A 57671-nucleotide genomic window follows, 5' to 3' on the forward strand; every position below is an offset into this window, starting at 1 on the left:
CAGGACGGCGTGCTCGAAGTGGCCATGTCCGTGCCGCAGGACCCCTTCATCACCAAGGCGCTGCGCCTTGCCACCGGCTTGCAGATCAAGCCCGTGCTGGCGCTGGAAGCCGATATCCGCAAGGCCCTGTCCGAAGCCGGCCAGGAACCCGAAGGCGAAGAAGGCCAGGACTGGGAGTCGGATGCCACGGGTGGCGACTTCGTCGAGCACCTGAAGGACCTGGCCAGCGAGGCGCCGGTCATCCGCCTGGTCACGGGCATCATTTCCCGCGCCATCGAGCTGCACGCCTCCGACATCCACCTTGAGCCCTTCGAAGCCGGCCTGCAGGTGCGCTACCGCATGGACGGCGTGATCCATGCGGCCGAACTCGTGCCGCCCCGGCTGAGCGCAGCCGTGGGCTCGCGCGTCAAGCTGCTGGCCCATCTGGACATTGCCGAGCGGCGCCTGCCGCAGGACGGCCGCATCAAGACCCGCGCCAAGGGCCGCGAACTGGACCTGCGTGTCTCCACCGCGCCCACGGTGCATGGCGAGAGCATCGTCATGCGGGTGCTGGACCGCGCCAACGTGCGCCTGCGCCTGGAAAGCATGGGCTTCGAGGTCGATACGCTGGAGCGCTTCAACACCTTGCTGGCCAAGCCGCACGGCATCGTGCTGGTCACTGGGCCCACGGGCTCGGGCAAGACCACCACGCTGTACGCGGCCCTGTCCAAGATCGACGCGGTTTCCAACAAGATCATCACCGTCGAGGACCCGGTCGAATACCAGCTCGACGGCATCAACCAGATCCAGGTCCATCCGCAGATCGACCTCACCTTTGCCAACGCCCTGCGCTCCATCCTGCGCCAGGACCCGGACATCATCATGATCGGCGAAATGCGTGACGGAGAAACCGCGCAGATCGCCGTGCAGTCCGCGCTGACAGGCCACCTGGTGCTGTCCACGCTGCACACCAACACGGCCGCAGGCGCCGTCACCCGCATGCGCGACATGGGGGTGGAGAGCTACCTGATCACGTCCTCGGTCAACGGCGTGCTGGCCCAGCGCCTGGTGCGCACGCTGTGCTCGCATTGCAAGCAGCCCGACACGCTGCCGGCCGCCGCCGTCGAGGGCAGCGGCCTCAAGCGTTTTTTGCGCGAGGGCTCGCCCATCTACCGCGCCGTCGGCTGCGAGCATTGCCGGGGCACGGGCTACAAGGGCCGTACCGGCATCCATGAACTCATGATCATCGACGAGCCGCTGCGCCGCGCCATCATCGAAGGCCAGGACGCCAACGCCCTGCATGCCATGGCGGCCAAGAGCGGCATGCTGAGCCTCTACGACGACGGCCTGCGCAAGGTGGCCTCGGGCGCCACCACGCTCGACGAAGTGCTGCGCGTGACCCAGGACCAAAGCGATGCCTGATTACAGCTGGGAGGCCGTGGACAGCCGCGGTCAGATGGTCAAGGGCACTTTTTCCGCTGCGGCCGTGGCCGAGGTGGTGGTGCACCTGCGCAAGAGCCGCCTGTCGCCCATCAAGGTCGAGGAAGCCGCAAGCCTGGGCAACGTGCCGCTGGCGGCGCGTGCGCTCAAGAAGGGCCGCATCAAGGCCGACGACATCCAGGGCATGACCACCGAACTGGCCATCATGATGCGTGCCGGCCTGTCGCTGGACAACGCGCTCAAGGTCCTGGTCGAGATGAGCCACAAGGTCCAGATGCAGGCCATGCTCCAGTCCGTGCTCGACAGCGTCAAGGCCGGCATGCCGCTGAGCCAGGCACTGGGCAAGCACCATGACCTGTTTGGCGACTTCTATATCAACATGGTGCGCTCGGGCGAAGCCAGCGGCCAGATGTCGGGCGTGCTCAACCGGCTGGTCGAGCACATGGCGCGCCAGCGCGCGCTGCGCGACAGCGTGGTCTCGGCCACCATCTATCCGGCCATCCTGCTGGGCGTGGCCGTGCTGTCCCTGGTGGCCATGCTGGGCTTCGTCGTGCCGCAGTTCGAACAGCTCTTCAACGACATGGGTGACGCGCTGCCCCTTCCCACGCAATTCGTGATGGGGCTGGGCCATGCGTTTCGCAGCTACGGCTGGGCGGTGTTCATCGTGCTGGGCGCGCTGGGCTGGGTCTTAGCCCGCTGGGCCAAGAGTCCCAAGGGCCGCCAGACCTGGCAATCGTGGCTGCTGGGCCTGCCGGGCCTGGGTGGCGTGGTGCGCAAGTACCAGCTCACCCTGTTCAGCCGCTCGCTGGGCACGCTGCTGGGCAATGGCGTCACGCTGCTGACCGCACTGCGCATTGCCAGCGACACGGTCTCCAACGTCGCCATCCGCGAGCGCCTGGAAAAAATGGGTCCCATGGTCAAGGAAGGCCATCGCATGGCCCATGCCGCCCAGAAAACCGGAGAATTCGAACCCCTGGCCCTGAATTTGGTGCGGGTCGGCGAGGAAACCGGCCGGCTGGGCGACATGATGCTGGAGCTGTCCAACATATTGAACCGCGAGGTCGAAAACGCGATCAAACGCCTCCTGACCATGCTGGAGCCGGCGCTGATCCTGGTCCTCGGTATCCTTATCGCCTCCATCATCGTGTCGATCCTGCTCGGAATCCTGTCCGTCAACGATCTGGCCGTCTGATGAATCTGAATTGACTGAAAGGTATGTAGAAGATGATGCGCATGCAAAAGCAACTGTCCTCCCGCGCCCGCAAGCGTGGCTTCACGCTGATCGAACTGCTGGTCGTGCTGGCCATCCTGACCCTGCTGGCCGGCCTGGTCGGCCCCAAGGTGCTGAACCAGTTGGGTGGAGCAAAGACCAAGACGGCCGGCGTGCAGATCGCCGACATCGAAAAGGCGCTGGAGCTGTACAAGCTCGACGTGGGCCGCTATCCCACCTCGCAGCAGGGCCTGGACGCGCTGGTCAAGCAGCCCGCTGGCGTTGCCGGCTGGGCGGGCCCCTACCTCAAGGGCGGCGTGCCCAATGATCCCTGGAACAACCCTTACCGCTACACCTACCCGGCTGCCAATGGCGATCTCGAGATCCTCTCGCTGGGTTCCGATGGCACACCCGGTGGCGACGGCGAGGCCTCCGATATCCGCAACACCAAGTAAGTTGCTGGTCTGACGCCGTAGTGCAACGCTGCCTCCGTGCCGGGAATATGTCTTGAAGCGCTCCCATGGTTTCACGCTGATCGAGTTGCTGGTGGTCTTCGGCATCCTTGCCGCGATCATCGGCATCGTGCCGCCCGCCATGGGCAAGCTGCGAGATGCCGTCGCCTACCGCCAGACCGTGCAGGACGTCACGGCCCTGCTGCGCAAGGCGCGGCAGCAGGCGACGCTGCAGGGCATGCCCGTGGCGTTTGCCTTCAACACGGTGAGCCAGCAATACGGTATTGCCGGGCAGGCATCTGCGAAAGTACCCGAGGGCCTGAAGGTGCAGCTCGTCACGGCGGCCGGCGCCGCACTTGCCGACGGCAGTCAGACCATTGTTTTCCTGCCCGAGGGAGGCGCGACGGGCGGCAGCATCTCGTTGATACGAGGTGAAAGCGGTGGTGGCGTGCGCTTGCGGGTGGACTGGCTGTCCGGTCAGGTCACCAAAGAAACCCTGTGATGTCGCAACGCTCTGGCTCCCGCGCTGCGGTGCGGGGTATGACCCTGCTGGAACTGCTGGTCGCCCTGACCATCATGGCCATATCGGTCGCTTTGATCTATCGCGCCGTTGGCGGTTCTGCGCGTGGCGTGGCCAAGCTGGAGCAGACCCAGGGCGTGGCCATGTTGGCCGAATCGCTGATGGACGCTTTCCCCATGGTCGATCCTGGCGGAAACCAAGCCTCCGGGCAGGATGGCGCCTATGCCTGGCAGATCATTTCAGCCCCATTTTCGGCAGGTGATTTGCCGGAAACGGCGGCTCCTTTGCACGCCTTGCGCATCACCATACTCTCTGAGGGGCGCAGCTGGGTGTTCGAGACACTTCGTCCCCAGCGGCCGCTGCAACCTGGCGAGGAGACAAGGTGATGAGGATGTTTAGGGCACCTCGCGCCCGCGCGCAAGGTTTTACGCTGGTAGAGCTTCTCGTGGCCATGGTGCTGCTGTCCATGCTCACCCTGGGGTTGGCCTCGGTCATGTCAACAGTCTCGCAGACGCAGGAACGTGTGGATGCCCGGCTTGACCGCATGGACCATCAGCGGGTGTCGATCGGGTTCTTGCGCTCTGTGCTGGGGCAGATTTCCGCTGCCCAGAGGCAGACCGGTATGCGAAAGCAGGGAGAGAGCGAGTATTTCTTTGAAGGCGGACCCAAGGGAATGCAGTGGCTGGGAATCATGCCGGCCCGGTTTGGCATGGGTGGGCGAACCCATTTCCAGTTGGCCTTGGACGGTGACGCTTTGGTGCTGCGCTTCGCTCCCTGGAAGGGGGTGGACGTCGCTCCTGACTGGGGGCAGGGCCAATCCTATGTCCTGGAGCGGGCCGTCACGGCCTTCGTGCTGAGCTACCAGAACGCGAAATCGGGCGTTGCGCAATGGCAGCCGCAGTGGGTTGATGACAAGGAGCTGCCTTCTGCGGTCCAGATTCAGCTGCAATCGGCCGGTGGTGTCTGGCCGTTGATGGCGATTGCCTTCTACACCCCTCCTGCCACCAACCGAAGCTCTGGCAGCGGCGGCGCCGTATTCGGTGGGAGCCGCCGATGAGCCGGCAGTACGCAGGCGGGATGAAGAGACACCAGGGCATGGCGTTGGTGCTTGTACTTTGGATCGTTGCAGCACTTTCCATTTTTGCCACCAGTTTGGGCAAGGTGGTCCGCCAGGAGGCCTCGGTGGTTGGTGTTACCCGCGACATGGCTGCTGGACGAGCCCGGGGAGAAGCAGCCATCTATCAGGTTTTGCAACAGATTGCACTCAAGCCCCAGGAATTCAGCGAACGTAGGGTGGAGCAGGTTCCATGGGGGGGGCAGATAATAGAGGTCGAAATTCTGCCCTGGAGCGGTCTGGTCAATATCAATGCGGCTTCGCCGGAATTGCTGGGATCACTGTTCACACGCATGGGCTTGGGGCAGGGCGCGGCGCTTGCGCAGGCCTTGGTCGAGTTCCGTCAGGCAGGAAAAGGGGTGGTCAATAGCGTGGCGTGGGAGGCGCCCGAAGATCTGCTGCAGATTCCCGGGGTGACCTATGGCATCTACGCACAGATTCGACCCTTCATCGTGGCGGATACCGATGGGCGCACTGGCATCAACCCCAAGGCGGCACCTGCTGCTCTTTTGGCCGCGCTGGATGGCACCGGCGGCGCAGCCTTTCAGGAGAGTCTTTCCAGTCCCCGCTATCGTCTGACCGCACGGGTGGTGTTCGATGGTGGATCGGTCATGGTGGTGCGGGACGCCGATGTCATCGGCGGTGGCAGTCGGGGCTCGTTGCCCTGGACGTTGCTTTCGGCCACGCAGTCCTGGGTGGGTCGTATATAGCGAGGCTTTGGGCATTTCCTTGGGGTAGGCGCTGCCAGGTGCCTGTTTCAATGGTGCTGCAGGAGCAAGAAGGAAGAAAGAATTGAAAGCAATGTTGTTCAACGGATGCGGCGTTTTATGGGACTGATGACATCCGATGCCAAGCTGTTTGGGCTGGATCTGCGCGAACTGACTGCGGAGCTGCACGATGCGTTCCACAAGCTGGTGCGCCTGCCCTGGCTGCGCAGAGCCATGCCCGTTACCCTTGTGAAGGTGGCTGGCGATGCAACAACCATCGCTGGCGCCAGAGCCCAGGGTATGCATATCGAATGGACCGATTTGTCCAGCGATGTGCTCGAGCGCGTCACTCATACCGCAGTGCTGCTGGATTCCGAGCAGGTGTTGCAGCGTTCCCTGACGCTGCCTCCGATGGCACCTGCAGCCCTGCGCAGTGCCATTGAGCTCGATGTGCAGACCATGACGCCATTTGCGCCCCAGGACACGCTTTGGTCGTATGTTCAGCGCCCTCTGGCGAAGGCACAGGGACGGCAGCGGGTAGAGGTGGTGATCGCATCGCGAAACCAGGTGGAGCAGGCGCTGCGCCTTCAGTCGGCAAGGTTGCCTGGAGATGGGCATCCCGAAGTCTGGGCTCCTGCCGGCGCGGAAATGGTTGTCCTGCCGGGCTTTGGCGAGCCGGCGCGCCTGCGCAGCGAAGCCAGGCGGCGCAACTGGATCCTGCTTGGCCTGGGCCTTGTGTCGGCATTGTGCGTGGCTCTGGCTGTCACCCCATCACTGCAACTGAGGATGAGGGCCATCGATGCCAGTCAGCAGTTGGCCGCATTGACGAAGACATCGGCCGAGGTCATGGCCCAGCGCCAGGCGCTGGTCGAAGGTGGGGAGAATCTTGGCAAGCTGCAGGAGCGACTGCAGCAGCAACTGAACCATCTGCAGGTGCTGGCCGTGTTGACCAAGGTGCTGCCCGATGATTCAGCGGCCCAGCGCGTAGTGCTCCGAGGAACCAAGTTGACGGTCCAAGGCCTGACCAGCAACGCATCCAATGTCGTGGCCTTGCTGGCCAAGACTCCCGGGTTCCTGGATGTGCGTCTGCCCACGGCGGTGACGCGTGCACCAGGATCGGGCAAGGAGAATTTTGTGCTTGAAGCCAACATTGATCCCAATGTGCTGGGCCTGCTGGCCAAGGCTGCAGAGGAAAAACCGTCTGTTGAGGGCGATGCGGATCCCAAGGAGGCGCAATGACCGCCGGTTCGCAGAAACTCACGCCTCGCCAGTGGTTGCTGCTGGGAGGAATCGGCTTGAGTCTGATTGTGCCGCTTGCCGCCTTGGGCTCCTGGGTTTACTCCAAGCATGTATGGGCCCAGGAGCAAGTGGAGACCCTGGAGCCCCGCTACGCAAGACTTGCCGGTATTCAGGAGCAGGCGCAGGAAATCCAGGAGGCGCTGGAGCAGATAGAGACCGTGAAGGCGCTGCATATCTATCCAGCTGAGCAAGACAGCACGCAAACGGGCAATGCGGTTCAGCAGCGACTGCGGGCGCTGCTCGACAAGGCGGGCCTTTCTGTGGTGAGCAGCCAGGTACGGCCCTCCTCGGAGTCGGAAGACCAGAGTCAGAGTCTGGGTCCGTATGAGCGCATAGCAGTTTCCATGACGGCGGAAGGTGGATGGCCTGCAATCCAGCTGGCCTTGCTGTCCCTGCGGGACGTCTCCCCCACCGTGTGGCTGGATGACTTGCAGCTCAATCTGCTGGGCAATCTTGAAAGCAACAATCCCAAGGTGGCGCCAAAGCTCAGCGCGCAATTCACTTTCAGCATTCTGCGGAGCAAGCCGTGAACCAGCGCATTCTTTGGACCACGGGACTGGCTCTGCCTGCGGCGCTGCTGGGGGGAGCGCTGGCCTGGGCATGGCTGACGCCTGAGTTGCAACTGAAAAACATTGCGTGGATACCGCCGCAGCCCCTGAAGGCGGACATCAAGGCGCTCGTTCCTCCTGCAAACGTACCTGAAGACCAGAGCAAGCGCGACGAGCAGCAATTGCTGGAAATGCAGGAGAGGCCGCTCTTCGCCATCAGCCGCAAACCACCACCACCTCCGCCACCGCCAGCTCCAGAGAAAAAAGCGCAACAAGAAGTGCCCGATATCTGGCAGCAGGCCCGCGTCACTGGAATTTTTGAAGGGCAGGTCAGCGGAATCATTTTCTCGCTGGACGGCAAGGAGCGGCGTTTGCTGCTCAACCAGAATTTTGCAGGCTGGAAGTTGCAAAGCCTGCAGGGCCGCAATGTCGTTCTGGAAAGCAACGGACAGACGCGTACGTTGCAACTGGTGAAGGCTGCGGTGGACAAAGGGCCTAACATCCCTGCCGGCATGAGGGTGCCACCTGTGCTGCGGGTCCCCGCTCAGGCGCAGGAGCCTGAGGGTGCCTCCGATACATCAGCCAAGCCCGAGGAGCCGCAAGCCGTCTTTGGCGGAACCAGTGTGCCCGCAAAGAAATGAGAAAGACTGGTCAAGAAACCATGAAATTGCATAACCGTCCCATCCGTACCGCAATGGCGTTGGCAGTCTGTCAAATGCTGCTGGCGTGCGCCCAGCCCGCCAAGAATAATTTCGTCAGCCACTTCGGAGCGGACGCCTCGCAGAGCTATGTTTTCAACGAGGAAGCTCCTCCCAAGGACAGCTCTGACAAAGAGGACAAGGCGGAGCCACGTATCCTGACAGGTACCGGAAAACTGCTGGGAGAGGCCAGGCCGGTGCCGGCGGTGAAAGAAGCCTCGGTCAAGCTGAGCTTCGAAGATGCCCCCCTTTCGCAGGTCGTGCGCACGGTGCTGGGCGACATCCTTGGTTTGGACTACGTACTGCATCCGCCCATCGGTGGCACAGTGACTCTTAGCACGCAGAAGAACATCCCGGGTGACCAGGCCCTCTATCTGTTGGAGACTGCCTTGCAGGCCAATGGCTTGGCCATGGTCCGTGATGCCAGGGGCACCTATCACGTGGGACGGGCCGACGTGCTCAAAAGCCTGGGAGCATCGGTGCGGCAGGCTTCCCAGTCCACTGCGCTGGCTCCTGGCTTTGGAGCCATCGTTATCTCCTTGAACTATATCGGTGCCAACGAAATGGCCGCCATCCTGCGGCCCATGGTGCCGGCCGATGCCATATTGCGCGTGGATGCGGTGCGCAACGTTCTGGTGATGTCCGGTTCGCGTGCCCAGGCCGAAGGCTGGCTGGAAATGGTGCGCACCTTCGACGTGAACTTGCTGGAAGGCATGTCGGTTGGGGTATTCCCGCTCAAGTATGTGTCCATTCAGGAGGTCAGCACAGCGCTGCAATTGATGAGTGGTGGTGGGGGTGGTGCGGCAACTCAACCAGGCGCTTCTGTGCCAGGGGGGGCACCCGCGGGCAGGCCCGCCGCTGCTGGCGCAGCTCCTGCTGCTGCGGCTCTGGGCGAGGGCAATCCGCTGTTTGGCGCGTTGCGCATCATGCCGATCGAGCGGCTCAACAGCATCCTGGTCATCACACCGCGTGCTGCGTATCTGGATGAGGCCCGCCGCTGGATTGCCAAGCTTGATCAGCCCGGTTCGGGCGGTGCGCTACCGCAACTGAACATCTATCGCGTGCAAAACGGGAACGCCAAGCATCTTGCAAGCGTGTTGTCCGGCATCTTTGGTGGAACAGGTGGTGGCACCACGGCCAATAGTGGCGTCGCTCCTGGCCTGGGTACCTCCACCATGGGGACCAGCGGGTTCGGGAGCAGCAACACTTTCGGCAGCACCAGTGGCTTCGGCAATACCAGCGGTTTTGGTAACAGCGGCTTTGGCAGCAGCGGCAGTTTCGGCAACAGCGGTAGTTTCGGCAACAGCGGTTTTGGCAACAGCGGTTCCGGAACTCGCTTTGGCAGCACCGCCTTCGGGCAGTCCGGGACGATGGGCCAGACTGGTGGTGTGCAAAGTGCATCTCCTGTGGCGGCCAGTATCGGCAGCATCCGCGTCATGGCCGACGAGCTCAACAACTCCGTGCTGGTCTGGGGCACGTCTGCGGAGTTCGAGCGCATCGAGGCTGCTTTAAAGAAGCTTGATCTGCCCCCGACCCAGGTGCTGATTGAGGCCAGTATCGTGGAGGTTACGCTCAATGACTCACTTCAATATGGTCTGCAGTGGGCATTCAGTGGCGATGTTGGTAACAAAGGCTACAACGGTAACGGCCAGCTCCTGACTGGCGGGACAGGAGCTGTTGGTGGATTGGCTATGGCTGACAGTGGAGGGCTCGCTGCGACCTTGGGGCAGGGCTTCTCCTACACGCTCAAAAACTCCGTCGGCAGTATCAAGGCTGTGCTCTCTGCGCTGGCCAGCAAGACCCAAGTCAAGGTGGTGGCCAGTCCCACGCTGATGGTGCTTGATAACCACACGGCAGCGATTGCCGTTGGTACGCAGCAACCCTACAAATCGGGAACTACAGTAGTCGGTACCTCGGGGACGCCTATTGACAACTATGCTTTCAAGGATACGGGTGTGAACCTGCAGGTTGTACCGTCTGTCAATGCTGGCAATCTGGTCACGATGACCGTTAACCAGTCGGTGACCGACATCGGGGGGGAGGATACGATCACTAAGCAGCGTTCCTTCTTGCAACGTCAGATATCGAGCCGTGTCGCCGTACGGTCAGGTGAATCCATAGTCATGGGGGGGCTGATCCAGGAAAGCTCCAGTGCTGGTCGTGGTGGTGTTCCATTTCTGTATGACCTGCCGGTGGTCGGCAATCTTTTTGGCACCACTAACAACTCTGGCGTGCGGACAGAACTGATCGTCATCATCACGCCACGCGTTGTGCGTTCGGACATCGATGTGCGTGAGGTTAGCGACGATCTGCGGGAGAAGATGCGCTCCCTGACACCCATGCTGAAGACGCCGGCATCAGCGCCTGCTCCTTTTGATGAAGGCGGCGGCAAGGCCTCCGTGGAAGTCGGTCCCCTCATGCCCGAGCGGCGTTAGAGGCACGCATGGGCCGGAACATTCGGCCTTAAAGTTGTTCCAACGGTTTTTTTGGAGTTCAAATACATATGAGCAAGTCGACAAAGCATGCTGTGCCTTCGCGCCCGCACTGGCTGACGTGGGGCCTCGGCCTGGCCTGTGCTGCCGTCTTGGCAGGCTGCGCCTCCATGGGCAGCACGACGCCTGAAGAAGCAGTGACCCAGCGGTCCAACGCCTTCTGGAAGGCGCGTATGGCAGGGGAGGTCGCCAAGACCTACGCGCTTACCTCGCCTGGCTACCGGGCTGTCAATGACCAGGAAAAGTACCGGCTGGCCCATGGCGTCATCCCAGTGCTGAAAGGCGGGGACATTGCCTGGGTGAAGTGCGATGAGGCACGCTGCGAAGTGCGCAAGAACTTCACCACGTCAAGTCCCGTGATGCCTCGTACCAGTGTCCCCATTTCCATCAGTGAAATCTGGATCAAGGAAGAGGGCCAGTGGTGGCTGTTCGTGGAGTGATGTGAAGTCAGGCACGTGCCGGTTGCCTTGGGGCAGCCGGCCAGCGGTCCGGTCCTGCGCATGATGCGTGTGCGGAACAGGCCGAACGGGATAGGCGGATGGCCCAATGTTTGTGATAATGCGCCGTCCCTGATCCCGGTGCTCGCTAGGGAAGTGTTGTTTTTTTTCAAAACAAGACTTGAGCGCCTCCGAAAAGCGGTATGGGAGCTTAACCGGCTGTGCTACGATTCCCTGGCGATCAATCGTGGTGGTTGCAACTACCTTATCTTTTTACTGGAGATAGTTCTTATGAAGAAAAATGTTCTGGCCCTGAGCATTGCTGCCATGGTTGGTGGCCTGGGCTTCGCCGGTGCTGCATCGGCAGCTCTGTCGGTGAACGAAAGCGGCACGGGCCACATCCTGATGGTGCCTTACTACACCGCTCAGAATGGCAACATGACCGTGTTCCACCTGACCAACACCGACACCGTGCACGGTAAGGCTGTCAAGGTGCGCTTCCGCGGTGCTTCCAACTCCGACGACGTGCTGGACTTCCAAGTCTTCATGTCGCCCGGCGACGTCTGGACTGCTGCCGTGACGGCTGACGCTAGTGGCTTGGCACAGCTGGTAACTGCAGACAACACCTGCACGCTGCCCCGCATCTCTGCTGGTACGCCTGTCAAGTTCGTGACGGACCGTCTGGCCAAGAGCGACTGGACCGCTACCGACAAGGCTGCTCAGACCCGTGAAGGCTATGTTGAAATCCTCAACATGGCTGACATCCCTGAGAACGCAAACGGCGACAAGGGTCTGTTCAAGGCGATCAAGCACGTCAATGGCGTGGCTCCTTGCACATCCGCCATCCTGAACCAGACTCTGTCTGTGTCGGGTGTTGGTCCCGCAGCTACCAACCTGAGCCTTGGTTCTAATACCAACCCTGATCTGACGATCCCCACTGGTGGTCTGACGGGTTCTTGGTACGTGATGAACGTTGCACAGACCACCACTTTCTCTGGCGCTACGCCTGCGATCGTGGCTTCTGGCGCGACCCGTAATGTGTTCTCGCACCAAAAGACCGGTGGCGCTCTGCTGGAAACCGCCGATCCGCTGATGGTGGGTGGCGCAATCCCTGCTCAGCACTATGATGTGCCTGACCTGTCGACGCCTTACGAAGCTGCTACGACGACTGCTGCTGCTCAAGCTGAAGAGCTGACCTCGGCTATCGCACGCACCAGCGTGATCAACCAGTACGCTACGGACACTTCCATCTCGGCCAAGACCGACTGGGTGTTCTCCATGCCTACCCGTCGCTACACCATCGCAGCTAACTACGCTGCCGGTGCAGTGAATCAGGTTGTTGGTAATGTGACTGGTACGTCGCTGGCTGGTGGTACGGTTACTCTGCCGGGTACTACCCCTGCCTACCGTTTCATCAACAACAACGTTGCTGTTGCCAACAACATCTTCCGCACGGCTAGCAACACCACCGTGAACAACGCAGGTCAAATCTGCGTGGAAGCTCAAAGCCAGACTTTCTATGATCGTGAAGAGCGTTTCCAAGAAGATGGCGCCATCTTCTCGCCTGGCACGATCAGCCGTACTCAGCTGTGCGGTGAAGTCAGCGTCCTTGCCTTCTCGGCTGACAACTCGGCTCTGGCTGCATCGGTTGCTCGTCAGAACGTCGCTGCTCCGTACACCAACGGTTGGGGTGTCGTGAACTTCAATGCTCCTACCCCTCTGCTGGGCGCTGCATTCCTGAAGCTGACCAACCCCGAAGCTGCTCCTGGCACTTCGGGCACGTACGGCATCACCTGGCCCCACGCTTACCGTTAATCGGGCACTTTCACACGCAAGTGTGATCTAGCAAAGGCGGGAGGAAACTCCCGCCTTTTTTGCGTTTATCTATACCCAAGGACTTATGACTGTTTCCATCCAACGTTTGAGTGCTGTTTCTCTTGTGCTGGCCGCGGCTCTCGCTACCCAGGGCGTGCAAGCCCAGGAAAAGGCCAAGGCCTTGGCGTCTCCTGCTGCGCCACAGGCTGCAATTGGTGCGTCGCCAGTGCTGTTGGAGGGCAAGGGAATCTCCATCACGCGCCAGGACATGCTGGCTGATTCGCTGCGCATGCCGCCGGAAATGCGGCCGCTGGTGCTTTCTCGCCCGCAGAACGTCAAGCAGATCGCCTCCAACCTTTATGTGTTACGGACCATGGCCAAGATGGCTCAGGAGCAAGGCCTGGATCGAGATCCCAAGGTGGCTGCCATCGTGCAGGTAGCACGCGACAAGGCGCTGGCTGATGCATGGCTTGCAGCATTTGATGAGAAGAACACTCCCACGGTGGAAGCTGCCGAGAAGCAGGCTCGCACCATCTATTTGGCACATCCGGAGCGCTTCAAGGTGGGCGAGGAAGTGCGCGCCAGCCATATTCTGGTGGCTGGCAAGGATGCGGATGCCAAGGCCCAGGCCGAGCGCTTGCTCGCTGACTTGAAGAATGGTGCGGATTTCGCAGCATTGGCCCAGGAGCGCTCTGCTGACAAGGGTAGTGGCGCGCGTGGCGGAGATCTGGGCTTTTTCGGTAAGGATCGCATGGCGCCTGAGTTCGAAGCGGCGGCATTCGCGCTGCAAAAACCGGGTGAGCTCAGTGGCGTAGTGCAGACCCAGTTCGGCTACCACATCATCCGTCTTGAAGAGCGCAAACCCGCCAGAACCAAGACATTCGATGAAGCCCGCGATGAGCTTGTTCAGGGCATCCGTGCATCTGCTGCGCAGGATGTGCGTGCCCAGGTGGCAGAACAGATCCGCAAGGATGCTCAGTTCAACGATTCGGCTGTCGACGCCTTCGTTTCCGAGAATTCTTCCAAGCGTTGATGCGTTGAGGGGGAGGGTGACAACTCTTCCTTGGAGTAGGGTCGGTTCGCTGGTTGTGCAAGCGTTTGCAAGCTTTGAGGCGATTGGCTGGCGCGCTGGATCTTGTTGCGCGAAAATGCCGGGTTTGGCATGAACTGAAGTGCCGCCGCCGTCTCTGGCGCGCGGCACTTGTCGCATAACAACGCATGTACTCTTTACTCGGCGAATGCCGCGCGCTGTGGCAGGCCCGCAGCCTGCTGTGGGTGATGACCCGGCGCGAAGTGGCTGCCCGCCACGCAGGCACGGCTGCGGGCGTGCTCTGGCCCTATCTGCAGCCTCTGCTCACCGTGGCGGCCTACTACCTCGTGTTCGACGTGGTGTTCTCGATGCGCCTTGGCGACAACGCTCCCACGCATGCCGTGGGAGCGTTTCTTGTTGTGGGCGCCTTGCCGTGGATGGCGTTTTGCGACGCTACGGCACGTGGCATGAACAGTCTGGTCGAGGCGGGTGGCATTCTGCAAAAGAACCCGTTGCCGCCAGTGCTGTTTCCCATGCGGGCGGTACTGGCCAGCAGTGTGATCTTCGGACCCTTGTTGTTGCTGGTGGCCTTGGCTTATCTGCCCCAGCACGGCTTGACCTGGTCGCTCGTGGCACTCATCCCCCTGTTGCTGGGCCAGCTGCTGCTGTGCGCCCTGCTGGCTTATGCGCTGGCTATTCTGACGGCGGCACTGCGCGATGTGGGGCAGCTTGTGACCTTCTTTCTGTCCGTCGGTATCTATCTCTCGCCCATTCTTTTTCCGCTGGCCTTGTTCCCTGAGCGCTGGCGCTGGGTGCTATGGGCCAATCCCATGACGGCGTTGGTTCTTGGCTACCAGAATGTGCTGCTGCAGGGGCTGTGGCCTCAAATGGCGGTCTGGGCGGCTTTGGGCCTCTGGATTCTGGTTTTGGCTGTGCTGCTCAATGGCTTGGTGCGACGCAGCCGTGATCAACTGGTGGACTGGCTATGAACGCCAAGCATGTCGAATTGCCTGATGACCTGGTACTGCGTGTGCGCAATCTGGGCAAGGAATACAAACTTTATCCCTCGCCGCGAGCGCGCTTCAAGGCCTTGCTGACCGGTGTTGCCACTCACCGAAGCCATTGGGCATTGCGGGATGTGTCATTCGAATTGCGCCGAGGCCAGTGCATTGGTGTGATTGGCGATAACGGTGCAGGCAAGAGCTCGCTGCTCAAGCTGCTGGCTGGCACCTTGCAGCCCAGTTGCGGGCAAATAGAGCGTGTGGGTCGGGTCACGGCCATTCTGGAGTTGGGCGCGGGATTTCACCCTGATTTCAGCGGGCGTGACAATCTGTATTTCGGTGGCAGCCTGATTGGTATATCCCCTGAGCGCATGCGTGAGCTGGAGCCCGAAATCGCCGCCTTTGCGGAGTTGGGCGAAGCACTGGAGCGGCCGGTCAAGACCTACTCTTCGGGGATGGCGGTGCGCCTGGCGTTTGCACTGGTGACGGCCGTGCAGCCCGATGTGCTGATCATTGACGAGGCGCTCGCTGTAGGCGACCAGCATTTCCAGAAGAAGTGCATTGAGCGCATCATGGCCTTCCGCAACAGCGGCTGCACCATCCTGTTTTGTTCCCATAGTCCTTATCACATCCGCCATCTTTGCGATGCAGCCCTGTGGCTGCGCGGCGGGCATGTGGCGCAGTTCGGTGCGACTGAGCCAGTGCTGGCCGCCTACGATGCATATACCCGCGAGCGGCAGGAGCGCGAGCAAAGGGCTTTGTGCGGCGAGATGCTGCCTGCTGAAGGGGAGTCCGCTGTGCCAGCGCCTGCTGCGGATGAAGTGCCTCCCGCGCCGGTCGCTGCCGTAGACAGCGGCACAGCCTGCATCCTGTCCGTGGATGTGAAGGATCTGGCTGAACCTGTGGGGGACCAGCCAGGGTTGCTGCAGAGCCAGGACCTGGTTGTGACCATTACCGCGAGAGGACGTGGCAACGAGCGGCCGCACATCGGCTTCATGATCGAGCAGTCCAAGGGCGTGGGCATTACTTCGCTGGCAACGCATGAGGATGGTGCGGCCCCGCGGCAATTGCCAGACGGAAGCTGGCAGACCGTGCTGACCTTTCCCGAGTTGCCTCTGCACAGCGGAGACTATGTGATCAGCGCCTTCCTGTTCGATGAAACCGGGCTGGCCGTCTATGACGAATGGTTCCAGTTCCTGCACCTGCGCTTTATTTTCCCCAAGCCCCTGCCTGGACTGGTGCGCCTGCCTCACCACTGGAGCTGAGCGGCTCCGCCACGCCCGCGCAAGCGGCTCGGCTGTCTCCCTATTCCATACCCCATGACATCTGACAATTCTTCTACTCCCATCAGCGATGGGCAGCGTTTGCTGAATGAAGCCCTGCAATTGCTGGCAAGCGGCGACCGGGCTGGTGCGGCACAGGTCCTGTCCCGTGCCCGCGAAATGGACGACAGCCTGTTGGAGGCGCATTCCCTGATCGAGGCCAATGGTCTGGTGGGCTCGTTTTCCAACATGACGGGACTCGATTGCCGGATTTCTGCGCAGGACGATATCTTCGGCTTCTTCCGTGGCCACCCTTCCAGCGTCAATCCCCTGCGCGACTACTTCGCCGACGGTTGGCGCACACTGTCGGAGCTGATGCTGCTGCTGGAGGCTGTGGACAAGCCTTTGCTGCGCACGGCCAGCGTGCTGGAGTTCGCGAGTGGTCACGGCCGCTTTACGCGGCACCTGGTCAAGGCGCTAGGGGCGGAACGGGTCACGGTCTCGGACATCGTGGTCGATGCTGTGGATTTTTCGCAGCAGACCTTCGGCGTGAAGGGCTTTGCTTCGGCCAGCGTGCCGGAGCAGGTACGCTGGCCGCAGCAGTACGAACTGGTGTTCGTGCTCTCGCTGTTCAGCCATCTGCCGCGCTCGACCTGGACGCGCTGGCTGCAGGTGCTGCGCGATGCGGTGGCTCCTGGCGGGTTGTTGGTTTTCAGCACGCACGGCATGAAGGCCGCAGATTTCGACAGCGTGAAGCTGGATGACGAGGGATTTTTCTTTGCCCCGTCCAGCGAGTCGAATGCCATCGATGCAAATGAGTATGGAACGGCGTTCACTTCCGAGCGATTCGTCCTGGACCGCATTGCTGAAACCTGGGGGGGCGATGCACTGCGTCACCGATCACTTGTGCATTTCTGGAACCACCAGGATGCCTATGTGCTTCAGCGGCTGTGAGCGTGTTGACAGGGTTGTAGACAGAACAGAGAGGACGATTGCATGAGTTGGATGCTGCGTTTGCAGGAACGGCTGTTGGGCCTGGCGCCATGGGACGCAGGCAAGATCACCGATGAGTGGTTTCGTGCGCATTTCAACTATGCAGCGGATCTGGCCCATGACTGGATCGGACGGTCGTTGGACCTGTCCAAGGCCAGGTTGCTGAATTTCGGATGTGGCGATGGCATCACCGATCTGGCTTTGGTACTGCGCCATGGCGCAACCTCCATCCATGGCATCGATATCCGTCAGGAGTACGCCAAGCTGCCCCGCATTGCACGCGAGCAGTTGGGCATGTCGCGCATTCCCGCTGCGCTGAGCTTCGAGACCATCGTGCCGAATTCGCCATTGGCCGGCCGGCATGCGAACTATGACGGATTGCTCAGCTGGTCCACCTTCGAGCATGTGCAGCGCGACAAGGTGCTGCCGATCCTGTCCGACCTGCATGCCTGCCTGCGCTCGGGAGGCGTGTTCTTCCTGCAGATCGAGCCCTTGTTTCATTCTCCCTGGGGCTCGCACCTGCGCCGCTACGACGATGTGCCCTGGCACCACTTGCTGGCGTCGGAGGAGGAGTTGTGGAGCATCATCGAAAAGCATGAAGGTCCGCTGGACGCCGCCGAGGTGGACTTCGGCTTTGCCGATTTCGGTGTCGATGGCTACAAGCGCTTTGTCTTCAAGGAGTACCAGGCGCTGAACCGGTTGACGGCAGACGAGCTCGTAGATATCGCTCGTCAGGCCGGCTTTGAAGTGTTGCGCGAGGAGCGGCGCCAGGTGGACATGGCCATTCCCGAGGCGCTAGCGGGGCGCTATCCCGAGGAGTGGCTGCGCAACAACGAGATTTTGCTGCTGTTGGGCAAGACCTGACGAAGCCATGCAGGAGCCGGCCCCCACGATCTCTTCACCCGTGCGGCCTGCATATTCCAATGGCTTTGATGCACTGCGTATAGCCGCTGCATCTGCAGTCATTTACAGCCATCATTTCCATATCACGGGCACCAGACCGCCATCGTGGCTGCATGCGGACATGGTGGGCGGCGTGGCAGTGATGACTTTCTTCACGATCAGCGGCTTTCTTGTCACGCTGAGTTGGCTGCGTGATCCCCGTGCGGCGGCCTTCATGGCCAAGCGTCTGTTGCGGTTGTGGCCGGGCATGCTGGTGGCTGTTGTGGCTGGCGTGCTGCTGTTCGGCCCGGCATTTACTTCATTGCCACTGAAGGAGTTCTGGCTTCATCCGCAGACCCTGGATCACTGGCGCAATCTGCTGCTGATCAAGGACTACGCCTTCATGCCGGGCGTGTTTTCTTCCAATCCGCTGCCAGGGTTGATGAACGGCCCTTTGTGGACCATCCCCATCGAGCTGATGTGCTACGTGGTGCTTGCTGCACTGGGCATATTGGGCGTGCTGCGGTCCAGGCTTCTTGCCAGCCTGGCTGCAACCGGATATCTGGTCTTTTTCCTGACACAGCGCAATGCCGATTTGGCTGGAACCATGTTTCATTGGTTCGAGTATCCGGCCTATTTCGCCTATGGCTCGCTGATCGCGCTATTGCAGCCTGCCTTTGCTGCCCATGGTCGAAACTTGCTGTTGATCCTGGCGCCTGTGGCTGGGGTGCTTTTCTTTGGCTTGAAGCTGGAGCACTCTGCCGGCCTGCTGCTGCTGCCGCCGCTGCTCATCTATTTGGGTTCCATGCGTTCTAGGGTGTTTTCCGGGTTGCATCGACTCGGAGATCCTTCTTATGGTGTCTACGTGCTGGGTTGTCCCATCCAGCAGGCAGTTCAGGCACTGTGGCCTCAGCTGCCATTCCACTCCAGTCTGGCGCTTGCATGGCTGCTTGCGCTGGCTGCTGGCTATGCCTCCTGGCACTTGGTCGAGTCGCCGATGCTGCGGCTCAAACACTTGGTGTACCGCACCTAGAAGGGAGTGCCATGCGCAGCGTTGAAGAGAGGGGGAACCGCTTTGACATGCTGCGCTTGACGGCGGCGCTTGCAGTGTTTGTTGCGCACGGAGAGTTTCTTTACCGCCTGCGTCTTGCCGAACCCTTTGCCGGCCACAGCCTGGGGTCGCTTGCGGTCTATGTATTCTTCTTCATGAGCGGGTATCTGGTATGCCAGAGTTGGATGCGCGAGCCGGTCTGGCATGCCTTCTGGCTGAGGCGGCTGATGCGGATTTTTCCGGGCCTGATCATGGCCGTGGTTTTCTCGGTTTTCGTCATCGGCTGGGCGATGACCTCGCTTGATTCGCTGCAGTACTGGCAGTCACCGCAAACCTGGAGTCATCTGATCAACAATATGACAGGGCAGGCCACGGTTCAGATACTGCCGGGCGTATTCGAATCCAATCCCTTTGCCTATACGGTCAACGGGTCCCTGTGGACTTTGCGGTATGAGCTGGCGATGTACCTTGTGCTCGCCACCTTGGCATGGCTTGCAAGAGGCAAGCGCTGGATCCATCCCCTCATGGCTGGCGTACTGGCTATCTTGTGGCAGATGGCCAGAGTCAAGGGGTGGGACCAGGGCCTGGATGCCATCCACACCCCGCTGGTCGATATGTTCCGCTGGCGGGACTTCTGCGGATTTGGTGTTCCCTTCTTTCTGGGAAGCACGATGGCTGCCTATGGCATACGCCATCGCGCATGGATGGCTGCAGTCGCGCTGGTGCTGGCTGTATGCGCATTGCTCACCGCCAGCACTTGGATGCGCCAGGTGGCAGTCTGGGGATTGGTGGCCTGCGCAAGTTTTTATCTTGCCCATGCAGGCCATGTGGCCACAAGCCACCGTTGGCGCACCGATCTTTCTTATGGCGTCTACATCTACGCCTTCCCCGTCCAGCAGGCCATGACGGCCATTTGCCTGCGTGAGGGCTGGTCATTGGGCATCTGCATGCTGCTGTCGCTTGCCTTGACATTGGGCCTGGCCTTGATGTCATGGTATGGCGTGGAACGGCCCTGCATCCGGATGGCGCAGCGATGGCTGGCGTTGCCTGGGCGGCGCCTAGGCCTGCAGCCAATTCTTGACCCGGCGCTGCCAGTGCGCGGGAATGCGCCTGGCCACGCCGCGCAGGATGGGTAGCGAGCGCAGATGGGCCAGCAGGATCAAGGCCCCAGATCTTGCCGCATGGTCCTGGCGTTGCAGGCGATGTGTGGCCAGAAAGGCCGCATCCAGCGGCTGAAGCAGGGCCTGATCGCGCGGCTGCAGCCCCTGGAGATAACCGTCGCCATAGAAAGTGGTTCCCGGCTGGGCGGCAGCACTCCCTGTCGCGGTGGGTTGCTGTGGTGGCTGCCCTTCAATGAAGTGGCGTTCGCGTATTTGCGCGAAGAAGTCCAGCCATTGGGCGGCGCTGGCGTCCCAGGGCATGACCCAGGACCAGTCGCGGCCCGCCAGCCTTTCGGGAAAGGCCCCTATGTCGGGCGCGACGATCGGCAGCCCGGCAGCCAGGCAGGCGCTCAGGGTGTAGCTGTAGGTCTCCGGCCATTGGGCGGGGAACCAGGCCAGGTCGGGCTGCAACCACTGCAGCAGAGCAGGCAGTTCTTCTTCCTTGTAGCCGCCGTGCACGGTCAGGCGTGCGCGCGGCTGGGTCTGCAGGCTGCGGTAGCCATAGCCGAGCAGATGGAATTCCACAGGAGCTCCCCGCTTGGCGGCTTCGATCGCCACGGCTTCCAGTACGTCGGCGCCCTTGATGGCGCTCATGGCTCCCAGTACGACGATCTTGAGCGGGGCAGTGGCGGCCAGCGGGTGTGCCAACGGGGCCGGCAGCTGTGCCGGCAGGTCGGTGTGGGCAACCGCCTGGACGCGGGCACCGGGCACGAAACCGGCGATCCGGCTGGCCGTGTCCTGGCTGGGGGCCAGCACATGGCGCGCGTTGTTCAGCAGCAGTGCATTGCGATGGCGCCACTGGGCCACGGTGCCGGCATAGGGGGCTATGTCCGTGGGTTCGCAGCAGCCGCATTCGCCCGCGCGGGGCGGCACGACGTAGCGGTTGTCTATGCCGGTCAGCGAGATGTTCTTGCAGTAGGTATAGAAATCATGGGCCGTGAAGTCATGGGCCGCACCCAGACGGGCGGGAAGGTCCAGGATGGCTTCGCTGTGGCCCAGGAGATGCTGGTAGTGCACGTGCACCACGCCCAGCTGGCGCAGTGCCTGCACCAATTCCTCCATCTGGTCGGCGACGCGGAAGGCGAGCTCGAATGCTTCCTTTTCCTCGGCGCGGCGCAAAACCACGACTCCACCAGCGGCCGGGGACAGCATGAGGAACAGCGCCTTGCCTTGCAGGAACTGCGCCAGTTCGCGCACATGGCGGACCGTGCCGCCCGCCCGGTCGTGGAGCACGGCCAGCACCACGGGCTGGTGTGCGGCCTGTGCCTGCAGGCGTGCCACATCCAGCGCAAGGCGTGCGGTGCGCGCAGGGTCGGCCTGGACGAAGGCCATGACATCGGCTTCGTAGCGCGGATGCAGGCGGCGCAGGGTTTCCATGGCGGCACGTTCGCGCGGGCTCTTGCTTTCGCCGAAGCTCACGCCGCCCGTGTGCAGCACGAAGGTGTCCAGCAAATGCAGGTTGCGCCAGCCAGCGGCTGCGGCACGCTGGCAGAAGTCGTTTTCTTCGCCATAGCCCTTGCCGAAGTGCTCGGTATCGAACAGGCCGACGGCGTTCAGGCTGTCGCGGCGGATGTACATGCAAAAGCCCACGCCGGTGGGCACGTCCACCACCTGGCCGGGGTTGGTGCGCGCGCACAGTGCGTCGATGGCGGCGGTGTCCATGCCGGGCGGCAGATCGTTGCCCTCGCAAAAGCGCGGGTAGCTGCAGATGGTGGCGTTGTTGGAAAACGGCGTGACGGAGGCGATGCGTGCATCGCCGTAGGCGGCCTGGCGGATGCGGTCCAGCCAGTCATTGGCGACCACGGTGTCGCTGTTGAGCAGCAGCACGTCATGTGCGGTGTTCAGCGCCATGCCCCGGTTGACGGTACCGACGAAGCCGAGGTTCTCCTCGTTCTCCAGCAGGGTGATGCGGGGCTCTTGTGCCGCCTTCTCGCGCAGCCAGGCCGTGACTTCGGGCTCCGGGCTGGCATCGTTGATGACCACGAGTTGCCAGTGCGTGCGGCAGGGGCTGGCCAGAACGGACTCGATGCAGTTGCGCGTGTCGTCCAGGCCCCGGTACACAGGCACGATCACATCGACGGGCTGCTGGGGCATCGGCTGGGGTACGGGGGTATGGAGGACAGGGGCAGGCACGGGCGTGCGGCCCAGCAGGCGGTCAATGCGCATCTTGGCGTGGACGAGGGGGCGCGTGGCCCGGAAGACGGTGGAGTTCTCTATGTCGCGCAGGTGCTGCTCCAGGCGCGCGAAATCCCGCTGTACGCGGGTGGCCTCCTGTTGCCAGATGGCGCGCTCCTTGCTCTGTGATTGGTGGCTGTCTTCCAACAGGGCGTTGCGGTGCTGCAGGCGCTGGATCGAAGCACTGCGTTCCTCCAGCTGCTGGATATCCTGCGCATGCTGCTGCTCGAGCAGCATGCGCTGTGTGTGCCATTGGTCCTGCAGCTCATTGGCCCTGCTGCGTTCCTGCGCGATCTGCCGCTCAAGCGGCTGCACGGCCCCGGCCAGTGCCAGATAGTCGGCCGACATGGGCCATCCCATCTCGATCTCCAGCGAGGCGCCACGCAGGGGGGCCAGGGTTTCTGCGGGAATGGGAAGTTCGAACCAGGGGTCATCGCCGGTCAGCAGCAGCATCAGCGCGAATGCGCCTGCCGGATGAGGCCCGTTCCACACCAACTGATGGTGGGGGCGTTGCCCCAGCAAGGCGGCATCCGAATCCTCGGGACGCCATTGCCAGACGACGGCGCCTTGCCCATCCAGCAAGGCCAGCCGGTACAGGTGCACGAAGCCCGGCCGGTCGGCAAGGTCCAGGCGCAGATGGCTCAGCGAAGTGTTGTGGTCGGGCAGTGCAAAGCGCAATGTCTGACGTGCCTGGCCAATGATGCCGGTGGTGGAGAGCTTGCTCTCTTCCTCATAGCGGCCAGCGCGCGCCATGTAGAGCTGGGCCGTGAACAGCGCATGCCCCTGGGGGTAGTTCAGCGGCGGCTCGATGGGCAGCGCCTGGGCGGCGGGTGCCGCACTGGCGATGAACTGGTAGGCCAGTGCATCGGGTGTGGCCAGCAGGTGGCGGGCAACGGCAGGGGGCAGGCTGTCGTAGGCGACGCGGAATTCCGATTCGGGAAGAGCGCGCTCGATGGTGTCGATGTCGTCCACCTGCCAGCCTTGCTCGGCCAGAAAGCGCGACAGCGAGCGCCGCGTGAAAAAGCGCAGGTGGGTGCGGTCCAGCAGCCCTTCTTCGCGGTAGCGGAATTCGCCGTGCAGCAGTTCTGCCACCAGGCCGCTGTAGCCTGCGTTGGGTACGGAGATCAGCAGCCGGCCTTCAGGCGTCAGCCGCTTGCGGCAGGCAGCCAGGATGCGCTCGGGCTGGCGCAGGTGCTCGAGCACGTCGGCGCAGACGATGTAGTCATAGCGCTCGTCGCCGAAGAGCTGGTCCAGGTCGCAGTCCTCCAGGTCGGCCACATGGACATGGCGGTAGAAGGGCGCGGCATGGCGTGCCTCTTCCTGGCTCAGGGTGACGCCGTCGCAGACGCATTGCTTGTGCTCGGCGAGGAAGGCGCCCAGCGCGCCGCTGCCGCAGCCCAGATCCAGTATGTGCGCCTGGGCCCGGACATGGCCGGCCAGCACGGACAGCGACGTGCGCTCGTTCAGATCGACGGTGCGCAGGTAGACGTGGGGATCGGGAATGGGTGTGGTCATAGGAAATGAGGTGCCAGGCGCGGTCCGGGCAGGGATCGATCGCCCGTCATATTCATCTGCGCCAGTCGACCGTGGCCGGTCCGCAGAGAGCGGCGGAGCACGCCCACGCCAGGCGCAAAAAATCCCGGAAGTCCGGGCGGCAGATTGTCGCGCATCATAATCCCGGCCACCGCAGTGATTGCATGGCATGGCGGGTTAATGACATTTTGTGCGGCTGTTGCATTTCCTTGCATCACGGCATACCCGCTGACGCCTTCCGGGCGCCTTCCGCTGAATACTCGGAGCCGCCGTTTTTTCGGCGCAGGTAAGCGGGTTGGAATTTGAAGATCTGAAGGGCGGCATTGATGGGTTCATCGTTGGTCGTGTCGGTGGTGAGCCACGGACATGGCGCTCATATACAGAGGCTGCTTGAATGCCTGGGGTCGGCGCGCCTTGCGCCGATGTCCCGCGTGGTGCTGACGCTCAATATTCCCGAACCGGAGCCCCTGGCTCCAGCGACCGGCTGGCCTTTTGTCCTGGAGATCCGGCGCAATGCGCAACCCCTGGGTTTTGGCTGCAACCACAACCGGGCGCTGGCGAATGCCCGGGAGGCGTTTGTCTGCGTGATCAATCCTGACGTGTACTGGGGAGCGCAGGAAGAGCCGCTGCAAGAGCTTCTGGCGCTGGCGGCCCGGCCGGGGTTGGCCCTGGCCTATCCCCCGCAGATCGGCGAAGACGGCACGCTGCAGGATTTCGAGCGGGAGCTGCCATCTTTCTGGAATTTGCTGCGACGCAAGCTGCACGGGCGTGTGGAGCAGCGTGTGGAATGGGTCAATGCGGCTTGCCTGGTGCTGGGTCGGGATAGCTGGATGCGGCTGCGTGGGTTTGATGAAGGTTTCTATATGTATTGTGAGGATGTGGATCTGTGCCTTCGCCTGCGGGTGCTGGGCGGAGAGCTTCGGCGCGGTGAGTTGCCTGTCGTCCATGCAGGTCAGAGGGCGAGCCGGCGCAGCCTGCGCCATGGCGCATGGCACGTGGCCAGCCTGCTGCGGCTGTGGAGCCGTCCGGCCTACCGCAAGGCCCGAGCCCTGCCGCAGGCAGCGCCCTCGCTGCGCAGTCTGCACGGGGAGCCATCGTGATCTGGATGGCGGTATTGGCCTTCATGGTGTCTTGCACCGGCTGTGCACTGCTGGTGCGCTGGGCCGGGCGGTACGCGAAGAGTTCCTACGGTTACGACAAGCCGCAGCGTTTCCATGTGGGAGAGGTGCCACGGCTGGGCGGCGTGCCCATGTACCTCGGACTGGCTGTCTCCTGGGGGGTGGGCACCTGGCTGAGCATGCGCGGAGATCCTTCCTCGCTGCGCATGCAGTTGTGGGTTGTCGTGTGCCTGGCCGCCATGCTGCCGGCCGTGGTCGGGGGGATCATCGAGGATGTATCGCAGCGCCTGAGCGTGCGTTACCGGCTGGTGCTCACCCTGCTGAGCGCCGTGCTGGCGGTTTTGCTGTGCGGCCTCACCGTGCCCCGGCTCGGCTGGCCCTGGCTGGAACAGGCACTGGGTCCGGCCATGCCCTGGCTGGGCATGGGCCTGGCCGTGCTGGCCCTGACGGGCCTGCCCCATGCCTTCAACATCATCGACGGCTACAACGGGCTGGCCGGCATGGTGGCCACCATCATCTGCCTGGCGCTGGCCCACGTGGCACTGCAGGTGGGGGACCGGACCCTGGCCGCCATGCTGGTGACGCTGGCCGCCGCCACCTGCGGCTTCCTGGTCTGGAACTACCCGCGCGGCATGATGTTTGCAGGTGATGGCGGGGCCTATGTCTGGGGGCTGGCGATTGCCCTGGCCAGCATTGCCCTGGTGCAGCGCAATTCCGCAGTCTCGCCATGGTTTCCCATGCTGCTGCTGATCTATCCGGTCTGGGAGACGGTGTTTTCCATTTACCGCAAGCTGATGCGCGGCATGTCGCCGGGCATGGCGGATGCGCTGCATTTCCACCAGTTGATCTACCGGCGCATCGTGCGCGGCGTGTTCGACGACGATCTGGCACGGCGCATGCTGCGTCGCAATAACCGGACTTCGCCCTACCTGTGGGCGTTCACGCTGCTGACCGTGGTGCCGGCATTGCTGTTTTGGAGCAACACGCCCGTTCTGGTGGGTTTTTGCCTGCTGTTCGTGGTCAGCTATGTGATCGCCTATCTGGCCATCGTGCGCTTCAAGCTGCCGGGCTGGATGCAGAACAATGGATGATGGCCGGGCGCCAGTGGGCGTTCCGTCATCCGGGCATGCAACACTGCCGCGCAGTTGCGGCACAATGCCCGCCTTGTTGTTGACTACTTCCACGCCCCCGGGCTAGCACCATGAACGATATCCTCTCGATTGCCCCCCGCGACAAGGCCGAAATCCTCGCCCAGGCCCTGCCCTATATCCGCAAGTTCCATGGCAAGACCATGGTCATCAAGTATGGCGGCAACGCCATGACCGATCCGGCCCTGCAGGCCGACTTCGCGGAAGACGTGGTGCTGCTGAAGTTGGTGGGCATGAATCCGGTGGTGGTGCATGGCGGCGGGCCGCAAATCGAGACGGCCCTCAACCGCCTGGGCAAGAAGGGCGAGTTCATCCAGGGCATGCGCGTGACCGACGCGGAAACCATGGAAGTCGTGGAATGGGTGCTGGCCGGCGAGGTGCAGCAGGACATCGTGGGCCTGATCCACCAGGCCGGTGGCAAGGCCGTGGGCCTGACAGGGCGCGATGGTGGCCTGATCCGCGCACGCAAGCTCAAGATGGTCGACAACAAGGATCCGAACATCGAGTACGACGTGGGCCAGGTGGGCGATATCGTCTCCATCGACCCCAGCGTGGTGCGCGCGCTGCAGGATGACGCCTTCATCCCCGTGATCAGCCCCATCGGCTTTGGCGAGGAAAACGAGAGCTACAACATCAACGCCGACGTGGTCGCCAGCAAGCTCGCCACCGTGCTGCAGGCCGAAAAGCTGGTGCTGCTGACCAACACTCCCGGCGTGCTGGACAAGGCCGGCAGCCTGCTGACCGACCTCACGGCACGCGAGATCGACGCCCTGTTCGCCGACGGCACCATCTCGGGCGGCATGCTGCCCAAGATCAGCGGCGCCCTGGATGCCGCCAAGGCCGGCGTCAACGCCGTGCACATCATCGACGGCCGCGTGCCGCATGCCATGCTGCTGGAAATCCTGACCGACCAGGCCTATGGCACCATGATCCGCAGCCATTGAGGCCCGATGGCGCGGACTTTGCGGTTCGCGTTACCATCGCGCATGGCCCGGGCGTGGTCTGACGGCCTGGGCCGGTTTGCTGCAAGCCGCCTTTGGGCGGCTTTTGTTTTTTAGGTTTGATATGCGTTTGCTTCTTGTGGAAGACGATGTGATGGTGGCCAGCGGCATCAAGCTGGGGCTGTCCGATGCGGGCTATGCCGTGGACTGGGTCGGCAGTGCCGAGCGCGCCCTGGAGGTGCTGGCCCAGGAAGCCTTCGACCTGGCCGTGATCGACATCGGCCTGCCGGGCATCGACGGGCTGGAGCTCACACGCCGCCTGCGCAGCAGCGCCGTCGAGAGCTCGGCCATGCCCGTGCTGATCCTGACGGCGCGCGATGCGCTGCAGGACCGCGTGCAGGGCCTGGACCAGGGCGCCGACGACTACATGGTCAAGCCCTTCGAGCTTCCCGAGCTGCTCGCCCGGCTGCGTGCGCTGCTGCGCCGCTCGCAGGCAGCCACATCGGCCGTCCTCAGCTTCGGTCCCATCGAGCTGGACACGGCAGGCCGCCGCGCCGGCGCACGCCAGCCTGCGCAAGACGATGAGAGCGAGGGAAAACTGCTGCCCATCGACCTGGGTCCGCGCGAATGGACCGTGCTGGAATACCTGCTGATCCACGCGCCCAAGCCCGCCAGCAAGGACAAGCTGCTGCAGGCGCTCACGGGCTGGGACCGCGAGATCACGCCCAATGCGGTCGAGGTCTATGTCTCTCGCCTGCGCAGCAAGCTGGAGCCGCATGGCGTGGCACTTCGTTCCATCCGGGGCTTCGGCTATCGGCTGGAACTCTCGCATACCGCAGCCTGATGCGTACATGGCGCATGGCCCCAGGCGCTGACCGCCCATGACAGCCAATCTGCGCCTTCGCCTGCTGGTGCTGCTGGTGGTGCCGCTGACGCTGCTGGCACTGATGGGCGGCTGGTTCGGCTATCGCTCGGCAGACGAGGCCTCCACCCAGCATGACCAGCGCCTTCTGCGCCTGCTGCCTGCGCTGGCCGATTCGGTGCTGGCGCCGTCGATCGCCGAGGGAACGCCGCCCCTGGTGGCGCTGACGCCCGCCATCGAGGACGTCTTGCGCCAGCGCGGCGACGACGTCGGATATGCCATAGGTGACCTGCAGGGCCATGTCGTTGCCGGCGATACCTGGATCCGCTTCGACGTGCCTTCCACGCCGCTGGCCGAGTTCCACAGCCAGGAGCATGACGGCCTGACCTACCGCGTGGCCGTCATGCGCGCCGAGACCTATGGTGCCGGTGAAATGGTGCTAGTGCTGGCCGACGGTGGCGATGTGCGCCAGCAATGGGTGCGCCAGTTGCTGCTGCATGTGCTGCTGCCCAGCGTGCTGCTGATTGCGGGTGCCGGCATCGCCATCTACTGGTCGGTCAGCCGGGCTTTCCGGCCGCTTCTGACCCTGACCCAGGCGGTGGAACGGCGCTCGCCGCGCGACCTCAGTCCCATCTCGGAGCACAGCTCGCCGGCCGAAGTCCGTCCGCTGGTGCGCTCGCTCAACCGATTGTTTGCACTGGTCAACGCCCAGGCCGAAGGCCAGCGGCGCTTTGTGGCCGATGCGGCCCATCAACTGCGCACGCCGCTGGCGGCCTTGCAGGCCCAGGTCGAGGCCTGGGCACTGAGCGCGCAGGCTGCCCAGGCCGAGGCGAGGCGCAAGGGCACCGAGGCCCAGGTGGTGCTCAGCGTGACGCAGATCGAGCAGTTGCGCGACGCCACGCGGCGCACCTCGCAGCTGGCCCGCCAGTTGCTGGCGCTGTCACGTGCCGACGCCCGCAATGCCGAAGTCCAGCCGCTGCAGAAGGTGGACCTCAAGGACCTGTGCGAAAGCATGCTGGAAATGTTTTTCGACCAGGCCAGCGCCAAGGGGCTGGACTTCGGCCTTGACGTGGCGGCCGCCAGTGTCTGGGGCCACAGCTGGCTGCTGCGCGAACTGGTTTCCAACCTCGTGGACAACGCCATCAAGTACACGCCGCCCGGCGGCAGCGTCACGCTGCGCTGCGGCATGTACCATGGCGCGGCACAGTCTGCGGATGAGCCGCAAGGCTGGGCCTTCCTGGAGATCGAGGACGACGGCCCCGGTGTGCCCGAGGCCGAGCGCTCGCAGATCACGCAGCGCTTTTACCGCGCGCAGGGCGCGGCCGGCGACGGCACGGGGCTGGGATTGGCCATTGCCGAAGAAATCGCCCTGCTGCACCAGGGCACTCTGGCTTTCGGTGCCGCAGCGCAGGGCAAGGGCCTGCTGGTACGCTTGGAGCTTCCATTGCAAATGCCGGCCATGCTCTCGGAAACAATAGCAGCGCAAGCAACAGGCAAGCGATCCTGACGGTTGCGCTCATGGGGACAGCTTTGTGCGGAGTTGCCGCCGAGGGCTGTGAGAGAATTACTTACAAATAGTTGATCTGCTTATGTCCGAGTCTGAAGTTCTGTCGCCTTTATCCGCTCCTGGCGCTGATGTCGTTTCCGACGAAGCCGCCTCCGCTTCCGCCCCTACGCCTGCGCGCAAACGCCCCAAACCCGGGGAGCGGCGTGAGCAGATCCTGCAGGCGCTTGCGGCCATGCTGGAGAAACCGGGCGCAGAACGCATCACCACGGCAGCGCTGGCGGCCCATCTGGGCGTCAGCGAGGCGGCCCTGTACCGCCACTTCGCCAGCAAGGCACAGATGTTCGAAGGACTGATCGAGTTCATCGAGCAATCCGTCTTCACGCTGGTGCAGCAGATCGTCGGGCGGGATGTGCCGGAGGAAGAGCGGCCCGCAGTGGACGGAATGCGCCAGGCCAGCCGCGTGATCTCCCTGGTGCTGCAGTTCGGCGAGCGCAACCCCGGCATGGTGCGCGTCATGGTGGGCGATGCCATCGTCTTCGAGCACGAGCGCCTGCAGGCCCGCATGAACCAGTTCTTCGACCGCATCGAATCCACGCTGCGCCAGTGCCTGCGCCCCGCCGCCGGTGCGCTGGGCTCTTCCGCCCCGACGGTCGATGCACAGGTGGCCGCCAGCGTGCTGACATCGTTCGCGCTGGGCCGCCTGCAGCGCTACGCGCGCTCGGGTTTCCGCCGCCTGCCGACCGAGCATCTGGAAGCCAGCCTGGCCTTGATGGTCTGAACGTGGCCCAGCGGACCTCAGGGTCCGCTTTGCAGCAAAGCCACCCGCTTGCGCCGGTGGCTTTTTTGCGACCAGGGCCTTGCTTCTTCGCGGTGGCAGTGTTCAGCCGGCAAGATTGCGCCGTCGCCTGGCCGGTGCTGTCACGCCCAGCGCCGCAACGATGCGCCCCACCTGGCCTTCCGTAATCCCATGCTCGGCAGCCAGTTGCCGGGCCGTTTTGTCCGTGGCGTAGTCTGCAGCGATGCGCTGGTTGCGCACTGCCTGCAGTGCACGCGCTGCCCTGGGCAGCTGGAAGTGGGGCAGGCCTCCATACTCACGAGCGAGCTGGAGCAAGGCTGGCACGCCGATGGTGGCCGCATAGGGATGCTCGGCTGTGACCTTGTCCGGCGTGGGAACGTAGATGCGCAGTCCACCCCAGCGCTGCACCAGGGCCATCGTGGGCTGCAGCCCGATCAGGCGCTCGAAGTCCTGCAGCAGGGGCGGAAGCAGATCGCTGCAAGTGCCATGGTGCGGGTGCGAGGCGGCTGACGCGGGCGTTTGCATGCCGATGGCGGGAGGCAGGGCAGCAGGCCGAAAGCCCTGGAAGGCGGGTGCCGGATGGTGTTCGGAATGCATTTTGGCTGTACGCTCTTGGTTCAAAAGGAAACGGTTCAATTTGAACCACATTCTTGGTCCATAACGAACCACTGTCAAGATTCGCCATGCCTGCAAAACCTGTGACTGATGCGCTTACATCCAACGTTGATGAGGTACTGGCGCGCATGGCTGAAGCCTTGGGACCCGACTGGATGGCGGGCATGGAGGTTCAGCCTGAAACGGTGCGGACCTGGCGCAAGCGCGGCGAAGTGCCCGCACGGCAACTGCTGCGGGCCTCGCAGCGAGCGGGCCGGCCGCTGGAGTATTTCAACGGCACGGGTGCAGCGAAGCCTGGGGCCCGGCATGGCGGGGCGGCCGAAGACGAGTTCACGCAGATCGAGATGCTCGATGCGCACGTCAGCGCAGGGCATGGGGCCGTCAACGGCCCCGACGAGGTGATAGGCCGCTTCGCCTTCCGTTCGTCCTGGCTGCAGTCCAAAGGACTGGGCAGGCACAACGCCAAGATCGTGCGTGCCCGTGGAAGATCCATGGCGGACCGCATCAACGATGGCGACATCCTGCTGGTCAACACTTCGGTCGATACGCTGACCCAGGATGGTGTCTATGTGATCGAGCTGGAGGGTGAGAACTACGTCAAGCTGCTGGAGCGCGACTTCAGCACGGGCGGTGTGCGCATCGTCAGCTACAACCCCGCCTATCCGCCCCAGGTTCTGGAAGGCGAAGCGGCCAACCGGCTGCGCATCTGCGGCCGGGTTCTCTGGCACGGCGGAGAACTCTAGCCCCCGGGCCGTGCCGCCCGGCACCGCTCCAGAGACTTTGCCGCAGGCCTGAGGCCAGCCTGCGCGCTTCCGTCTTCTCCCAGCCTTTCTCGTCCTCCTCTTTCGTGCATCCGTGCCTGCCCGAGCGGCAGGACGTTTGCGCTTGCCTGGCCGTTGGGATGTGCCGGGCCAAGGCACATGTGCCTGGCATCCAGATCTGCTGCGCCTGAGAAGGCGCGCTCCTGTGGACGCTGAAACCGGGCCTGCATATGCAGGCCTTATTCATTTTTGCCTGCCTCGGCACAGTCACTCCATCGCAACGACGCATCTTTTTCTGCGTCTCCCACGGAGTGACCCATGTACGCCATCGCACAACTGTTCCTGCTCTTTGCCGCCCATCTGCGGCCCATCGTGGCCGAGGCTGCGGCGAGCGTGGCAGCGGCCTTTCCGGTGCTGCGCTCATGAATGCACTGGCCCAGCATCGCAACGCCATCGTGGCCGTCCTGGCCTCGGTGCCGCAGATCGGCGTTGTGCAGGAGCGCGAACGCCATGCCGCCAGCGATGCCGAGCTGGCCGCCCTGTTCACGTACACGCCGCCTGCAGCAGGCACGGCCCATGTCCGCGGCTGGTGGCTGCGCAGAAGCAGCACGGCCGAGCACGGCAGCAGCACGGCCCGCACGGTAAGCGTGCACCAATGGACGCTGCATGGCTACCTGGCCATCGCCGACACCCAGGCCAGCGAACTGCTGCTGGACGACCTGGTCGAGCAGTTCCGCGCCCTGGTGCGAGCCGATCCGACCCTGGGCGGCGCGTGCCAGCCCGGTCCCCTGGCAGGCAGCGACGACAGCACCGATGGCGTGCAGGTCCTGCGTGCCGAGCCTGCGGATTTCGCGGGAGTGCGTTGCCACTCCGTTGTCCTGCAACTGAGAACCTGGAGCTACCTGTGACCTGCACACCCCCAAACCGGGCCTAGACCGGATACCCGCAACTTTCCCGCAACCCCTGTGGTCCGCGGCGCTGGAGAACGGCGCCAAAGGCCGCGAAACCTCTCCTCATCTCTTCAAAGGATTTTCCAAATGGCAGCAAAGATCATGCGCAAGATGGCCCTCCTGGCCCTGGTTGAAACCGTTGTCGGCACGGCCGTCGTGCCGCTGGCGGCCAATGCCATGCTGGTCAGCGACGTGACCCTCACCCCCATCGAGGGCGACGTGGTCGAGCGCAACAACATCCGTCCCTTCTTCGGCTCCAGCGGCAGCACCCTGGTCACCGAATACCAGAAGGTGGCGTTCTCCGTGGAATTCGCGGGTGTGGCCGCAGCGGGTGAGCGTCCCGGCGTGACCGACCTGTTGCGTGCGTGTGCCGCCAGCGCCAGCACCGAGACTGGCGTGAAGACGGTCTTCTCTCCCGTGACCGACGGCATCCAGAGCGTGACCATCTACGGCAACGTGGACGGTACCCTCTACAAGATGCATGGTGCACGCGGCGAGGTGGAGTTCAGCACCGATGCCAAGGCCATTCCCAAGTGGAAGTTCGAGTTCACGGGCTCCTTTGTCCCCGCAGTGGATGAGGCCCTGCCGGCAGTGGACTACAGCGACTTCGTCGCTCCCCTGGGCGTCAACAAGACCAACACCCAACTGACCCTCGACGGCCTGGCGGTGGCCTGCAGCGCCTTCAGCTTCAAGTGCGGCAACCAGGTGGTCAAGCGCGACCTGATGAACGTGGACACCGTGGAAATCACGGACCGCAAGTCCACGGGCAGCGTCACCTTCGAGAACACCAGCGTGGCCACCAAGGACTGGATTGGCCTGGCGCGCGCCAGCGCCATCGTGCCCGTCACGCTCAAGCATGGCCCCGGCGCCACCAACACCGTCAGTTTCAAGAGCGCGCGCGCCCAGATCGGCAAGCCGACCTACAGCGACAGCGATGGCGTGCAGATGATCACCATCCCCCTGTCGTTCATTCCCTCCGACGCGGGCAACGACGAGTGGTCCATCGAGATCTGACGCCGTACCTCCCTGCCTGACAACTACACATCCAAGGATCACCATGGCCGTCAAGATTTCCGGGCTCAAGCCCACCATCTCCGTTCCCGCAACGCTGTACCTGCCCGTCGATGAGGGCAGGTTCGGAGCCCATCACTTTGCCGTCGTGTTCAAGCGCCTGGGCAAGGCGCGGCGCGACGAGATCAATGAACTCATCGTCGTCGGCAAGCCCGCCACGCAGCCCGATGGCTCGCAGGAGGTACGGCGCATGACCATCCCTGAACTGCTCGACGAAGTGGTTGTGGGCTGGGAGGGGATGCTGGGCGACGAAGGAACACCCGTGCCCTACAGCCGCGACGAACGCCTGGCGGCCGAGGAGTCCTACCCGGGACTGGAGCAGGCCATGGCCGTTGCCTGGTTCGACGGACTCAACGTGCACCAGCGGGATGCCGCCACAAAAAACTCCGTGGCGCTGTCCGGCATCACCTCGGCCTCGACGGCGCAGACCGCTATCTCGTAGACGACGAGCTGCGCGCCCAGTGCGCGCAGATGGGGATCGACCCCGACCGGATGGTGCCTGGCGATCTTCAACGCCAGCACCCCGAGGACTACGAACTGTGGCCGGAGCATGCGATGGCCTGGAGCGTGTACCTCGGCTGCTCCACCCAGTGGCGCAGGACGGCCACGCCCTGGGGCCAGTGGCACTGGGACGGGCTTGATTACGCCGGGGCCGAGATCGTGATGCGCCGCTACGCGGTGCCCGCCGCGCAGCGCGGCGAGGTTTTCGCGCAATTGCAGGTACTGGAGGCGCAGGCGCTGCGCCAGCTCAACCGGGGCTGAGGCATAGGGGCCTCGGCTCCGGCCTTTCAAGACAAACACAAGCGGTCAAGCATACCGAACAGAGATCAGCATGAGTACAGCGGTCAAAAGCATAGGCATCGCCGAGACGCCCAGCCTGAGCGAGCTGCGTGCGCAGAATGCCCAGTTCTCCCAGGAGCTCGACAAACTCCACGGCAAGCTGCAGCAGGCGTATGCCGGCATGTCGCAGTTCGCAGGTGCCTCAACGGATACGGGGCTTGTATCGGCGCGTGCCAGCGTCGATGTCGAGAGCCTGTCTACTTCCATGGGCAAGATTGCCGGCCGGGCCAATGCCATGCTGGAGGTGGCGGGTTCGGCGGCCAAGGTGGGAGAGGCCCTCTACACGGCCAGTGCCCAGACAGAGAATCTGCGTACGCGGCTGGACCTTGCCACCGGGGGCAAGGGCGCGCAGGAACTGGCCTATGTCACGGCCCTGGCCGATCGGCTGGGCCTGCAGCTCAATGCCACCGGCCAGGCCTACGCCGACTTCGCCACCAAGGCGCGTGGTACGGCGCTGGAAGGCGCGCAGGTGCAGACCATCTTCACGGGGATTGCCTCGGCCAACGCGGCCATGGGCCTTTCCGTGGAGCAGGGCAATGCATCGTTGGCAGCCGTACTCGACCTGATGGGCAAGGGGACGATAGGCGCGTCGGACTTCAGCGAGAAACTGGGACATATCCCGGATGCGGCGCTGGTCGGCGCTCAGGCCCTGGGTGTGACACAAGAGCGGTTCTCCCAGATGCTGCAGACCGGCGAGGTCGTGACGCAGGACTTTCTGCCCCGTTTCTCGCAGGCGCTGCAAAGCTCCCTGGGAGAGGGGACGGACAAGGCGGCGGACAGGCTGGATGCCGGCACCCAACGCATGGCCAACGCCTGGGACAAGCTCAAGTCCGCCGTGGGAGATTCCGGCATCAGCCAGATGATCTCCTTTGGCATGAATGCAGCGGCCAACGACATGAACGCCTTTTCGGAGTCCATTTCGCGCGCGCGTGACAACGGGTCGGGCTTCCTGGGCCAGATCAGCAGCGGGCTGGGAAACATCGCCGGGCGCGCGGTGGGCTTGCAATACATCAGCACGGCCTTCCAGTCGAATGCGGAAAAGGCAGCCTATCTGGCCAAGGAGCTTCCGCGCGCCAGGGCTGAATTGGAGATGTTGCAGGCCAAGGGGGCAGCGACATCGCGCAACGTATGGGTGCGCACGGCCCATGACGATGCCCAGCGCCTGGTCGAAAAATTGCAGCAGGTGCAGCGCGAATTGATGGCGGCACAGGGCCAGCGCAATGCAGGCGGCGGCCGCGGGTTCATCAATCCGCCGCTGGTGGGACAGCCACAGCCGCAGGAGCAAAGCAAGAAAACCGACGCGCCTGCGCAGAAGAAAGAGCCGCCTGCGGTACCCCGCACCGTCAGCTACGCGCCACCGGCCGTGCCAGCCAGAACGCAGCAGGACAATGAGGAGCTCAAGCGCGATCAGGAACTGCAGAAAAGACAGCAGGAGGTGGCGCAGCTCGTCAAGGAGCACCAGACCAAGGCCGGACTGGCCGAAAAGAACCTGGAACTCGCCCGGCAGGAAACGCGCGCGATTGGCCTGACCGGTGAGGCGTTGGGACAACTGCGCCAGGAGCAGGTCGAGAAGACCATCGCGGAGCTGGAGGATAACGCGGCCGGGCAAGAGAGTGTCCGCTGCTCCAGGGAGGTCGCCGAGGCCGTTGGCAAAGAGGCCGAGGCCACGCGCGAACTCGCCCGGGTCAAGGGCTACAACGACTCGGCACGCATGGTGGCCGAGTATGCGCAAAGCGTGAAGGAGGCCAACGAGGCGACCCAGTTCGAGCAGTCCCTGGCCGCCATGTCGCAGCGCGATCGGGAGATCGCCCTGGCGCAGTACAGGATCGAGATAGATCTCCAGAAAAAGCTGCAGGACATCGCGGCCAAGAATCCCACGGACGCCGCAGCTGCCCAGAAGCTCAAGGAAGACGCCACGGCCGCTGCGAACCAGGCCAAGGCCAATGTCGCCGAGCGCACCCGCATGCAGGAAACCCAGAAGTCCGTTGACCAGATGGACGAGATGTTCCGCAAGGGCTTCGCAGACATGCTGGCCAACGGTACGGAAGGCTGGCGCACGTTCACCAAGAACCTGAGCGCGACGTTCAAGGCCACGGTGGCCGATGAGATGTACAAGGCGTTCGCGCGGCCGCTTGTCATGCCTGTGATAGCGCAACTGCAAGGATTCATCGGCAACCTTGGCGCGGCGCTGGGGCTCGGCGGGGCGGGTTCAGGCGGCTTGCTCGGGTTGGCCGGCAACGCAGGCAACTTTTTGTCTCTGGCTGGCAGCGGCGGAATGCTAGGCAGTCTGGCGGGAACCGTTGGGGGATGGCTTGGCTTCGGCGGTTCGACAGCAGCTGCATCAGGTCTTGGGTTGACCGCTGGAGGCGGTTTAGGCCTTACGGCTGGAGGCGGGCTGGGCTTGACTGCCTCCGGGGCAGGTGCGAGCTCCATCGGCGCTGGGCTGGGCTCCGGAACCGCGGGTAGCGCAATGGGGTTGGGCGCTGCGATGCCATGGATCGCTGGGGGCTTGGCACTGTATTCGTTGCTCAGCAGCGATGTTTTCGGCTCCCGCGGCCCCAACCACGCCGGTGCCGCCTACAGCACCGCTGGCGTCGGCAACGACAAGGCCGCCGAACAGCTGTTCGGCCGTGCGGCCGGAGACTGGTATGACGATCTGACGCAGCGCCACAGCGATGCCGTCGAAAAGCAGCTCAAGACCAGCCTGGATGGCCTGGCCTCGGTCTATGGGTCCCTCAGCAAATACGCGACGGGTAGCGCGCGCGGCATTGACTTGGTCGGCGGCTTTGCCGTCAACGGAAAGTACACCGACGAGGATGCCTACGGCTATGCCAAGATCATCGACAAGGTGACGGGCACAGTGCTGGCCGGCTTCGAAAACCGCTCGCTGGGCAACAACCCGGACGAGGCCTACAAGGCCTTCCTGGGCCAGACCGGTTCCCTGCTGGTGTCCGAACTCAAGAAGGCGGACCTGCCCAGCTGGATGCGCACCACGCTGGACTCGCTGGGCGAGGCACCCAATGTCGAGGCGTTGCAGGCCGCCTTCCAGACCATCGACCTGATCGGCCGCTCCTTCGAGGAACTGGGCAAGAAGATCACGGGCTTTGCCGACCTGACCGACCTGGCCTTCGAGTCCCTGATCAAGGCTTCGGGCGGCATCGAGGCGCTGAATGCCAACGCAGGCAGCTTCTACCAGAACTTCTACAGCGAGGATGAGCGCAAGACCATCGCCAAGCGCGAGATGGGCAGCAAGCTCAAGGACTTGGGCGTGGACATCGACCTGGATGCCGACGACGCCCAGGCCCGGTTCCGCAAGCTGGTGGAGGACAAGCTCAAGGCAGCCAACTCCGAGGAGGCGAATGCCAAGGTATTGAAGGACGCCATCTCGAAGGTTCAGGGCACGCAAGGCCTCAAGGACATGGCCAAGAATGGTGCCTTCAAGGACTTGATCGGCACCACCTTGGTAGAAGGTACGGGCGATATCGGAAAACTCACGGCCGACCTTGAAAATCTGGCAAACACCAGCGCGTCGCTGGCCGACTTCACTGCCGGCGTGGACAAGCTGGTCGGCACCCTTGGCGGTACCGGCAAGTCCTCGGCCGAGACCGTTGCCGAACTGCTCAAGCTCAACGACACGTTCAAGGCCGTTACCAAAACCTCCGAGGAGGCCGCAGCGGCTTCGGCCAAACAGGCGGAGGAAGCCAAGCGCAAGCAGGAGGAGCAGGCGCAGGAGGCGAGGAAGAAGAACGAGGCCGATACGGATGCGGCGTGGAGCCTGCTGCAGCGTTCCGTCGATGCGGAGCGCACCCTGGCTCAGGCGCGTCTGGATGCCGCCCGCGAGCAGGTCGAGCTTGCACGTGGCGTGGTGGACCTGGCGCGCGGTGCCGCACGTGATCTCTGGGGTGAGGTCGATACGGTTGCTGCAATGGATGCATCGTTGGCCGGACGGTTCATCCAGGATGCAGTCTCGGCTGTCCGAAATACCGGCTACCTGCCAGAGCAAAAAGCACTCGACGAAGCCATCACTGCGGCGCGCGATGGCCTTTCGCGCACGGCCTACGCCAGTCGTATCGATGAGGAGCGGGCAAGGCGAGCGCTGGCCGCAGATCTGGAACAACTCGGTGAGAAGGGGCAGGAGCAGCTGTCCGTGGCCGAACAGCAATTGGCGGCCGAAGAGACTTCCTTGGCGCGGTTGGATGAACTGATCCTTTCCGCCAAGCAGCAACTGGACGCTGCTCGTGGCATAGACATCAGCGTGCGCAGCGTCGATGAAGCGGTGCGTGATTTCCAGGCAAAGCTGCTGGAGGAGAAGAGCGGCGGAAAGTCCGGCCCTGGGGGAGGCGATGTGGCCGTACTGGGGCCTGGGGGGGCGCCTTCGCCTGGAGCGGGCCAGGATGCGCGTTACCGCCGGGCACGCACGGATGGTTCGGGTGGCACCTGGTATGAGCCAGTCACTGACAAGGATCGTGTAGCGCATCTGGACAAGTACAACGATGGCTACCACGCCTTCGACGGAACCGGGGACGCCAGCGGACTGAACCAATGGATCAAGGACAACAAGCTGACCGCCGCAGATCTGGCGGAGCTTTCCGGTCTTTATGAATCCGATTGGCGCAGGTGGTTCGAAGGCGCTGGCATTCCGGCCTTCGCGAAAGGTGGCCTGCACGGTGGTGGCTTGCGCATGGTGGGTGAAAGCGGTTGGGAGATCGAAGCCACCGGACCGGCGCGCCTTTGGAACCAGAGCCAACTGGGACAGGCGCTGATCGGTGGTGCGGATGCTGCTGGCACTCCCTTGCTTTTGGCCATCGAGCGCCTGATTCGCGCTATCGAACAGCAGGATCCTGCTTTGCAGGACATCAAACAGCATGTGCGCGATACGGCCGAGGTGCTGTTGCGTGTAACGCGTGGCGGCGTGGCCATGCAATCGGCTGGCGGCAGCGCCGTATTGGAGCTCTGATGCCAACGATCGATCAACTCGAGCAGGCGGCATCGTTGATGCCGGGCGACCTGACACTGCTGCGCCGGACGGGCCGCACGTATGCCATCGCTGCGGCGGTCATCGCCGGCCCGCAGGGACCGAAGGGTGATCCGGGCGCTGCGGGAGCAACAGGTCCGCGTGGGGCGACAGGTCCTCAAGGCGAGGCCGGCGTGCAAGGCCTGCAGGGGCAGCAAGGACTTCAGGGGCCTGCCGGGCCCAAGGGGGATGTGGGGGCTCAGGGACTTCAGGGGCCGCAGGGAGCAGCAGGACCCCAGGGTCTACCGGGCACGGCAGGTGCCAAGGGGGATGCCGGCGTTCCCGGACCCCAGGGCCCGGTGGCCATTCCAACCCTGGCGTGGGGTCGCGAATTGGCAAGAGCCGGCTATCTGCGCGAGGCCAATGGTGGCGTGCTTCAGCTCGGGGGGCGCTATGCCATCTGGACGGGTGGCGGCGCAATCACCATGCATCTGCCCAAGAAGAGCGAAGTTGCGCTCGGCGATTTCGTCGAGTTCACGAATCTTCACCTCACCTGGCCTGCGTCCGCGCAGTTCACTGTTGCCCGGCAGGAGTCGGGCACCTACATCCATGGCCACGACAGCCATCTCGTCTGCGACGTGGCCGTGGGTGGCTTTCGGCTGGTGTGCGTCTGGAAGGACGGCACCAACATCTGGTGGAACATCGTTTGAGGAAACCATGATAGTTGTCCCCCCCATGCCCATCACGGCGACTGGCCTGATCGACTGCAGTGTTCCGGAGGTGGATGCCTCTGCAGGCGAGAAACTGTGGTCGCCAACAACCCACTATGAACGTGGCGCGCAGGTTCTGCGGCTGGAGACGCAGATGCGCTATGAGAACAGCATTGCGGGAGTCGATGCGACGCCTCCCGAACAGGACTCCAGGCGCTGGATGCCCCTGCGTCCCAGCAATCGCTGGGCCATGTTCCGCCATCTCACGAACGATGCCACCGAAGCCGCTGCGACGTTGAGCTTCACCCTGCGCCCAGGCAAGCGCTTCGACACCCTGTTCATGCGGGGGGTACAGGCCGACAAGGTGGTGATGCAGGTCAAGTCCGCGGGCGTCGTCGTCGCCCAACGCGAGCGCAAGCTGAACGCGCGCGCCACGCGCACTTGGTCAGGCTATTTCTTTGGCGAATTTCCGCTGATTCCCACGGTTCTGATATCGGACCTGCCTCCATTCACCGGAGCGGAAATCGTGGTCACGCTGGTGCGTGCAGGTGGCCGCCCGGTACGTGTGGAGCATGCGGCACTAGGCATGAAGAGCTGGATTGGCGATGCGGAATGGGCGCCGCGCAATGACGCGCTGAATTTCTCGGTGGTCGATCGCGACAAGTACGGCGGCATCAAGTTGCAGCCTGTGCGTAGCGTTCCCACGCTCTCGGTCAAGGTCCGCATCCCCAAGGACAACGTCGATACCGCACTGCGCCTGCGCAGGGAACTGGATGCGGCCCCGGCACTGTGGGCTGCACTGGATGACGACACCACCGATGGATATGCCGAAGCCGCGTCGATCTTCGGCCCTTACCGGCGTTTTCCCATCGACCTCAACAACGCGAAAGACTCGTACAGCCAGATCGATTTGGAGTCCATGTAATGCCTATTGTCAAACCACCTCTGATTGCACAACTTCCCGTCGCTCCCTATGTCGGAGATCCCGATTTCGACGCGCATGCCGATGCCCTGCTGGGGCAGCTCGAATCGCATCGCCAGCAAATCAACGCCACGAACGATGCGACCTACACCAACGCCTTGCATGTGGAGGAGCGAGCCGGATCAGCCGAGGGCGCTGCGCGCGGTGCCTCGCAGTCCGAGGCCGCCGCCGCGCAAAGCGCCATAGCTGCTGCGGCAGCCGCTGGTGCCGTGAAATGGACTGCGGGCACAGCCTATGCGGAGGGCGCCGTGGTCTGGAGTCCGGCCAATGGCCTCAACTACCGCCGCAAGCTTGCCGGCAGCGGTGGCAATGACCCCAGCTCCGACGCCGCCAACTGGTGGGTGATGGGGGCGCCCATGTCGGCCCCCATCCAGCGCATCAGCTCCGACACGCTGGCACAGACACGCATGCATTACGTGATCGAAGCAGCACTCACGCTCACTTTGCCGGCAGCGCCCGCACTGAGCGATGTGGTCCAGATCACGGATCTGTCCGATTCGATGGCCGTGGCCATCCATCCCAACGGCGCTCTCATTCGCGGAGCGAGCGGCGTGATGACTCTCGATGTTCTGCGGGCAGCCGGCTCGCTTGTGTATTCCGGCTCAACGAAAGGATGGGTGTAAGAAATGCCGAATTTTTCTCAGCTTTTTGGGGGTAGTGGCGGGATTAAAAATGTTCAGCGTGGTGCTACATCTCCTGGCTCCACACAAGTTAATGTCACCATTTCTGCTGTTAATCCTGCAAAGGCATTTGTAAATATATTGACTTCACATTTCTTTCCTCAATATGAATCCAGGGTCAGTGTAAGGATATTAAACTCCACAACACTTGTGGTCGAATCGTATGTTATTACCAATACAACAACCTTTGCGCCAGCTATCGCCTGGGAAGTCGTGGAATTCAATTGAAAGGGCATGCAAAGATGTTTTATTACATGCAGATTGATGCAGATAATATCGGTAAATCACTGTTGCAATCTTCAGAAATTGTTGATTTGCCATACATGATTGCCCGACCAACATACGACGAGCATGAACTTGGAAAATACTGGGACGGAAATGATTTTTCTGCATTGGCCGGTGCAATGGAGTGGCCTCGACTTGTTGTCACAGGCATTGCATCAGATGTGCAAAATGGATTTGTGGCATCGTCGGATCTTACAGATATCACTGTGCCCGTCGGCGCAACCGTGACGTTCCATACTGAGCTATATCGTCAAGATTCGTTGCTAAAGCGTGATGAATCTTTTAGATCGCTTATCCGCAGCCGTGATGGCCGCGAGCGGGTTTTGAGAATGACGCTGGCTCAAGGGGCTATGACGTTCTCCATTCGGTTTGAAGACAGCCGCATATGGGAGCTGACCGAAGCAATGATTAACGCCGACCTCCCACCCGAACGCCGCATGCGGTTCAAGGGTATCAAGATGTTTGTCGTGGAGGCTTGACCCGCCCCAAGCAATGAAACCAAGCCGGCACCCGCCGGCTTTTTGCGCCAGCCCACAAGCTAGGTGTTTTCCCCCGCATGTCTTCGCCGCGACAAGCTTTCCATGCAAAATAGCACGAACGTTCGTTTTAACAAGAATTTCGCATGTCCAGCGTTTCCGCCCCACGCCGCACCACCCGTTTGACCGCTGACGCCACGGCCGATCCCAAGGCGGGCTCTTCCGCGCACGAAGCCGCTGCGCCCGCGCCGCGCCGCGCGCTGCACAAGGGGCAGCAGACCAAGGCCACCATTGTGGAGGCTGCCCTCAACCTGGCCACGCACATTGGCCTTGAGGGCCTGTCCATCGGCGCTCTGGCCGAGCTGACGGGCATGAGCAAGTCGGGCGTGTTCGCGCATTTTGGCTCGCGCGAGGAGCTGCAGATTTCCGTGGTGCATGAGTACCACGACCGTTTCGAGCAGGAAGTGTTCTTTCCCGCGCTGGAGGCGCCGCGCGGCGTGGCGCGTCTGCGGGCGCTGTTCGACAACTGGATGAAGCGCACTTCGATCGAGCTGGACTCGGGCTGCATCTATATCAGCGGCGCCGTGGAGTTTGACGACCGCACGGGGCCTGTGCGCGATGCGCTGACGGCCTCGGTCCAGACCTGGCATGCAGCCATGCGCCGCACCATCGTGCAGTGCCGCGAAAGCGGCGACCTGCGTGCCGACCTGGACGAGAACCAGCTGCTGTTCGAGATCCACGGGCTGATCCTGGCCCTGCATTACGAGGCGCGCTTCCTGCGCAATGAAGGCTCGATGCAGCGCGCCATCGACGGCTTCGAGAGCATTCTGGCGCGCTACGCCAGCCCGACCTGATTTTTCAGTTTCACCGTTTCCACCGCATCCACTGCAAACCCCGCCAACACAGGAGAAGACAAATGCCCAGCTACAACCCGCCCCTGCGCGACATGCAATTCCTCATGCACGAGGTGTTCAAGGTCACGGACGACTACCAGCAGATGACGGCGCATGCCGAGGTCGATGCCGACACCATCAATGCCGTGCTCGAAGAGGCGGGCAAGTTCGCGGCCAACGTGACGTTTCCGCTGAACATCAGCGGCGATGCAGAGGGCTGCGTGCTGAACAAGGAAACCCACGAGGTCACCACACCCAAGGGCTTCAAGGAGGCCTACCAGAAGTACGTGGAAGGCGGCTGGCCTTCGCTGTCCTGCGATACGGCCTACGGCGGCCAGGGCCTGCCCTTTGCGGTGAACTCGGCGGTGTACGAGATGCTCAACAGCGCCAACCAGGCCTGGACCATGTACCCGGGCCTGTCGCACGGCGCCTATGAAGCCCTGCATGTGCACGGCACGGAAGAGCAAAAGAAGCTGTACCTGCCCAAGCTGACCAGCGGCGAGTGGACCGGCACCATGTGCCTGACCGAGCCCCATTGCGGCACCGACCTGGGCCTGCTGCGCACCAAGGCCGAGCCCGTGGCCGGCGCGCCCGAGGGCACCTACAAGATCACCGGCAACAAGATCTTCATCAGCGCGGGCGAGCACGATTTCACTGACAACATCGTCCACCTGGTGCTGGCCAGACTGCCCGATGCGCCGGTAGGCTCCAAGGGCATCAGCCTGTTCGTGGTGCCCAAGTTCGTGGTCAAGGCAGATGGTTCGCTGGGCGAGCGCAACCCCATCTTCTGCGGTGCGCTGGAGCACAAGATGGGCATCCATGGCAATGCCACGGCACAGATCAATATCGACGGCGCCATCGGCACCCTGGTGGGCCAGCCGAACAAGGGCCTGCAGGCCATGTTCGTGATGATGAATGCCGCCCGCCTGGGCGTGGGCAACCAGTCGCTGGGCCTGACCGAGGTGGCCTACCAGAACGCCCTGGCCTATGCCAAGGACCGCCTGCAGATGCGCAGCCTGTCGGGCACCAAGGCCAAGGACAAGCCGGCCGATCCCATCATCGTCCACCCCGACGTGCGCCGCATGCTGCTGACGGCCAAGGCCTATGCCGAAGGGGGCCGCGCGCTGGTGACCTACTGCGCCTTCCTGATCGACAAGGAGTTCAACCACCCCGACGAAAAGGTGCGCAAGGACAGCGCCGAGCTGGTGGCGCTGCTGACGCCCATCGTCAAGGCTTTCATCACCGACAACGGCTGGACGGCCACCACCATGAGCCAGCAGGTCTATGGCGGCCATGGCTTCATCACCGAATGGGGCATGGAGCAGTTCGTGCGCGATGCGCGCATCAACATGATCTATGAAGGCACGAACGGCATCCAGGCGCTGGACCTGCTGGGCCGCAAGGTGCTGGGCAACCAGGGCGCCTCGCTCAAGAAGTTCGGCAAGCTGGTGGCGCAACTGGTGGAGGAAGAGGGCGTCAACGAGAAGATGGCCGAGTTCATCAACCCCATCGCCTACTTGGGCGACCAGATGACCAAGTTCACCACCGAGATCGGCTTCAAGGGCATGCAAAACCCCGACGAGGTGGGTGCCGCGTCCGTGGACTACCTGCGTGTGGCGGGCCACCTGGTGTTCGGCTACTTCTTCGCCCGCATGGCCCAGGTGGCATTGCGCGAAATCGCCAACGGCAACACCGACCCGTTCTACCAGGCCAAGCTGCAGACCGCGCGCTTTTACTTCGCCAAGCTGCTGCCCGAGACCGCCACGCTCATGCGCACGGCCCGCGCAGGCAGCAAGTCGCTGATGGACACGGACGCAGCGCTGGCCTGAACGGCTTCACTCCAACATGGGAGCGCGGGCTGTGCGCATCAGCGTGGCCTGCGCGCCTTTCTAGGCGAAAGGGGTTTGAAATGAAGGCATATCAAGCACTGGCAGCAATGGTCCTGGGCCTCACGGCTGCCGCAGCGCAGGCGCAGATGACGCCCGTGGGCCTGTGGAAGAGCGTCGACGACAAGAGCGGCGAAGCCAAGTCCGAGATCCGCGTGGCCGAGAACGACGGCGTGGTCACGGGCCGCATCGAGCAGATCCTGCGCAAGGGTGCCGATCCGGCCGCCACCTGCACCGAGTGTTCTGACGACCGCAAAGGCCAGCCGCTCAAGGGGCTGGAGATCATCCGCGGCGCCAAGAAGGCCGAGGGCAAGGACGTCTGGGAAGGCGGCAAGATCCTCGACCCCGAAAACGGCAAGACCTACACCCTGCGCCTGACGCCCATCGAGAGCGGCGCCAAGCTCGAGGTGCGTGGCTCCATCGGCCCCTTCGGCCGCACCCAGACCTGGGTGCGCGTGCAGTAACCATTCCGGAGGGCGGCCGCAGCGGCCGCCTTCCTCCCACTTGTGGAACATCCATGTCCCGATTCAATGTGAAGAAAGTCGCCGTGCTCGGCGCTGGCGTGATGGGAGCGCAGATCGCGGCCCATCTGGTCAATGTCAAGGTGCCCGTGGTGCTGTTCGACCTGCCTGCCAAGGAAGGCCCGAAAAGCGGCATCGCCGAGCGCGCCATCGCCAACCTCAAGAAGCTCAAGCCTTCGCCCATTGGCGTGGCCGAGGACGCGGACCTGATCCAGCCCGCCAACTACGAGGAGCACCTCAAGCTGCTCAAGGGCTGCGACCTGATCATCGAGGCCATTGCCGAGCGCATGGACTGGAAGCTCGATCTGTACACCAAGATCGCGCCCCATGTGGCCAAGCACGCCATCGTGGCGTCCAACACCTCGGGCCTGTCCATCACCAAGCTGTCCGAGGCGCTGCCCGACGCGATCAAGCCGCGCTTTTGCGGCATCCACTTCTTCAACCCGCCGCGCTACATGCCGCTGGTGGAGCTGATCGCCACGCCGACCACGCAGCCCGTGGTGCTGGACCAGCTCGAAGCCTTCGTCACCAGCGGCCTGGGCAAGGGCGTGGTGCGCGCCAAGGACACGCCCAACTTCATCGCCAACCGCATCGGCATCGCCGGCATGCTGGCCACCATGAAGGAGGTCGAGAACTTCGGCCTGACTTTCGACGTGGTCGATGACCTCACCGGCAAGAAGCTGGGCCGCGCATCCAGCGGCACCTTCCGCACGGCCGACGTGGTGGGCCTGGACACCATGGCCCATGTGATCAAGACGCTGCAGGACAACCTCAGCGCCGAGACCGATCCCTTCTACGGCAGCTTCGGCACGCCGCCCGTGCTGGCCAAGCTGATCGAGCTGGGCAACCTGGGCCAGAAGGCGAAGAAGGGCTTCTACAAGAAGGTCGGCCGCGACATCCTGCAGTTCGAGCTGGACAGCGAGGACTACGTGCCCGCAGGCGGCAAGGCCGACGAGGTCTATGGCCGCATGCTCAAGAGGCCCGCTGCCGAGCGCCTGAAGCTGCTGCGCAATGCCGAGGGCGCGCAGGGCCGCTTCCTGTGGGCCATCCTGCGCAACAGCTTCCACTACGCGGCCATCCACCTGGAGAGCATTGCCGAGTCGGCACGCGACGTGGACCAGGCCATGCGCTGGGGCTTCGGCATGAAGCAGGGCCCCTTCGAGCTGTGGCAGGAAGCCGGCTGGCTGGAAGTGGCGAAGATGGTGCAGGAGGACATCGATGCCGGCAAGGCATTGAGCAAGGCACCTCTGCCCAAGTGGGTCTTCGAAGGCCCCGTGGCCGAGGCGGGTGGCGTGCACACGGCGCAGGGCTCGTGGAGCCCTGCTAAGGGCCAGTTCGTGCCCCGCCGCGTGCTGCCCGTCTACGAGCGCCAGATCTTCCCCGAGAAGCTGCTGGGCGAAGACAGCCTGCCTGACTGGAAGACGGCTGGCACCACGATCGCCGAATCCAAGGCGCTGCGCACCTGGACGCTGGACGGCCAGATCCTGATCGCCAGCATCAAGAACAAGATGCACGCCATCAGCCCCGAAGTCATGGAAGCGCTGATGGAAGCCGTGGACGTGGCCGAGGCCGACTTCCAGGGCATGGTCATCTGGTCGGGCGATGCGCCGTTCAGCGTGGGCGCCGACCTGGAGGCCACCATGCCGGCCTTCGTGATCGGCGGCGCCGACGCCATCGAAAGCGTGGAGCAGGAGCTGCAAAACCTGATGCTGCGCATCCGCTACGCCCAGGTGCCCGTGGTTGCGGCCATCCATGGCATGGCGCTGGGCGGCGGCTGCGAGCTGGCCGTCTACAGCGCGCGCCGCGTGGCGCATATGGAAAGCTACATCGGCCTGGTGGAAGTCGGCGTGGGCCTGGTGCCTGGCGCGGGCGGCCTGACCTACATCGCGCGCCGCGCGGCAGAGAACGCCGCCACCAGCACGGGCAAGGACCTGCTGCCCTTCCTGACCGAAGGCTTCACGGCCGCGGCCATGGCCAAGGTGGGCACCAGTGCCATCGAGTCGCGCAAGCTGGGCTACCTGCTGGACAGCGACCTCATCGTGCCGCACAAGGACGAGCTGCTCTTCGTCGCCATCAACGAGGCCAAGTCCATGGCCGCAGGCGGCTGGCGCGCGCCGCTGCCGCGCAGCTTCCCCGTGGCGGGACGCAGCGGCGTGGCCACCATCAAGGGCTCGCTGGTCAACATGCGTGACGGCGGCTTCATCAGCGAGTTCGACCAGCATGTGGCCAGCCTGATCGCCAACGTGGTCTGCGGCGGCGACGTGGATGCGGGCACCCTGGTGGACGAGGCCTATCTGATGAAGCTCGAACGCAAGGCGTTCTGCCACCTGATCGGCCATCCGAAGACCCATGAACGCATTCTCGGAATGCTGAACACCGGCAAACCCGTCCGCAATTGAGGCAGATCGAGGAGAGACAAGACATGAAACAAATCCAAGACGCCTACATCGTCGCCGCCACGCGCACGCCCATCGGCAAGTCGCACAAGGGCTTTTTCCGCAACTACCGTCCCGACGACCTGCTGGCGACCACGCTGAAGGCCGCGCTGGCCCAGGTGCCGGGGCTGGACCCGGCTGCCATCGAGGACATCATCTGCGGCTGCGCCATCCCCGAGGCCCAGCAGGGCCTGAACGTGGCACGCATCAGCGCCGTGCTGGCGGGCCTGCCCACCAGCGTGGGCGGCATCACCGTGAACCGCTTCTGCGCCTCGGGCCTGTCGGCCGTGGCCATGGCGGCGGACCGCATTCGCGTGGGCGAGGCCGACGTGATGATCGCGGCCGGCGTCGAGAGCATGAGCATGGTGCCCATGATGGGCAACGCGCCCTCGCTGTCGCCGTCCATCTTCGAGCGCGATGGCGACGTGGGCATTGCCTACGGCATGGGCCTGACGGCCGAGAAGGTGGCCCAGCAGTGGAAGGTCTCGCGCGATGCGCAGGACGCCTTTGCGCTGGAGTCGCACCGCCGTGCCCTGGCCGCGCAGCAGGCCGGTGAGTTCAAGGACGAGATCACGCCCATCGAGGTCACCGACCGGGGCCTGGACCTGGCCAAGGGCGAGCCCGTGGTGCGCACGCGCACCGTGGAGCTGGACGAGGGAGCACGCCCCGACACCAGCCTGGAAGGCCTGGGCAAGCTGCGCACCGTGTTCGCGGCGCGCGGCTCGGTGACGGCTGGCAACAGCTCGCAGACCAGCGATGGCGCAGGCGCGCTGATCCTGGCCAGCGGCGCTGCCGTGCAGCGCTTCGGCCTCACGCCTCTGGCGCGCTTCGTGAGCTATGCCAGCAAGGGCGTGCCGCCGGCCATCATGGGCATCGGCCCCATCGAGGCCATCCCGGCAGCACTGCGCTATGCGGGCCTCAAGCAGGACGACATCGACTGGTTCGAACTCAACGAAGCCTTTGCCGCCCAGTCGCTGGCCGTGGTCAACACGCTGGGCCTGGACCCCGCCAAGGTCAATCCCATGGGCGGCGCGATTGCCCTGGGCCACCCGCTGGGTGCCACGGGCGCCATCCGCTCGGCCACCGTGGTGCATGCGCTGCGCCGCAAGCAATTGCGCTACGGCATGGTGACGATGTGCGTCGGAATGGGCCAGGGCGCCGCCGGCATCTTCGAGAGGATGTAGCACCCCCTGAGCGGCTTTGCCGCTTCCCCCGTTGCACGGCGCCTCTCTACTCGCTGCGCGAGGGAGGGGGACGACACCCTCGGTGCGGGGCGGCGCGGCCGGCCTAGGCCCTTCCTTGGTGTCCCTGGCGTGGGGCCGCGCCGGTTTTTGACTTGGTGTCAGCACATTGCGGCACCGACCAGGAGACAGCCATGGAACAACACCAACTCAGCAGCGATGGCGCCACGCTGGCGCTGCGCGTCTACACGCCCGCTGGCCCGCCGCGCGCCAGCGTGGTCATCGGCGGGGCCATGGGGGTGCGCCAGGCCTTCTACGAGGCCTTTGCCACCTGGCTTGCGGGCCAGGGCTATCGGGTGACCAGCTTTGACTACCGGGGCCATGGCGATTCCCTGCAAGGCTCTTTGCGCCAGGTGCGTGCCGACCTGTGCGACTGGGCGCGCGACTACGAGGCCGTGATTGCCCATGCCAAGGCGCAGTTGCCGGACCAGCCGCTGTTCCTGATCGGCCACAGCCTGGGCGCCCAGCTGCCGGGCCTGCTGCGCTCCCCGCAACTGGTGGACGGCCTTTTGAGCATTGCGGCCGGCAGCGGCTACTGGCGTGACAATGCGCCCCGCCTCAAGCGCATGGTTCCCTATTTCTGGCATGTGCTGGTGCCCGTGGCCACGCGCCTGTGCGGCTACTTTCCGGGCCGGCGCCTGCGCAAGGTGGGCGACCTGCCGGCCGGCGTCATGCTGCAGTGGCGCCGCTGGTGCCTGAATCCGCGCTACAGCGTGGGTGCCGAGGGCGAGGCCGCCGCGCGCAGCTACGCCGCCGTGCGCTTTCCGGTGATGGCGCTGTCCATGAGCGACGACGAACTCATGACCTGGCGCGGCACCGAGCACCTGTTCGCGCTCTACGCCAATGCCCCCAGCCGCATCGAGCGCATCGAACCCAAGGCCCTGCAGTTGCGGCGCATAGGGCATTTCGGCTTCTTCCGCGCCGATATGCGCGACGCGCTCTGGGGCCGGGCCGTGGACGTGTTCTCGGGCTGGACCAAGGCGCCGGCCGCCGCGGCCCACCCGCGCTTTCCCTCACCCGCAGAGTCGCCGGCTTGACGGACGCGGGCCCCGCTTGCCATCACACTCGTTTGCCATGAGCACAGACATCCATCCTCTCGACCAGGCCGTGGCGCTTACGCCCACCGGCGCCGTTGGCCACTACCAGGGCCAGACCACGCAGGACTACTGGAACATGGTGGGCCCGTACGGCGGCATCACCGCCGCCGCGCTGGTGCAGGCCATCCAGCAGCATCCGCTGTGCCTGGGCGATCCGCTGTCCGTCACCGTCAACTACGCGGCCGCGCTGGGCGCGGGGCGCTTCGATATCGAAGCCCGCCCCGTTCGCACCAACCGCTCCACCCAGCACTGGCTGCTGACCATCACCCAGCCTGACCAGGACGGCGATGCCCAGGTCGTGACCACGGCAACGGCCGTCACGGCCGTGCGGCGCAGCACCTGGGGCGGCACCGACCTGGCCATGCCCGAGGTGCCGTCGCCCGCCACCGTGCCGCGCGTGCCGCCGCTGGGCGGCGTGGAATGGCTCAACCGCTACGACATGCGCTTTCTCGACGGCATCATTCCCCAGACCTGGGATGGCCGCGAGACCGACAGCCTCACGCGCCTGTGGGTGCGCGACGAGCCGCCGCGCGCACTGGATTTTTGCGCGCTGGCCGGCCTGGCTGACGTATTCTTCCCGCGCGTGTGGCTGCGCCGCGCACAGCGCACCCCGGCGGGCACGGTGTCCATCACCGTCTACTTCCATGCGGGGCGCGAGGAACTGGCCGCCGCAGGCACGGGCCACCTGCTGGCCCAGGCGCGCGGCCAGGAATTTCGCAACGGCTTCTTCGACCAGAGCGCCCAGCTGTGGAGCGAGGCCGGCGTGATGCTGGCGAGCAGCCACCAGATCGTGTATTTCAAGGAATAAGCAAGGCAAGACCATCATGAGCGAAACCACCCAGGACATCCTCGTGCACACCGAAGCCGGTGTCTGCACCATCACCTTCAACCGCGCAGACAAGAAGAACTCCATCACCGAGGCCATGTACGCCAGCATGGCCGACGCGCTGGCCCAGGCCGGCGAAGACGCCGCCGTGCGCTGCGTGGTCTTCCAGGGCGACATGGCCATCTTCAGCGCGGGCAACGACATTGCCGACTTCCTCAAGCAGTCGGCCGGCGGCGCCGCCAGGCCGGAGGGCGAGCAGCGCCCCGTCTGGCGCTTCCTGCACAACATCGCCGCCTTTCCCAAGCCCGTGATCGCCGCCGTCTGCGGCCCGGCCGTGGGCATCGGCACGACCTTGCTGCTGCACTGCGACCTGGTCTATGCGGGCGACAACGCGGCCTTCTCGCTGCCCTTCGTGAACCTGGGCCTGTGCCCCGAAGCGGCCTCCAGCCTGCTGCTGCCCCAGATGCTCGGCTACCACCGCGCGGCCGAGGCCCTGCTGCTGGGCGAGCCCTTCCTGGCCGAAGCCGCCCTGGAAGTGGGCCTGGTCAACCGCGTCGTGCCGCCCAGCGAATGCAACGCGCTGGCCCAGGCCCAGGCCAGGAAGCTGGCGGCCAAGCCGCTGTCGGCCCTGATCGAGACCAAGCGCCTCATGAAGGCCGGCCAGTCCGGCCTGGTGCGCGAGCGCATGGCCGAGGAGGGCGCGAGCTTCGGCAAGCTGATGGGCGGGCCTGCTGCCAAGGAGGCGTTCACCGCGTTCATGGAGAAGCGCAAGCCGGACTTCAGCCAGTGCTGAAATCCACGAAGGCCTCCGAGGCGCCCGTGCAATTCGAGCCCGAGTTCATCGCCGGGCTGCGCGAAGTGTTCGAGCGCCAGATCGCCTTCAACCAGGTGCTGGGCCTGCGCATCACCGAAGTGCTGCCCGAGCGGGTTGAAGGCCGCATCACCATGCGGCCCGAGCTCATAGGCCACGCCGCCTACCAGCGCATCCACGGAGGCGTGATCAGCGCCGGCCTGGACTCCATGGGCGGCCTGGCCGTCATGGCGGCCATCGGTGCCAAGCACATGGACGATGCGCCGCTGCAGCGCCTGCACCGCTTCTCGCGCCTGGGCACCATCGACCTGCGCGTGGACTACCTGCGCCCCGGCATAGGCAGCGAATTCATCCTGCGCGCCGAGGTGCTGCGGCTGGGTTCGCGCGTGGCCAACACGCGCATGGAATTCCTGGGGGCCGATGGCAGCTTGCTGTCCACGGGGACGGCGGCGTACATCGTTTCTTGAAGCATGGCCCGCTGACTGCGGGCCTTCTTTTTGCGTCTTTTCACCCCCAGCGCGCGCGCCACACGGCCCAGGCCGTGCCTGCGCCATAGGCGGCCATGGCCACGGCCACGAGGATGAAAAGCGACTGGGCGCTGCCCAGGCCGCTGGACATGAGCCAGCCGCCGCCCACCACCACGATCAGCAGGCGCACCGTGCCGGCCAGCACGGGAGCCCAGACGCGGCCTGCGCCCAGGGAGGCGAAGTACAGCACCAGTCCCAGGCCGAACAGCCCGAAGGCTGGGCCCACGGTGCGCAGGTAGAGGTCGGCATAGGCGCGCACGGCCGGGTCGCCGGTGAAGATGCCTGACCACAGCTGCGGCCAGACCATGACCACCAGCCCCAGCACGCCCAGCAGGGCCGCGGCCATGGCGCCGCCCGACCAGGCCACGCGGCGCGCGCGGGCCACCTGGCCGGCGCCCATGGCCATGCCCACCATGGGCACGGCGGCCATGCCCACGCCGAAGGCCATGGGGATCAGCAGGAACTCCAGCCGCTGGCCTATGCCGTAGCCGGCCAGGGCCAGCGGGCCCAGGCGGGCGACCATGCCTGTCAGCAGCAGCGCGGCCAGCGCCGTTTGCACGGGGGACAGGCAGGCAAGGGCGCCCACGCGCAGGATGTCGCGAAACATGGGCCAGGCCAGGCGCGGCGTGCGCCAGTCCAGCTGCAGGCGCTGCTGGCCCCACTGCAGGTAGGCCAGAAAGGCCGCCACGGCCAGCACCATGGCCACGATGTTGCCCACGGCCACGCCCGGCAGGCCCCAGCGCGGCATGGGCCCCAGGCCCAGCCCCAGCGTGCCGCCCACCACGATCTGCACCAGCGAGGCCGCAAAGATCACGGCCGACGGCATGCGCATATTGCCCGTGCCCCGCACCACCGAGGCCAGCGTATTGCACAGCCACACCAGGATGGCGCCGCTGAACAGCACGGCGCCAAAGCCCGTGGCCGCTGCCAGCACCTCGCCGCGCCCGCCCAGCCAGCCGTAGAAGGTGGCGCCGCAGAGCACGAAGATGAGCGAGTACAGCAGGCCTGCGATGGCGCCGATCACGATGGCGTGCAGGGCCAGTGCCGAGGCACGCGCGCCGTCGCCCGCGCCCAGCGCGCGGCTGATGGCCGAGGACACGCCGCTGCCCATGGCACCGTTGCTCATCATCTGCGTGAGCATGGCCAGCGGAAACACCAGGGCCATGGCCGCCAGCGATACGGTTCCCAGCTGCCCTACGTAGTAGGTCTCGGCCACGGCGACCAGCACCGACATGCTCAGCGCCACCATGTTGGGCACGGCCAGGCGCATCAGGGTGGAGGCGATGGGGCCACTGACCAACGGATGCGCGGACCCGCTGGCCGCAGCGCCAGGGGCTGCGGAGGGCAGGGCGGCGCTCATTCCGCGCTCTCCTGCGTGGCGGTTTCCAGCACGGGCAGCATGCCCAGCACCAGGCTTTCCAGCGCGCCGATCTGCTCGCTGCCGCACAGCTCGCGCACGCGCTGCTGGGCCTGGCGCCACAGGGCGGCAGCCTCGCGGATGCGGGCGCGACCTTCGGGCGTGACCACCACGCAGCGGCTGCGCGCATCCGCGCCGGGAACCAGGTCGATGAAGCCGGCCTGCTGCAGCGTGCGCAGGTTGCGCGTCATCGTCGTGCGGTCGGTGTGCAACTGCTCGGCCAGGGCCGAGACCGTGGGCGGGCCGTCGGGCGCATTGCGTGCCTGCACCAGCAGGCTGAACTGCGTGCCGCGCAGGCCGCTGGGCGCCAGCGTGTCGTCATAGAGCTGGGAGATCTTGCGCGACAGGCTGCGCACCATGAAGCAGGTGCAGACCGGACTGGCGGCGCTTGAGGTGGAGGAGGTCATGGGGCGTGGGGCAGGTGGCCGGGAATGGAAATGAGTGTAGATGCACCTATTGATTTGCGCATGTCCGCTGCGCGACCTGCGCATGCGCGGTGTGTGATCGAGAAAGGCTTGCAAGCACATGAAACGGGAGAACCATCTCGTTACCGTTCTTGCGAGATGCCGGCATTTGTTGCCAGTTCGTGTGCGTAGCATCGGATTTTTCCGAAGGAGACCCACCCATGGCTGTTCAGAACCCGTTCTTTGGCAAGCGCGACAACGATGCTTTCACCTCCCGCAACACCCTGGGCAGCGGCACAGGCGCCGCCAGCACGGGCGGCAGCCCTTCGGGAGCCGTCATGCCCAGCTCCAGCGTGAGCAGCCCGGCATCCACCCAGCGCCAGGCCTCGCCTGTGTCGCAGGACTCTCCGGGCAGCAAGCTCACCGTGGGCCCCAACATCAAGCTCAAGGGCGTTGAGATCACCGATTGCGACACGCTGGTGGTCGAAGGCACGGTGGAGGCCACCATGGACTCGCGCGTGATCCAGATCGCCGAGCAGGGTGCCTTCCATGGCACGGCCGAGATCGATATCGCCGAGATCCATGGCGTGTTCGACGGCACGCTGACCGTGCGCGAAAAGCTGGTCATCTACGGCACGGGCAAGGTCAGCGGCAAGATCCGCTACGGCAAGGTGGTGATCGAAGAGGGCGGCGAGCTCACGGGCCAGATCGAGGCCGGTTCCTCGCCGCGTTCATCTTCGGGTTCGGCCGTGGCGTCCAGCGCCTCCAGCCTGTCCTCTTCCTCGTCCGCCGTCTCCAGCGACAGCGCCGCCAGCAGTTCCGCTGCCCTGGCTGCGGCCACCGCAGCGGCCTCGCTGCAGCCGCGCGTCACGCCGTCGCTGGCATGAGCCATCTCTGCTGCCGGAAATGAAAAAGCGACCTGCGAAGGTCGCTTTTTTCATGGCTGCAGAGGTGGGGCGGGTTCAGCCGGCCTGCTGCTGCTTGCGTTCTGCATTGCGCTCGGCCGCTGCGCGCCAGGAACGCACCTGGTCGTTGTCCGGCAGCGACTGGGGCTTGCCCTGGCCGTCGATGGCCACGTAGGTCAGCAGGGCTTCGGTCACCTTGACGAAGCGGCCCTGGTCGGCAAAGCGCTCGGCATAGACCTCGACATCGACCGTGACCGAGGTGCGGCCCACGCGCTGCACGCTGGAGTAGAACGACAGGATGTCGCCCACGCGCACGGGCTGCTTGAAGATGAACTCGTTCACGGCCACGGTGACCATGCGGCTCTGGCCCAGGCGCGAGGGCAGCACGGAACCTGCCAGGTCAACCTGCGCCATGACCCAGCCGCCGAAGATGTCGCCATTGGCGTTGACATCGGCGGGCATGGGAATGACCTTAAGAACCAGCTCCTTGTCTGCGGGCAAGGGATGGGGCGGGAGGTCTGGGCGGGGTGGCATGGGCACAATCGAGTCAATATAACAACCGAGAATTGTCTTTCATGCGACGCGAGAGCGCTTCCTCTACGGATTTACCCTTAGTCCCAACCCCGGCACCGTCGCGGGACTGGAACGCGCTGCGGCGCCTGCTGCCCTACCTGTGGCAATACAAGTGGCGCGTGCTGGCGGCGCTGGGCTTCATGATCGGGGCCAAGCTCGCCAACGTGGGCGTGCCGGTGCTGCTCAAGCACCTGGTCGATGCGCTGGATCTGAAGGCCGGCGACGCCCGCGCGGTGCTCGTCGTGCCCGTGGCCCTGCTGCTGGCCTACGGGCTGCTGCGCTTTTCCAGTTCGCTGTTCACCGAGCTGCGCGACCTGGTCTTTGCCAAGGCCACGCAGGGCGCCTCGCGGGCGATTGCGCTGTCCACCTTCGAGCACCTGCATGCGCTGAGCCTGCGCTTTCACCTGGAGCGCCAGACCGGCGGCATGACGCGCGACATCGAGCGCGGCGTGCGCAGCACCGAGTCGCTGATCTCGTATTCGCTCTACAGCATCCTGCCCACCTTCATCGAGATGGCGCTGGTGCTGGGTATCCTGGCGCTGCGCTTCGACATCTGGTTCGCGGTCATCACGCTGGCGGCGCTGGTGTTCTACATCACGTTCACCGTCACGGTGACCGAGTGGCGCACGCGCTTTCGGCGCGAGGCCAATGCCCAGGAGTCGGCGGCGCACACCAAGGCCATCGACTCGCTGCTGAACTACGAGACCGTCAAGTACTTCGGCAACGAGGGCTTCGAGGCGCGGCGCTATGACGAGAACCTGGAGGCGCTGCGCCGCGTGCGCCTCAAGAGCCAGACCACGCTGAGCATGCTCAACTGCGGGCAGCAGCTGATCATCGCCACGGCCCTGGTCGCCATCCTCTGGCGCGCCACGCAGGGCGTGGTGGACGGGCGGCTGTCGCTGGGCGACCTGGTCATGGTCAATGCCTTCATGATCCAGCTCTACATTCCGCTGGGCTTTCTGGGCGTGATCTACCGCGAGATCAAGCAGAGCCTGACCGACCTGGAGCGCATGTTCACCCTCATGGACAAGGAGCGCGAGGTGGCCGACGCGCCCGGCGCCCGGCCCCTGCCGGCCGACGGCGCGCCGCCCGAGCTGCGCTTCGAGCATGTGGACTTCGCCTATGACCCCGAGCGGCCCATCCTCAAGGATGTGAGCTTCACCATTCCCGCCGGCAAGACCGTGGCCGTGGTCGGCCCTTCGGGCTCGGGCAAGAGCACGCTGGCGCGGCTGATCTTCCGCTTCTACGACGTGCAGTCCGGCCATGTGCGCATCGCCGGGCACGACCTGCGCGAGCTGACCCAGGACAGCGTGCGCGGCGCCGTGGGCATCGTGCCGCAGGACACGGTGCTGTTCAACGACACGGTGGAATACAACATCGCCTACGGCCGCCCCGGCGCCAGCCGGGACCAGGTGGTGGCGGCCGCGCGCGCCGCGCGCATCCACGACTTCATCGAGGCCACGCCCCAGGGCTATGCCACGCGGGTGGGCGAGCGAGGCCTCAAGCTGTCGGGCGGCGAAAAGCAGCGGGTGGCGATTGCGCGCACTCTGCTCAAGGACCCGCCCATCCTGATCTTTGACGAGGCGACCTCGGCGCTGGACTCGGCCAACGAGCGCGCCATCCAGGCCGAGCTGCAAAGCG

The 57671-nt window shown here is 64.1% G+C and carries 53 protein-coding genes (2 of these 53 cut by a window edge); 48 read left to right on the forward strand and 5 right to left on the reverse strand.

The features are described from left to right. The 20 genes from gspE to LGR64_RS24340 all read left to right on the forward strand — a co-directional run. A protein-coding gene (gspE, locus tag LGR64_RS24245; RefSeq protein WP_230357261.1) for a type II secretion system ATPase GspE crosses the window boundary here: on the forward strand, positions 1–1401 show its 3' portion. Its footprint begins 306 nt before the window's first position; the window shows 1401 of its 1707 coding nt (coding positions 307–1707); its start codon lies off the left edge, out of view; it ends in the stop codon at positions 1399–1401. Beyond that, complete coding sequence (locus LGR64_RS24250; RefSeq protein ID WP_013804233.1) at positions 1394–2611, forward strand: type II secretion system F family protein; 1218 nt, start codon at positions 1394–1396, stop codon at positions 2609–2611. The genes gspE and LGR64_RS24250 overlap by 8 nt, the downstream gene beginning before the upstream one ends. A gap of 32 nt (positions 2612–2643) precedes the next feature. Beyond that, positions 2644–3084, forward strand: coding sequence for a type II secretion system major pseudopilin GspG (gene gspG / locus LGR64_RS24255; protein ID WP_043819862.1), 441 nt, complete (start codon positions 2644–2646; stop codon positions 3082–3084). Positions 3085–3136: 52 nt separating this feature from the next. Beyond that, positions 3137–3583 carry a GspH/FimT family pseudopilin gene (locus LGR64_RS24260; RefSeq protein ID WP_061287140.1) on the forward strand — a complete coding sequence of 149 codons (447 nt, stop codon included), beginning with the start codon at positions 3137–3139 and terminating at the stop codon, positions 3581–3583. Continuing rightward, positions 3583–3987, forward strand: a complete 405-nt coding sequence (locus tag LGR64_RS24265; protein WP_409333501.1) for a type II secretion system protein — start codon at positions 3583–3585, stop codon at positions 3985–3987. The genes LGR64_RS24260 and LGR64_RS24265 overlap by 1 nt, the downstream gene beginning before the upstream one ends. 5 nt (positions 3988–3992) lie before the next feature. Then, positions 3993–4658, forward strand: a complete 666-nt coding sequence (locus LGR64_RS24270; RefSeq protein ID WP_217649261.1) for a prepilin-type N-terminal cleavage/methylation domain-containing protein — start codon at positions 3993–3995, stop codon at positions 4656–4658. A 38-nt stretch (positions 4659–4696) separates the two neighbouring features. After that, on the forward strand, positions 4697–5425 hold the full coding sequence (locus LGR64_RS24275; protein ID WP_225614091.1) for a helix-hairpin-helix domain-containing protein: 729 nt from the start codon (positions 4697–4699) through the stop codon (positions 5423–5425). 126 nt (positions 5426–5551) lie between these two features. Continuing rightward, positions 5552–6661 carry a PilN domain-containing protein gene (locus LGR64_RS24280; RefSeq protein ID WP_185750889.1) on the forward strand — a complete coding sequence of 370 codons (1110 nt, stop codon included), beginning with the start codon at positions 5552–5554 and terminating at the stop codon, positions 6659–6661. Further along, positions 6658–7251 (forward strand): type II secretion system protein GspM, encoded by a 594-nt coding sequence (gspM, locus tag LGR64_RS24285; RefSeq protein WP_141830392.1) that lies wholly within the window; start codon positions 6658–6660, stop codon positions 7249–7251. Before LGR64_RS24280 ends, gspM begins: the two co-directional genes overlap by 4 nt. Next, the gene (locus LGR64_RS24290; RefSeq protein ID WP_141830390.1) at positions 7248–7910 is read left to right on the forward strand and encodes a hypothetical protein; all 663 of its coding nucleotides are present in this window, start codon (positions 7248–7250) and stop codon (positions 7908–7910) included. Before gspM ends, LGR64_RS24290 begins: the two co-directional genes overlap by 4 nt. A gap of 53 nt (positions 7911–7963) precedes the next feature. After that, positions 7964–10402: a type II secretion system secretin GspD gene (gene gspD, locus LGR64_RS24295; RefSeq protein WP_141831128.1), complete on the forward strand. Its 2439-nt coding sequence runs from the start codon at positions 7964–7966 to the stop codon at positions 10400–10402. Between the two features lie 68 nt (positions 10403–10470). Further along, entirely contained in the window at positions 10471–10899 is a 429-nt protein-coding gene (locus LGR64_RS24300; protein WP_141830388.1) for a hypothetical protein, read from the forward strand. A 288-nt stretch (positions 10900–11187) separates the two neighbouring features. After that, on the forward strand, positions 11188–12711 hold the full coding sequence (locus LGR64_RS24305; RefSeq protein ID WP_141830386.1) for a cell surface protein: 1524 nt from the start codon (positions 11188–11190) through the stop codon (positions 12709–12711). A gap of 85 nt (positions 12712–12796) precedes the next feature. Then, complete coding sequence (locus tag LGR64_RS24310) at positions 12797–13744, forward strand: peptidylprolyl isomerase (RefSeq protein ID WP_141830384.1); 948 nt, start codon at positions 12797–12799, stop codon at positions 13742–13744. 185 nt (positions 13745–13929) lie between these two features. Further along, positions 13930–14730: an ABC transporter permease gene (locus LGR64_RS24315; RefSeq protein WP_017405937.1), complete on the forward strand. Its 801-nt coding sequence runs from the start codon at positions 13930–13932 to the stop codon at positions 14728–14730. Continuing rightward, positions 14727–16007, forward strand: coding sequence for an ABC transporter ATP-binding protein (locus tag LGR64_RS24320; protein WP_141830382.1), 1281 nt, complete (start codon positions 14727–14729; stop codon positions 16005–16007). The genes LGR64_RS24315 and LGR64_RS24320 overlap by 4 nt, the downstream gene beginning before the upstream one ends. A gap of 54 nt (positions 16008–16061) precedes the next feature. After that, a complete protein-coding gene (locus LGR64_RS24325; protein ID WP_141830379.1) occupies positions 16062–16958 on the forward strand; it encodes a class I SAM-dependent methyltransferase in 897 nt (298 codons plus the stop codon). 42 nt (positions 16959–17000) lie between these two features. Continuing rightward, complete coding sequence (locus LGR64_RS24330) at positions 17001–17861, forward strand: SAM-dependent methyltransferase (protein ID WP_141830377.1); 861 nt, start codon at positions 17001–17003, stop codon at positions 17859–17861. A 7-nt stretch (positions 17862–17868) separates the two neighbouring features. After that, positions 17869–18912 (forward strand): acyltransferase family protein, encoded by a 1044-nt coding sequence (locus tag LGR64_RS24335; RefSeq protein WP_185750887.1) that lies wholly within the window; start codon positions 17869–17871, stop codon positions 18910–18912. 11 nt (positions 18913–18923) lie between these two features. Next, the gene (locus LGR64_RS24340; RefSeq protein WP_141830374.1) at positions 18924–20066 is read left to right on the forward strand and encodes an acyltransferase family protein; all 1143 of its coding nucleotides are present in this window, start codon (positions 18924–18926) and stop codon (positions 20064–20066) included. On the opposite strand, the gene LGR64_RS24345 is transcribed toward LGR64_RS24340, so the two are convergent. Then, positions 19989–23780: a methyltransferase domain-containing protein gene (locus LGR64_RS24345; protein WP_230357189.1), complete on the reverse strand. Its 3792-nt coding sequence runs from the start codon at positions 23778–23780 to the stop codon at positions 19989–19991. The genes LGR64_RS24340 and LGR64_RS24345 overlap by 78 nt on opposite strands. Positions 23781–24124: 344 nt before the next feature. On the opposite strand from LGR64_RS24345, the gene LGR64_RS24350 reads away from it, so the two are divergent. The 6 genes from LGR64_RS24350 (at position 24125) to slmA (ending at position 30152) form a co-directional block, all read left to right on the forward strand. Then, on the forward strand, positions 24125–24898 hold the full coding sequence (locus LGR64_RS24350; RefSeq protein WP_013804212.1) for a glycosyltransferase family 2 protein: 774 nt from the start codon (positions 24125–24127) through the stop codon (positions 24896–24898). A gap of 5 nt (positions 24899–24903) precedes the next feature. Further along, on the forward strand, positions 24904–26007 hold the full coding sequence (locus LGR64_RS24355; RefSeq protein ID WP_081816121.1) for a glycosyltransferase family 4 protein: 1104 nt from the start codon (positions 24904–24906) through the stop codon (positions 26005–26007). Positions 26008–26117: 110 nt separating this feature from the next. Next, entirely contained in the window at positions 26118–27008 is an 891-nt protein-coding gene (gene argB / locus LGR64_RS24360; protein ID WP_012203251.1) for an acetylglutamate kinase, read from the forward strand. A 121-nt stretch (positions 27009–27129) separates the two neighbouring features. Beyond that, positions 27130–27849: a response regulator transcription factor gene (locus LGR64_RS24365; RefSeq protein WP_012203252.1), complete on the forward strand. Its 720-nt coding sequence runs from the start codon at positions 27130–27132 to the stop codon at positions 27847–27849. 37 nt (positions 27850–27886) lie between these two features. Beyond that, positions 27887–29374, forward strand: coding sequence for a sensor histidine kinase (locus tag LGR64_RS24370; protein WP_034390299.1), 1488 nt, complete (start codon positions 27887–27889; stop codon positions 29372–29374). An 82-nt stretch (positions 29375–29456) separates the two neighbouring features. Beyond that, positions 29457–30152: a nucleoid occlusion factor SlmA gene (gene slmA / locus LGR64_RS24375; RefSeq protein WP_012203254.1), complete on the forward strand. Its 696-nt coding sequence runs from the start codon at positions 29457–29459 to the stop codon at positions 30150–30152. Between the two features lie 102 nt (positions 30153–30254). On the opposite strand, the gene LGR64_RS24380 is transcribed toward slmA, so the two are convergent. Beyond that, positions 30255–30767: a type II toxin-antitoxin system MqsR family toxin gene (locus LGR64_RS24380; protein WP_141830366.1), complete on the reverse strand. Its 513-nt coding sequence runs from the start codon at positions 30765–30767 to the stop codon at positions 30255–30257. Between the two features lie 146 nt (positions 30768–30913). Here LGR64_RS24380 and LGR64_RS24385 point away from each other — a divergent pair, with 146 nt between their 5' ends. The 20 genes from LGR64_RS24385 to LGR64_RS24480 all read left to right on the forward strand — a co-directional run bounded on the left by LGR64_RS24385 (position 30914) and on the right by LGR64_RS24480 (position 52671). Beyond that, complete coding sequence (locus tag LGR64_RS24385; protein WP_013804208.1) at positions 30914–31528, forward strand: S24 family peptidase; 615 nt, start codon at positions 30914–30916, stop codon at positions 31526–31528. A 440-nt stretch (positions 31529–31968) separates the two neighbouring features. Beyond that, complete coding sequence (locus LGR64_RS24390; protein WP_141830364.1) at positions 31969–32454, forward strand: hypothetical protein; 486 nt, start codon at positions 31969–31971, stop codon at positions 32452–32454. A gap of 129 nt (positions 32455–32583) precedes the next feature. Further along, entirely contained in the window at positions 32584–33510 is a 927-nt protein-coding gene (locus LGR64_RS24395) for a phage tail tube protein (protein WP_012203258.1), read from the forward strand. Positions 33511–33553: 43 nt separating this feature from the next. After that, positions 33554–34009 (forward strand): hypothetical protein, encoded by a 456-nt coding sequence (locus tag LGR64_RS24400; protein WP_034390304.1) that lies wholly within the window; start codon positions 33554–33556, stop codon positions 34007–34009. Positions 34010–34038: 29 nt separating this feature from the next. Further along, the gene (locus LGR64_RS24405; protein ID WP_012203260.1) at positions 34039–34329 is read left to right on the forward strand and encodes a DUF1799 domain-containing protein; all 291 of its coding nucleotides are present in this window, start codon (positions 34039–34041) and stop codon (positions 34327–34329) included. Positions 34330–34399: 70 nt separating this feature from the next. Next, the gene (locus LGR64_RS24410) at positions 34400–39364 is read left to right on the forward strand and encodes a tape measure protein (protein ID WP_141830362.1); all 4965 of its coding nucleotides are present in this window, start codon (positions 34400–34402) and stop codon (positions 39362–39364) included. Next, positions 39364–40071 carry a collagen-like protein gene (locus LGR64_RS24415; RefSeq protein WP_141830360.1) on the forward strand — a complete coding sequence of 236 codons (708 nt, stop codon included), beginning with the start codon at positions 39364–39366 and terminating at the stop codon, positions 40069–40071. The genes LGR64_RS24410 and LGR64_RS24415 overlap by 1 nt, the downstream gene beginning before the upstream one ends. Before the next feature lie 25 nt (positions 40072–40096). Beyond that, positions 40097–40996: a hypothetical protein gene (locus LGR64_RS24420; RefSeq protein WP_141830358.1), complete on the forward strand. Its 900-nt coding sequence runs from the start codon at positions 40097–40099 to the stop codon at positions 40994–40996. Further along, positions 40996–41676, forward strand: a complete 681-nt coding sequence (locus LGR64_RS24425; RefSeq protein WP_141830355.1) for a hypothetical protein — start codon at positions 40996–40998, stop codon at positions 41674–41676. The genes LGR64_RS24420 and LGR64_RS24425 overlap by 1 nt, the downstream gene beginning before the upstream one ends. A 3-nt stretch (positions 41677–41679) precedes the next feature. After that, on the forward strand, positions 41680–41961 hold the full coding sequence (locus LGR64_RS24430; RefSeq protein ID WP_141830353.1) for a hypothetical protein: 282 nt from the start codon (positions 41680–41682) through the stop codon (positions 41959–41961). A 26-nt stretch (positions 41962–41987) separates the two neighbouring features. Beyond that, complete coding sequence (locus tag LGR64_RS24435) at positions 41988–42497, forward strand: hypothetical protein (protein ID WP_139223823.1); 510 nt, start codon at positions 41988–41990, stop codon at positions 42495–42497. A gap of 143 nt (positions 42498–42640) precedes the next feature. Continuing rightward, positions 42641–43348, forward strand: coding sequence for a TetR/AcrR family transcriptional regulator (locus tag LGR64_RS24440; RefSeq protein ID WP_141830351.1), 708 nt, complete (start codon positions 42641–42643; stop codon positions 43346–43348). 62 nt (positions 43349–43410) lie between these two features. Further along, positions 43411–45216 (forward strand): acyl-CoA dehydrogenase C-terminal domain-containing protein, encoded by a 1806-nt coding sequence (locus tag LGR64_RS24445; protein WP_141830349.1) that lies wholly within the window; start codon positions 43411–43413, stop codon positions 45214–45216. Between the two features lie 80 nt (positions 45217–45296). Continuing rightward, the gene (locus tag LGR64_RS24450; protein WP_141830347.1) at positions 45297–45737 is read left to right on the forward strand and encodes a DUF2147 domain-containing protein; all 441 of its coding nucleotides are present in this window, start codon (positions 45297–45299) and stop codon (positions 45735–45737) included. Between the two features lie 53 nt (positions 45738–45790). Beyond that, the gene (locus LGR64_RS24455) at positions 45791–48193 is read left to right on the forward strand and encodes a 3-hydroxyacyl-CoA dehydrogenase/enoyl-CoA hydratase family protein (RefSeq protein ID WP_141830345.1); all 2403 of its coding nucleotides are present in this window, start codon (positions 45791–45793) and stop codon (positions 48191–48193) included. A gap of 23 nt (positions 48194–48216) precedes the next feature. Continuing rightward, positions 48217–49413 carry an acetyl-CoA C-acyltransferase gene (locus LGR64_RS24460; protein ID WP_043789926.1) on the forward strand — a complete coding sequence of 399 codons (1197 nt, stop codon included), beginning with the start codon at positions 48217–48219 and terminating at the stop codon, positions 49411–49413. Positions 49414–49604: 191 nt separating this feature from the next. Further along, positions 49605–50507, forward strand: coding sequence for an alpha/beta hydrolase family protein (locus LGR64_RS24465; protein ID WP_016451807.1), 903 nt, complete (start codon positions 49605–49607; stop codon positions 50505–50507). Positions 50508–50544: 37 nt separating this feature from the next. After that, positions 50545–51375 carry an acyl-CoA thioesterase gene (locus tag LGR64_RS24470; RefSeq protein ID WP_141830343.1) on the forward strand — a complete coding sequence of 277 codons (831 nt, stop codon included), beginning with the start codon at positions 50545–50547 and terminating at the stop codon, positions 51373–51375. Between the two features lie 16 nt (positions 51376–51391). After that, a complete protein-coding gene (locus tag LGR64_RS24475; RefSeq protein WP_013804194.1) occupies positions 51392–52186 on the forward strand; it encodes an enoyl-CoA hydratase in 795 nt (264 codons plus the stop codon). Continuing rightward, complete coding sequence (locus LGR64_RS24480) at positions 52180–52671, forward strand: thioesterase family protein (RefSeq protein WP_043819902.1); 492 nt, start codon at positions 52180–52182, stop codon at positions 52669–52671. The genes LGR64_RS24475 and LGR64_RS24480 overlap by 7 nt, the downstream gene beginning before the upstream one ends. A 40-nt stretch (positions 52672–52711) precedes the next feature. Here the strand turns inward: LGR64_RS24480 and LGR64_RS24485 are convergent, their stop codons facing one another. After that, positions 52712–54091, reverse strand: a complete 1380-nt coding sequence (locus tag LGR64_RS24485; RefSeq protein ID WP_230357192.1) for an MATE family efflux transporter — start codon at positions 54089–54091, stop codon at positions 52712–52714. Further along, the gene (locus LGR64_RS24490) at positions 54088–54555 is read right to left on the reverse strand and encodes a MarR family winged helix-turn-helix transcriptional regulator (RefSeq protein ID WP_013804191.1); all 468 of its coding nucleotides are present in this window, start codon (positions 54553–54555) and stop codon (positions 54088–54090) included. Before LGR64_RS24490 ends, LGR64_RS24485 begins: the two co-directional genes overlap by 4 nt. Positions 54556–54773: 218 nt before the next feature. Here LGR64_RS24490 and LGR64_RS24495 point away from each other — a divergent pair, with 218 nt between their 5' ends. Next, a complete protein-coding gene (locus LGR64_RS24495; protein ID WP_012203277.1) occupies positions 54774–55439 on the forward strand; it encodes a bactofilin family protein in 666 nt (221 codons plus the stop codon). Positions 55440–55514: 75 nt separating this feature from the next. Here LGR64_RS24495 and LGR64_RS24500 read toward each other — a convergent pair whose 3' ends face one another. Continuing rightward, a complete protein-coding gene (locus LGR64_RS24500; protein WP_012203278.1) occupies positions 55515–55991 on the reverse strand; it encodes an acyl-CoA thioesterase in 477 nt (158 codons plus the stop codon). A gap of 41 nt (positions 55992–56032) precedes the next feature. Between LGR64_RS24500 and LGR64_RS24505 the strand changes: the two genes are divergently transcribed. After that, positions 56033–57671, forward strand: partial view of an ABCB family ABC transporter ATP-binding protein/permease gene (locus tag LGR64_RS24505; protein ID WP_230357194.1) — the 5' portion only. The gene runs 188 nt beyond the window's last position; the window shows 1639 of its 1827 coding nt (coding positions 1–1639); its start codon is at positions 56033–56035; its stop codon lies off the right edge, out of view.

This window comes from Delftia sp. Lp-1 (assembly GCF_020523835.1).
Lineage (GTDB): Bacteria > Pseudomonadota > Gammaproteobacteria > Burkholderiales > Burkholderiaceae_C > Comamonas > Comamonas acidovorans.

Coding starts and splice junctions, on each gene's coding strand:
- LGR64_RS24455 (WP_141830345.1), top strand. CDS start 45,791: ATGTCCCGATTCAATGTGAAGAAAGTCGCCGTGCTCGGCGCTGGCGTG.
- LGR64_RS24490 (WP_013804191.1), bottom strand. CDS start 54,555: ATGACCTCCTCCACCTCAAGCGCCGCCAGTCCGGTCTGCACCTGCTTC.
- LGR64_RS24485 (WP_230357192.1), bottom strand. CDS start 54,091: ATGAGCGCCGCCCTGCCCTCCGCAGCCCCTGGCGCTGCGGCCAGCGGG.
- LGR64_RS24275 (WP_225614091.1), top strand. CDS start 4,697: ATGGCGTTGGTGCTTGTACTTTGGATCGTTGCAGCACTTTCCATTTTT.
- LGR64_RS24405 (WP_012203260.1), top strand. CDS start 34,039: ATGGGGATCGACCCCGACCGGATGGTGCCTGGCGATCTTCAACGCCAG.
- LGR64_RS24395 (WP_012203258.1), top strand. CDS start 32,584: ATGGCAGCAAAGATCATGCGCAAGATGGCCCTCCTGGCCCTGGTTGAA.
- LGR64_RS24310 (WP_141830384.1), top strand. CDS start 12,797: ATGACTGTTTCCATCCAACGTTTGAGTGCTGTTTCTCTTGTGCTGGCC.
- LGR64_RS24410 (WP_141830362.1), top strand. CDS start 34,400: ATGAGTACAGCGGTCAAAAGCATAGGCATCGCCGAGACGCCCAGCCTG.
- LGR64_RS24430 (WP_141830353.1), top strand. CDS start 41,680: ATGCCGAATTTTTCTCAGCTTTTTGGGGGTAGTGGCGGGATTAAAAAT.
- LGR64_RS24440 (WP_141830351.1), top strand. CDS start 42,641: ATGTCCAGCGTTTCCGCCCCACGCCGCACCACCCGTTTGACCGCTGAC.
- LGR64_RS24425 (WP_141830355.1), top strand. CDS start 40,996: ATGCCTATTGTCAAACCACCTCTGATTGCACAACTTCCCGTCGCTCCC.
- LGR64_RS24460 (WP_043789926.1), top strand. CDS start 48,217: ATGAAACAAATCCAAGACGCCTACATCGTCGCCGCCACGCGCACGCCC.
- LGR64_RS24355 (WP_081816121.1), top strand. CDS start 24,904: ATGGCGGTATTGGCCTTCATGGTGTCTTGCACCGGCTGTGCACTGCTG.
- LGR64_RS24340 (WP_141830374.1), top strand. CDS start 18,924: ATGCGCAGCGTTGAAGAGAGGGGGAACCGCTTTGACATGCTGCGCTTG.
- LGR64_RS24350 (WP_013804212.1), top strand. CDS start 24,125: ATGGGTTCATCGTTGGTCGTGTCGGTGGTGAGCCACGGACATGGCGCT.
- LGR64_RS24365 (WP_012203252.1), top strand. CDS start 27,130: ATGCGTTTGCTTCTTGTGGAAGACGATGTGATGGTGGCCAGCGGCATC.
- LGR64_RS24320 (WP_141830382.1), top strand. CDS start 14,727: ATGAACGCCAAGCATGTCGAATTGCCTGATGACCTGGTACTGCGTGTG.
- gspM (WP_141830392.1), top strand. CDS start 6,658: ATGACCGCCGGTTCGCAGAAACTCACGCCTCGCCAGTGGTTGCTGCTG.
- LGR64_RS24415 (WP_141830360.1), top strand. CDS start 39,364: ATGCCAACGATCGATCAACTCGAGCAGGCGGCATCGTTGATGCCGGGC.
- LGR64_RS24345 (WP_230357189.1), bottom strand. CDS start 23,780: ATGACCACACCCATTCCCGATCCCCACGTCTACCTGCGCACCGTCGAT.
- LGR64_RS24305 (WP_141830386.1), top strand. CDS start 11,188: ATGAAGAAAAATGTTCTGGCCCTGAGCATTGCTGCCATGGTTGGTGGC.
- LGR64_RS24445 (WP_141830349.1), top strand. CDS start 43,411: ATGCCCAGCTACAACCCGCCCCTGCGCGACATGCAATTCCTCATGCAC.
- LGR64_RS24280 (WP_185750889.1), top strand. CDS start 5,552: ATGACATCCGATGCCAAGCTGTTTGGGCTGGATCTGCGCGAACTGACT.
- LGR64_RS24390 (WP_141830364.1), top strand. CDS start 31,969: ATGAATGCACTGGCCCAGCATCGCAACGCCATCGTGGCCGTCCTGGCC.
- LGR64_RS24495 (WP_012203277.1), top strand. CDS start 54,774: ATGGCTGTTCAGAACCCGTTCTTTGGCAAGCGCGACAACGATGCTTTC.
- LGR64_RS24335 (WP_185750887.1), top strand. CDS start 17,869: ATGCAGGAGCCGGCCCCCACGATCTCTTCACCCGTGCGGCCTGCATAT.
- gspD (WP_141831128.1), top strand. CDS start 7,964: ATGGCGTTGGCAGTCTGTCAAATGCTGCTGGCGTGCGCCCAGCCCGCC.
- LGR64_RS24435 (WP_139223823.1), top strand. CDS start 41,988: ATGCAGATTGATGCAGATAATATCGGTAAATCACTGTTGCAATCTTCA.
- LGR64_RS24300 (WP_141830388.1), top strand. CDS start 10,471: ATGAGCAAGTCGACAAAGCATGCTGTGCCTTCGCGCCCGCACTGGCTG.
- LGR64_RS24325 (WP_141830379.1), top strand. CDS start 16,062: ATGACATCTGACAATTCTTCTACTCCCATCAGCGATGGGCAGCGTTTG.
- LGR64_RS24330 (WP_141830377.1), top strand. CDS start 17,001: ATGAGTTGGATGCTGCGTTTGCAGGAACGGCTGTTGGGCCTGGCGCCA.
- LGR64_RS24380 (WP_141830366.1), bottom strand. CDS start 30,767: ATGCATTCCGAACACCATCCGGCACCCGCCTTCCAGGGCTTTCGGCCT.
- LGR64_RS24315 (WP_017405937.1), top strand. CDS start 13,930: ATGTACTCTTTACTCGGCGAATGCCGCGCGCTGTGGCAGGCCCGCAGC.
- LGR64_RS24250 (WP_013804233.1), top strand. CDS start 1,394: ATGCCTGATTACAGCTGGGAGGCCGTGGACAGCCGCGGTCAGATGGTC.
- LGR64_RS24370 (WP_034390299.1), top strand. CDS start 27,887: ATGACAGCCAATCTGCGCCTTCGCCTGCTGGTGCTGCTGGTGGTGCCG.
- LGR64_RS24270 (WP_217649261.1), top strand. CDS start 3,993: ATGTTTAGGGCACCTCGCGCCCGCGCGCAAGGTTTTACGCTGGTAGAG.
- LGR64_RS24475 (WP_013804194.1), top strand. CDS start 51,392: ATGAGCGAAACCACCCAGGACATCCTCGTGCACACCGAAGCCGGTGTC.
- LGR64_RS24465 (WP_016451807.1), top strand. CDS start 49,605: ATGGAACAACACCAACTCAGCAGCGATGGCGCCACGCTGGCGCTGCGC.
- LGR64_RS24385 (WP_013804208.1), top strand. CDS start 30,914: ATGGCTGAAGCCTTGGGACCCGACTGGATGGCGGGCATGGAGGTTCAG.
- argB (WP_012203251.1), top strand. CDS start 26,118: ATGAACGATATCCTCTCGATTGCCCCCCGCGACAAGGCCGAAATCCTC.
- slmA (WP_012203254.1), top strand. CDS start 29,457: ATGTCCGAGTCTGAAGTTCTGTCGCCTTTATCCGCTCCTGGCGCTGAT.
- LGR64_RS24400 (WP_034390304.1), top strand. CDS start 33,554: ATGGCCGTCAAGATTTCCGGGCTCAAGCCCACCATCTCCGTTCCCGCA.
- LGR64_RS24470 (WP_141830343.1), top strand. CDS start 50,545: ATGAGCACAGACATCCATCCTCTCGACCAGGCCGTGGCGCTTACGCCC.
- LGR64_RS24265 (WP_409333501.1), top strand. CDS start 3,583: ATGTCGCAACGCTCTGGCTCCCGCGCTGCGGTGCGGGGTATGACCCTG.
- LGR64_RS24420 (WP_141830358.1), top strand. CDS start 40,097: ATGCCCATCACGGCGACTGGCCTGATCGACTGCAGTGTTCCGGAGGTG.
- LGR64_RS24500 (WP_012203278.1), bottom strand. CDS start 55,991: ATGCCACCCCGCCCAGACCTCCCGCCCCATCCCTTGCCCGCAGACAAG.
- gspG (WP_043819862.1), top strand. CDS start 2,644: ATGATGCGCATGCAAAAGCAACTGTCCTCCCGCGCCCGCAAGCGTGGC.
- LGR64_RS24450 (WP_141830347.1), top strand. CDS start 45,297: ATGAAGGCATATCAAGCACTGGCAGCAATGGTCCTGGGCCTCACGGCT.